This is a genomic window from Paraburkholderia sp. BL6665CI2N2 (genome assembly GCF_004366535.1).
GTDB lineage: Bacteria > Pseudomonadota > Gammaproteobacteria > Burkholderiales > Burkholderiaceae > Paraburkholderia.
In genome coordinates, this window is sequence record NZ_SORC01000001.1 from 2,870,438 (window position 1) to 2,927,190 (window position 56,753).

Here is a 56,753-nt window from a genome sequence, read left to right on the forward strand (position 1 = left end):
ACGTACAGACAGCCGCCCTGACGCCATTCGAGATCGAAATTCAGCTCGCTTTCGAGTGTTTTCCACAGCGGGATGCCGGCCATCATCAGCGGCACTTCGGCGGACTCGCGGCCCTGCTGACGCACGAATCCCCACGCCCGCGACGACTGCTGCCCGGCAATGCGCGACTTGTCGAGCACCACCACCGAAAGGCCGCGGCGCCCCAGATAGTAGGCGGCCGCGCAGCCCATGATGCCGGCGCCGGCAATCACTACATCGGCGTGCTTCGGAAATGCCTGGTCGGCGGAAGTGAGGTTCGCGTGCAGCGGGTAAGTCGTGGTCATCAGGGCGGGCAGGTTTTAAGTGTGGGCATAATCTTCGCAGGCGGCCTGCTTGTCCGCAATGCCGCGATGGCCGATGACCAGCGGCGCAGGCGGACAAAGGCGCGCGGCGGTGGCGTACGCGCTGGCTTCACGCCATTTATTCGCCAGACGCATATTTGCATTTTATTCGCGAAACAGATATTCGCAAAATATGCGTGACACGAATATTTGACAAATATGCGTGTCACGCATAAAGTGCATTTATTCGTTTCACAGATAATTTGCCATGCTGAATCTCATCGCCACACCGGACCAGGTCGCCCGGCTGCTTGCCGCCAGCCGGCGGCAAGCCGGCCTCACGCAGGCCGAGGCGGCGGCGCGGATCGGCGTCAGCCAGAGCCGCATCTCTGCCTTCGAAAGCGACGCTGCCGCTCTCACCCTCGCACAACTGCTGGCCTTGTGCGGCGCCTACGGTCTGCAGCTGCAACTGCGCGACAAGAGCCAGACGCTGCCCGACCCCACGCCATTGATCGAGTGGTAAGCATGGGACGGCAAACTCACTCGCGCGCACTCTCGGTCTGGGCGAATGGCGAGCGCGTCGGCGTCTGGCGCCTGCCCGCTCGCGGGCCCATGGAATTCGCCTACGAGCCCGCCTGGGTCGCATCGCCCGCGGGACGGCCGCTGTCGCTGTCGCTGCCGTTCACACCGGGCGATCTGGCGCACAAAGGTCCGCGCGTGCTCAACTATTTCGACAATCTGCTGCCCGACAGCGAGGCGATCAGAAAGCGCATCGCCCAGCGCTACCAGACCGAGACGCTCGACGCGTTCGATCTGCTGCAAGCCATCGGCCGCGACTGCGTGGGCGCCGTCCAGCTGCTTGCGGAAGACGATGTGCCGCAAGGCGTCGAACGGATCGAGGGCACGCCGCTCACGGAGGCCGAGATCGAGGCCTTGCTCGCGCGCACGGTCAGCAACCCGGCTTTCGGCGCGCCCGAAGAGGCGGACGAGTTCCGCATCTCGCTCGCCGGCGCGCAGGAAAAAACCGCGCTGCTGTGGCATGACGGCAAATGGCAGCGGCCGCACGGCGCCACGCCCACCACGCACATTTTCAAGCTGCCGCTCGGCCTGGTCGGCAACAAGCTCGCCGATCTCAGTACTTCGGTTGAAAACGAATGGCTCTGTCTGCGGATTCTGCAGGCTTACGGCCTGCCCGTCGCCAACACGGAGATCATGACGTTCGGCAAGCAGCGGGTGTTGAGTGTCGAGCGCTTCGACCGCCAAATGCATTCGAGCGGGCAGTGGCTGCTGCGCCTGCCGCAGGAAGACTTCTGCCAGGTGTACGGCGTGCCGTCGCATCGCAAATATGAAAACGAAGGCGGCCCGGGCGTGCTCGACCTCGCGCGAGTTCTGCAGCAGTCGGTCGAGGCGCGGCAGGACATCGAGACGCTGCTGGCAAGCCAGATTCTGTTCTGGATGCTGGCGGCGCCGGACGGCCACGCCAAGAACTTCAGCATTCGCCTGCTCGCGGGTGGCCACTATCGCCTCACGCCGCTCTACGACGTGATGTCGATCTGGCCGGTGGAAGGCAGCGGCCCGAATCAGTGGTCGTGGTTCAAGGCGCGACTCGCCATGGGCATGTGGTCGCGCAGCAAGCACGACGCGTTTCGCGACGTGCAGCGGCGCCACTTCAACACCATGGCGCTGAAGTGCTCGTACGGCGCGGACGCGGAACCGCTGATTCAACGGTTGATCGAACAGACGCCCGGCGTGATCGAGCGGGTCTCCGCAGAATTGCCCGAACGTTTTCCGGCTAGGGTCGCCGAACGGATTTTCAAAGGCCTGAAAAACTCGGCAGCGAAGCTCGGCACGATGTCTGCTGGCTAGACATTTCGTACGGCCGGCATCGCCTGACATATTTCTCTTTAGATGCAGCGAGGTTTCATCGGTAAAATACATTGATGCTCAATGCATAAAAAGATCGCCAAACCGGCCCGTTTCGACTCTCGCATCGACGGGCCAGACGGCGGTCGTACAAAACGACAGACTGCGATACTTTTTACGGTACATTTGCTGTCCCCTGCGACGCCGCGTCTTTGCGCATTGCATGTGCATGGTCGCGCTATGCCTGTCGTATCGCACTCCCCCAATACCCTTTAAGACGGCGGATTCTCACGCAGCATGGCCAACGAAACACACTCACCTGACTCCATCGCAGTCGCCGAGCGCGTGCGCGAGTTGATGAGCCGGCACGGAATCGGCAAACGCCAGCAGACCACGGAACTGTGCCGCATCCTCGATCTGAGTTTTTCGCAGGGACACCGCAAGTTGCGCGGCAACAGCCCGTGGACGCTCTCGCAAATCAAGAAGGTCGCCGAGGTGTTCGGCGAACCGGCCGCCCAGCTATTCGGCGCGCAATCGCTCGATCCCGGCATGGTCGGCGCGATCGCCCAGGAAGCCGTGTTCAGCATCGGCGCGATCGAACTGGCCTGTACGGCCTGGGTCGGCGCCGCGCTCGAGGCCGGCAGCCGCCCGGAATTTGTCGCGTACTCCCGGCTCGGTCAATGGCGCGTGGCACGCCACGACGGCACGCTTTACCAGAGCGCGTACGAGGTCCACAAGATCGAGATCTATCCGCGCCGCGCCGAAACCGACAAGCCCACCATCGCGGTAGTCGACGACGACCAGGCGAGCGCCGACAACCTGCGCGACTATCTGGAGCGCAGCGGCTTCGCCGCGGTGGCGATCTACGGACTCGCGGCGTTTGCCGACCAGTTGCAAACCCAGGTGTTCGACGGCATCGTGATCGACTGGCTGTTCGGCGCGCAGACCTCGGCGGCTGCGATTCGCGCGGTGCGCGCCTCGGAAAATCCGGACGCGCCGATCTTCGTGCTGACCGGCGAATTGCTGACCGGCAAGGCCAGCGAATCGGAGATCAGCCAGGTGATCCGCAATTACGACGTCGCGTGCTATGAAAAGCCGGCGCGCATGGCGATCCTGGTTGCCGATCTGTCGAAGCGGCTGAACCGGCCTTAGCGGATCCACCCGCGCCGGCAAACGGCTGAAGGCGTGTGCTCAGGTTGATGCCCACCTTCGCCCGGCCGCCCACGCTTCGCCTCACGCCGTATGCCGCGAAGCCAGCGCCCGCTGCAACGCGCTGCGGAGTTCCTCGTAATGTACCGGCTTTAATAACGCATCGAAGAACGGCTGCGAGCCGCCTTCCTCTTCCGCCTTCCCAGTCACTTCTGCCTCCGGCGCATACGCGCTGACCACGATCACCGGCACGCCCGCGGACGGTCCGCCCCGCTTGGCAAAGTCCGCGAGAAACGTATAGCCGTCGCGCTCGGGCATATGCAGATCCAGCAACACCACGTCGCAACGGCGAGTGCCGAGCCAGGCGAGCGCATCGTCGGCGGTGGCGACGGCGTGCGCGTCGAAATTCATGTGCGCGACCATTTCGCTGAGCGACTCGCGGATCAGGCTGTTGTCATCGACGATCAATACGCACGGGCGCGCGCCGCCAGGCTCGGCGCGCGTCGCCACATCTTGCGGTTGCGCGGCGGCGACCGGCGTGACCGGAATCGTCACGGTGAAGGTAGTGCCCTCGCCGACCTTGCTCGCCACCTCGACGGTGCCGCCGAACAGCTTGACCAGCCCCTGCACGATGGTCAGCCCCATGCCCGCGCCTTCGAAACGGCGCGTGCGCGACGCGTCCAGCTGGGTGAACTCCTGAAAGATGAGTGGAATCTGCGCATGCGGCACGCCGGGCCCCGTATCGCTGACGACGAAGACCAGCAGCCCCGGCCGTTGCCGCAACTGCACGCGCACGGTGCCGGTTTCGGTGTAGCGGATCGCGTTGGTGACGAGGTTGTTGACGATCTGGCGAATGCGGTGCGGATCGGAATCGACCAGACCGCTCATGCCGCCCGCCTCGCTCTCCAGTTGCAAACCGCGTGCGGCCGCCGACATCGCGTGTTCGTCGACGATCGACGCCAGCAGTTCGCGCGGCTCGAAATGCTCGTGACGCAACTCGAGCTTGCCGGCGCCGAGGCGCGCGTAGTCGGTCAGATCCTTCATCTGCGCCTCCAGATGCCGGCCCGCGGTTTCGAGCCGCTGGATCACCTTGCGATCCGCCTCGGAGTGATAGTTGAAGCCCAGCAATTCGATCGACGACACGATCGCATGCAATGGCGTGCGCAGTTCGTGGCTGATCATGCCGAGAAACGCGTCCTTGGCGTGACTCGCCTCGCGCGCGGCGCGGCTCGCCTGGTGCTCGGCCTCGAGCGCCGCGTGCTGCTGATGCATCAGCCGTGTACGACGCCGGCCGTTCAGCACGAGCAACAGCGTCGCCGCCGCCGACAGCAACAGCAGCAACAGGCCGCCGGCGAACAGCATACGGCGCTTGTTGATGAAGTCGCGGTTCATCGCCTCGCGATCGGCAACATCGGCAAAGCGGCGGCTCAGCGCGAGATCGTTGACCTCGTTCCAATGCTGACGCAGTTGCGCGACGATCCGGTTGGCCTGGCTGCGGTCTTTCGGCAGCTCGTCGACTTCGGGCCCGATACCGCCCAGCAGCTGATCGAGCGAATGGATTTCATCCAGTTGCCTTTGCAGCAGCGAGAGCTGGGTGGTGAGCCGGCGCGTGGAACCGGCCATCACGTGCAGCTTGGATTGCAGCAACTGATAACGCAGCATCAGCCGCTGATAGTCGTCGTCGACGCCCGACTGATACAGCAGTAGCTGATTCTCGAAGCGCGCGTAGGCGATTTGCAATTGCGCGGCGTCCCAGTAGAAGCCGTCGTACGAACCGGTCAGCTGCTCGGTGGCGCGCGGGTTGAGCAGATTTGCGTACAGCAGATAGCCGATCGCGCCGACCGGTGCCGCGAGCGCGGTCAGCCAGATCAGCACGTAGAACGCACGCCGCCACGGATGGCGCATTATTTGACGATGAGGGCCTTGATCTGCCATACGAATTTCGAATCGCCCGAGGCGCCGGTGAGTTCATCCGGGTACGCATCGCGCGGGTAGATAAGGAACAGCGGCCCGAAGTCGCTGATCTTCAGACGCCGGCCGTTCATGCTGTACGCAACGACCACGCCATAGCGATCGCAGTCCGACACCGGAATGGTGTAGGTATAGTCGTCGAGCGTATGGATCTCGACCTGGGTGCCATTGGCGCCGACTGTCTTCAGAATATCCGCCAGCAACGGTCCTGTGAAGGTGGCACGCGGCGTCCACGTGGTCGAGGTCGTGATCGAGTGGACCGGCAGCGCGAGCAGTTGCGCCTCGGTGAACTGGTAAATCTTGTGCGCGGCGTCGGTAGTCTTGCCGATCTTGCCTTGCACGTCGAGCGATAAAGGCGTGGGCTCCGGCTGAGCCTGCGCGCTCCAGGCGGCCAGCGCGAGCACGAGGCCCGCGGCCCAGCGCGCGCCCGTAACGGCGCGTTGTCGGTCATACACCCTGGCGGTCGACTTGGTCATGTGATTTTTTCCGTTATCTATTCTTCTAGCGGGCGGCTTGAAAGTCGCCGGCCCGCCGCCCCTTTGGCCTTGTTTCTTGTCCCTTGCGCCGGCCGCGGTTTCGCGTCGCGCGTCGGGTTACCGCGCGTCACCCCAACGCGCGATCTTTGAACCGCATGCATAATATCGCCAAAATTCTTTGTCTCAAAAACGAGGGCTCCCGGCCGCTTGAGCACCACCGGCCGCTCCCGTGCCAGAGACGCTCGCCCTACACGCGCCACGCCCTACGAGTCATGAACAAGCCGGTTTTGCCCCTGACGTACGAACAACTCGATCACTGGATCGAATCGCTGCAGCCTGCCTTGCTGGCCGAGCGCTTCGCGATGGCGATCGGCATTCTGCGCGGCGGCGCGCCGCTCGCGCTGATGGTTTCGCACGCCGTCGGCACGCCGGTCGCCTTTCTGCGCTACGACCGCCTGACGCGCACAGTCGCCTGGGATTCGACGCTGCCGATCCCGCCCGCGGGCTCGACCGTGCTGCTGTGCGAGGACATCGCCGGGCGCGGTTTTACGCTGACCGATTGCATCGCGTTTCTTCAGCAGCAGGGTCTCGTGGTCAGGACGCTGACCGGCGCCGTCGACGAGTTGAGCCGCACGCAACCCGACTATGCGATCGACGCGCGCGGCTACTTCGCGTTGTTTCCGTGGGAGCGCCAGGCGTACACCGAGCGATATCGCGACGACTGGGCGCGCGTCGAATCAGGCGCCGCGCCCGCGATGGCCGACGATCACGAATACGCCACCTACGCGATCGACCTCGACGGCATTCTGCTACCCGACGTGCCGCTCGCGCGATACGACGAAGATCTCGCCGCCGCGCTCACCGAGCGCGACGCGCTGCTGCCGTTCGAGGAGCTGCCGGAGATCGACTTGCAGCAGATTCGCACGATCATCACCGGCCGGCCCGAGGCGGATCGCGCGCGCACCGAAGCATGGTTGACGCGCCACGGCTTCGGTCATCTGCAACTGGTGATGCGCACGCCCGACACGCATGATGAGAGCCCCGCCGGCAGCGCCGCGCACAAAGCCGCGGCCGCATTGCGCGGCGGCGTCACGCATTTCATCGAGAGCGATCCGGTGCAGGCGCTGCTGATCGCGCAGCAGGCGCCGCTCTTGCGGGTGATCTGGTGGGATGCGCACACGCAAACCGGCATGCTGGTCGGCGCGCGTGCGTGGACATGACCCGAGCGTCCGGGCGCTAGGCCTCTTTCGCTTCCTTCACTTCGCGGCCGTCCTTGCCGTCACGCACGTGCAGATGCCGCGCGGCGCGCTGCGACGCAACCACGATCAGCTTCATCGTGGCGCGCGTGGCGCCGACGAACAGCTTGCGCGCGATGCGTTCGTCGAAAGCCTCGAAGTCGACCTCCGTGAAGATCACGCATGGCGCCGCCTGCCCCTTGAAGCGGTAGATCGACTCGAACAGCACGTCGCCTTCACGGTACTCCGGGTTGCCGAACAGATCGTACGTGCCGGTGAAACTGCGCAGCCGATGCGGCCCGAGGTGATCGAGCGAGCTCATTGCCGAGCCCTCGCGTCCGCGAAACGACAGCACCACGATGTCCTGCTTGCGAAAACCGAGCGAAAGCGCCTGCGTGATGGCGCGTTTGGTGGCCTCGATGCTGCCCTCGGCGGCATTCGCTTCGTCGTAGACCGAAAGCGAAATGTCCGAGCCGTCGAACGGACTGCCCGACGCGAGCGCCGCGGCGACCGGAACCGAAGCACCGACCACGTCGCGCACGTAATCGAGAATGTCGCGCGGACTGCGATAGTTGGTGGTTTCCTTCAGCGTGGTCCAGCCGGGCAGCGCGACGGGTTCGCGCATATACAGATTCTGCAGCGGGTCTTCGAGCCACCACCACGCCGCGTTGGGGCGCAATAGACGCTCGAGTGCCGTCACCCACGGCTGCTGGAAATCCTGCCCCTCGTCGACGATCAGCACGTCGAATTGCCAGCGCGGATCGATCGGCGTTTCGGCGAAAGTGGTTTCGAGCTGATCGAATACATCGCCCGCCTGAAAATCCGGTGCGCGGCCCGCGTCGCGCGCGATCCAGTCGCAGAGCTGGTGATAGTTCGCCACCTTCGCTTCGGACGGCGCGACTCGCGCGATGTGATCCGCCAGCGGCCGGTTGAAGCACACGTATAGCGGCGTCTGGCCGCGCGCCACCGCGTCCTTCATGACCTGCACCGCGAGTTGCGTCTTGCCCGAGCCGGCCGTGCCGATCACGCGCAGCCGGAACGGCGCGAACTCGAGCCGCCGCGCCCAGGTCGCCAGACCGCCCGCGAGCCGCGTGACGAGCGTGCCCGCCTGGCCGACCAGCGCGCTGGCGTCGGGGCTGAGCGCCAGTTCGTCGGCTAGGAAGTGATGGATTTTCGGCGCGCAGGCAAGACGCGGTTCATCCGCCGGCAAGGCTTCGCGGATGATCGCCGCGAGCCGGTCTTTACGCGTTGCATCAACGATCCGCGCGGGGTTCACGCCGGCGATCGCCGCGTCCTTGACGATGTGGTCCGGACAGTACAGCAGTTCCTCGACGAAATACGTGCCCGCGCCAAACGCGGCGGTAAAGCGCCGATGCAGGCTTTCGATGGTGTGCGCGAGCGCGATCGCCACGTTGCGCTCGGTTTGCAGATAGACCTTGACGAGCCCTTTCGGCGTTTCACGCAGAAAGCCGGTTTTCTGTTCGACGATCATCACGCGTCCGGCCGGGCTGACGATCACGAAGTCGGCTTCGCCGAACACCGAGAAGTTCTGGTTCAGGCGCGTCCAGTGCACGCCGTGATAGACGGTGTAGCCATCGGGCAGCGCCTCTTCCAGCAAGGCCAGCGTTTCGCGTTCGCGAGCCGCGGCGCCGGTCGCGGCGAGGCTCTTCCAGTCGTCGGGAACAATGCGGGCCATGCGTGCCTCGTCGGATTCGGGTGGGCTCATTGTACGCAACGCGCATGCATTCCCGAATCGCTGCCGGGGCGTCGTTTTTGCGACGTGCCTGCCGCCGTGTTTATGCGCCCGTTTGCGGCGCTGCGGCGAGCAGGATCGCGCTCATCGTGTATCGTTACCGGTTGAACGCCGCGCGATGGGCGCGGCTTGCCAACGTAAAAATAAGGATTTACCGGATGATTACGATCTGGGGACGCGCCAACTCGGTCAACGTCCAGAAAGTGTTGTGGTGCTGCGATGAGCTGGTGCTGCCGTATAACCGTGTCGACGCCGGCCTGCAATTCGGCCGTAACAACGAAGCCGACTATCTCGCGATGAACCCGACCGGCAAGATCCCCACGCTGGTCGACGACGACTTCGTGCTGTGGGAATCGAACTCGATCCTGCGCTATCTGGTGCTGCAATACGGCGAAGGCAGCCTGCTGTATCCGTCGGAGCCGAAAGCGCGCGCCAGCATCGACCGCTGGCTGGACTGGTCGTTGTCCACGCTGCAGCCCGCCGAACGCCCGGTGTTCTGGGCGCTCGTGCGCACGCCCGCCGCCGCGCGCGACGCCGCCAAACTCGCCACCGACTTCGACGCCGTCACCGCGCTGTGGCGCATGCTCGACACGCATCTGCAAGGGCGCTTCTTCCTCGAAGGGGAGAAGTTCACGCTGGCCGACATTGTGATCGGCGCCTACGCCAAACGCTGGTTCGGACTCGACGGCGTGGCGCGTCCGCCGCTGCCGAATCTGGAACGCTGGTATTCGCGTATTGCGACGCGCACGGGTTTCAAGAAGTACGTCGACTTCGCTTTGACCTGATCCGTCAGTTCGCGCGTGGTCCGTGGTCCGTGCTCCGGCCACGCGCCCGACTGTCTGATCATGCCGCGCATGGCCAGGGCGGCGACCGGTCGAATTGCGCGCCGCTACAGCGAGACGCGATGGCCTTTATAATCGACGCATGAAGACCGCCAAACCCGCCGCGACCGCCGACAAAGCCGCCTCCGCTCACTCGGATGAGCCCGGGCACACACACGGTGTTTCGCAGGAAGCCGCGCTGACACTCGCGGAAGAATATTGCCGCGAACGCGGCGAAAAGCTCACCCCGATCCGCCGTAAGGTGCTCGAATTGCTGCTGAATTCCGGGCGCGCCACCAAAGCGTATTCGCTGCTCGACGAGATGCGCCAGATCCATCCCGGCTCGGCCCCGCCCACGGTGTACCGGGCGTTGGACTTTCTGCTCTCGGCGGGGCTCGTGCATCGCATCGAATCGATCAATGCCTTCACCGTCTGCCACGATCTGACGCAATGCCAGCACGGCATCCTGGTGGTGTGCCAGCAGTGCGGCAACGTCACCGAATTGCATCAGCCGAAACTGCGCCAGGCGCTAGTCGCGCAAATCGAAGACTCGGGCTACCGTCTCGCGAGCGATGAAATCGAATTGAAGGGGTTGTGTTCTGCGTGCCAGGCGTTGGAAGCCGCGGCGTCGAGCAAGGATTCGGCAACGCCTGTGGCCGTCAAGTAACGGCGTCGACGTTTGGCGACGTTCGCGAACCGCACTCCGCCCCGCTTTGCCGTCAAGCCAGGCATCTGAAGATACGGCGTCTCGCGACGCGGCTGTCAAGCCGCGCCGCGAATTCGTCCGCTTGATCGAAGCCTGATTCAGCCCGCTGCGCGAGCGTCAATCGCATCGTGCAGCAGCGTCACGAGATCTTCGGGCAAAGCCGGCTTGGTCATGAAATGCTGGAAGCCTTCGCCGATGCTGCGTAAGCGGTAAGCGTCGTCAGTGTGGCCGGTGAGCGCCACCGCAACCGATGGCGGATGGTCGCCGCGTATCTCGTGGTCGCGCAAGCGCTGGATCAGATAGAAACCGTCCATGGCGGGCAGTTCCAGATCGCATACCACGGCGTCGGGCAACAATCGCAGTGCCGCCTCCACGCCCTCTTCCGCATCCGCCACAGCGACGACATGCGCGCCTTCTGCTTCGAGTAATAAGGTCAACGATTCCCGGCTGTCCGGGTCGTCTTCTACGAGCACGATCGTGGCCTGATCGAGTCTCAATGCTCCGTTCATTTTCCGTTGTTGCTCAAAAAAACCGGTTAGGCCGTCCGACTTGGCCAACGTTTCGCCCTGCTGCTTGCCGCCGATGTGCGCGGCTGCGCTATTGCTATTCATGGTTCCGACTCGATTTCATGCGCGGAGTTGCAACCAGGCCCAAGATTGTAAAGCATGGCCCAGGCGCCAACGCGCGCGCACAGTAACGCGCCAAAATTGCACGCCGATGAAAAACCGGCCCTCGGTGCCACAGTCACGTCTCTCCGATGCCGACCCGATTCGCCGTGGCGGCCCGCGCAAACCCCATTCGCACGGCCTCTCCCGCCCGACGTTTCTTTTCCCTTTCCTTTTCTTGCGCGATGCCGGCAACCTGATTGATGCCGCCTGCATGCACATCCACACCAGCTACAGCACGTTGCGTGCCTCGCCGGCCCCGGCGGCCGACGAAAGTCTCTCGACGCGCAGATTGGCTTGCCGGATGTCTGGGGCGCTATCATCGTGTGGGCGCAGACCGCGCCGAACTTTGCGCCGCCGCGGCGCCGCGCGGCATCCGGTCGCCATACCCCGTTTGCGCTTCCAACCTTGAGGCCGCCCGACACCATGTCCGATCTCGACCCCGCTACGCTCGAAGCACTCCGCCAGGTCAGCACTGCCACGCTGACGACTCAATTATTCAAACGCGGCCTGCGCAATACATTCATGCGCGACGTCGCGCCGCTCGCCGCGCATAGCGGCGCCAATCTGGTCGGGCCGGCGTTCACGCTGCGCAACATTCCATCGCGTGAAGACATCGACGTGCTCGAGCTGTTTGCCGATCCCGAGTACGCGCAGCGCAAGTGTGTCGAAACGATTCCGGCCGGCCATGTGCTGGTGCAGGATTGTCGCGGCGAACGCGGCAGTGCGTCGTTCGGTTCGATCCTGACTCAACGCTTGCAGGTTCGCGGCGTGGCGGGCATGGTGTCCGACGGCCCGGTACGGGACAGCACGACGATCGCGGCGCTCGGCATACCGGTGTTTTGCGCGGGGGCGAGCGCGCCGCCCAACCTGATTCGCCATCACGCGGTGGATATCAATGTGCCGATCGGCTGCGGCGGTGTTGCGGTGTTTCCGGGCGACGTGATTGTCGGCGATGCGGATGGTGTGGTGGTGATCCCGCTGAAGATGGCGGCAGAGGTCGCGCAAGCCGCCGCCGAACAGGAGCAACTTGAAGCGTTTCTAACCGAGCGGATTCGTGACGGCGCCGCGTTGCCCGGCACTTATCCGCCGAACGAAGCGACCAAAGCCGCTTATGAAGCGTGGAAGCGGAAACGGCAAGCATGAGACGACGTGGCGCGGCGATGGGTGATGGTGGATGGTCTATCGCGCAGGCAGGGTTCAGAAAGCGTCGCCGGACGTCAACCGGCCTTCGCCGGACCGATACCTTGCACCAGCAAAGCCACCGCATGCCGCGCGATTTCCGCTCCACCGATATTGCGGCGCAGCGGGTCGTTGCACCACAGCTTCGACGTGGCAAGCGGCAAAATCGTCAGTCCCAGTAACGTGACGAAGACGAGCGCGGGTTCCAGCCCCGCGTTCAGCCGCCCTTCCTTCTGCCACCGGGCGATAGCCGACAGCGACGCCTTCTGGTGCGCGTTGCCGAAGCGCTCGTGCATGCGCTGGCGCAACAGGCCGCCGTCGCTAATCACTTCGCGCACCCACAGCGACGGAAACCACGGATGCTCGTCCGCCGCCTGCACCAGCCGCTGCGCGAGTTGCGTGATGGCCGCGACCGGATCGTCAGGATTTTCCTGGAACGGCACGCCGAGCCCCGCGCGCAGCGGCGCGAAACGTTCGTCGATCAACACGTCGAGCAGCTGATCGCGCGTCTTGAAGTAGTAATGCATCATGGCCGGCGTGAAACCGGCCTCGCGGGCAATTTCTCCGAGCGTGGTGTCGACGATGCCCTGCCGCGCGAACAGCACGAGTGCGGCGTCGAGCAGGCGACTGCGCTGCTCCGGTCCGCGCGCCGCGCCGGGAGGCCTGCCCGGCCGCCGTGCCGGCGCGGCCGTTGCCTCCGCTTGCACCGACGAAACGCTCGCCTGGGCTTCGACACCCCGGCCGGGCGCGGAACGCCCCTTGCGAACCTTCGCGGCAGCCGTATCAGGCGGCGCGCTTCTCACGCTTCGATCGTCGGACGGAATCCTTGCCATTGCATTCAATTTGACTGGTGACGCGATGTCGCATATATTAACCTCCGAATTAATTAATTTCAACCCGCGATGCCATGGACCAATCGACCACGACACAACCCGCTGAATTGACGCAGCCCTATGCGCAGGCAACCGCGCCCGCAGCCGATCATCCGCCGGTCCGCCTGCTGTTTCCGGCGCTGCTGCTGGTCATGCTGCTCGCCGCGCTCGATCAGACAATCGTTTCGACGGCGCTGCCTACTATCGTCGGCGACTTGGGCGGCCTCAACAATCTCTCATGGGTGGTGACGGCCTACCTGCTCAGCTCGACCATCGTCGTGCCGCTGTATGGCAAATTCGGCGATCTGTTCGGCCGCAAGATCGTCTTGCAGACGGCGATCATCGTGTTCCTGGTCGGCTCCGCGTTGTGCGGCGTCGCGCAGGACATGACGCAGCTCATCGTGCTCCGCGCGCTGCAAGGTCTCGGCGGCGGCGGCTTGCTGGTGGTTACGATGGCCGCCATCGCCGACGTGATTCCGCCGGCCGAACGCGGCCGCTATCAGGGCGTGTTCGGCGGCGTGTTCGGCCTTGCGACCGTGATCGGACCGCTGCTCGGCGGCTTTCTCGTCGAGCATCTCTCGTGGCGCTGGATCTTCTACATCAATTTGCCGCTCGGCATCATCTCGTTCGTCGTGATCGGCGCGGTCTTCAGGCCGCACGTTCGCCATGTGAAGCACACCATCGACTACATGGGCGCCGCGTTTCTCGCCGGCGCCCTCACCTGCATCATCCTGTTCACGAGCCAAGGCGGCACGATCCTGCCGTGGTCGTCGCCGCAACTCTGGTTCACGCTGGGCATGGGGCTGGTAGCGATCTGGGGTTTCATCCACGAAGAACGCACCGCGGTCGAACCGATCATGCCGCTCGAACTCTTCAGGCAACGCACGTTTTTGCTGAGCAGCCTGATCGGTTTCATCATCGGCGTATCGCTGTTCGGCTCGGTGACGTTCCTGCCGTTGTATTTGCAGGTGGTCAAAGGCTCGACGCCAACGGAAGCCGGCATGCAGATGCTGCCGATGATGGGCGGTCTGTTCCTGATGTCGATGGTGACCGGCCGGGTGATCAGCAAGATCGGCAAGTACCGCATGTTCCCGATCGCCGGCACGTTGCTCGTCGCGGTGGCGATGTTGCTGCTCGCCCGCCTGCAGATCAGCACGCCGATTCATGTGATGTATATCGACATGGGCATTCTCGGTTGCGGGCTCGGCATGGTGATGCAGGTGCTGATTCTCGCGGTGCAGAATACCGTCGAGTTCAAGCATATGGGCGTGGCGACTTCCGGCGCGACACTGTTCCGCTCGATCGGTGGATCGATCGGGGTCGCCGGCTTCGGCGCGGTGTTTTCCAACGGCCTCGCCGCGCGCCTCGAAAAGCTGATCCCACCCGACACCGAACTGCCGCACGCGCTCGGCCCCGCCGCGATCCATTCACTGCCGCAAGCGTTGCGCGACGATTATCTGCACGCATTCGCGGGCGCGTTGCACACGGTGTACCTTTCGGCTGCGTGCGTGGTGGTGCTGGCCTTTGCGCTCGCATGGCTGCTGAAGGACCATCCACTGCGCAAACATTGACTGTTTTCCCGCTTGCTTCAGGCGCTTGCTTCAGACGCTTGATGCATGCGCTCAATGACGAGGCCGGACGCCATGCGCGCCGGCCTCGTTCTGTTTTCGCCCTCCGTCGATTCGTGTGAAAAAACCCCCGCGTCCGTTCGTCCTGCCGATATAGCGGCTATTTCGTCCTACCTACCAATGTTCGCTGGCGCACATAAGATAGGTAGCAACGGCGATTGACGTTCCGATTGAAACCCCACATATTGCAACCAGCGGCAGCGCAAGCGTGGGCTGGCCGCCCAAGACTCTCCGGCGCATGTGGATCGTGATTCCCGCGGACATGGCTGCCGCTTCAACATGATCCGGAACATGCCGTAATGGCATCGTTTTCCAAAGGTGGGTCCACAGCATGTCCACCCAGACACTACTCGGCCACAGTTTTCCGACGCCTTGCAAGCGGTGTGGCGGCGCGCTGTACCGGCAAGTCGACTATTGCCCCTATTGCGGCGAGGTGCATCCGCTCGATGCGGGTCCGCACAAGCGCACCGTGATTCCCGGCAGCCGCGCCAGCGCCATGAACAAATCAGCGCAAAAAAACAGCCTCGACCCGGCGACAGCCGATGAAACCGACCCTACGACGCGCGTCGCGTTCATCGACGACCCGGTCCGTGCCGAAGCCGTGATGCCTGCGTCAGCACTCGTTTCAACGGATAGGCCGATCGCGCCTCTTCCCGCCATGCCTTATGCGGAGGGTCGCGGTTCAATCTCGCTGCGTAAGATGCTTTACGCGATCGGGGCAGTTGGCGTAATTGGCCTGGCGTATGTCGGATATGCGCTATTCAGTGGGCGCGATGGGTCGAGCGGGAATAACGAGCAGCCTGCCGAGAGCGAAACTGCTCAGGATGCCAGAACGACGACCGGCACGATCGCACTGTATTCGCCGACCCGGTCGGCCAACCCGTCTCCCGCCGCGGGCAAACCCGCCGCGTCCGTCAATCCCGCGAAGCCGGTGCAAGCGGTACAAGCGATGCCGACAACGCCCGTCGCGCCGGCGGTGCCCGTTGTGCCCGCCAAGCCCGCGCCGCAGTTCCGCGATGCAGCGCAAGCTGTGCAGGCGGCGCGTCTCGCCTCCCGCGCCAACGATCTCTCTTCAGCGCAAGCCGCGCTTGGCGTGGCGCAAACGATGCAACCGGGCAATTCCGACGCCGAAGACCTCGCGACAGAATTGAAGCCGCTGACCGCCCGCCGCGACGCCGCCTTGCAAGCCGCGCAAACTTGCGCCGCACAGCAGTCGTGGCCCTGCGCACGCCAGTACGCCAACGAGGCGCTCACGATCGACACCGGCAGCGACACGGCGAAGTCCATACTTGAACGCGTGATTCGCGAGACCGGCTGGGCGCCGCTCACTCCGCGTGGCGCGGCCGGCGCGCCGTCACAAGGCAAACCGTCGGCGCAAGCCGCTCCGTCGTCACAGAAGGTAGTTCAATCGCAGACTCCACTGTCCAAAGGTCTGCCGCCGAACAGCGAAGCGATAGTGGCCGCCCCGCGCTCCACCACCGCGACGCCCGACGGCAATAGCGTCGAGGCGCGGGAACGCGCCATCAAGGACTCGGGCTGGAAACGTCCGGCGACGAATGCCGCGAAGCCCTCCGCAGGTGGTTCATCCGGCCAGTGACAGATAGTTTGGATACCGAATCGTATAACTAGTCTGCCCGGGAATCGCACGTATCGGCGCCTTTGGTTTGAGAGGTAACAGACGGACGTGGCAGGCGCGGCACATAGAACATGACATGGCAATCCGGCTCACTGGTGCTTCGTGCGCGTCGACGCGCGAAGTCATACGAACCTGACCGATAGGTAGAGAGACCATGCTGAAGAGACTTCTCGCGGGATGGCTGGGGCTGGCGTTGATGGTCGTGTCTTCGCTGGCCTGCGCGGAGCCGGCGCATTACAAGATCGTCACCGGACCGGAACGGGGCACGTATATCCAGATCGGTCAGGATCTGTCGAAATGGGTTGCGCAGCCGGCGGGCATCGACCTGGAAGTGATGGCGTCGAAGGGCTCGGCTGAAAACGTGCAACGCATGCGCTTCGAGCCGGGCGTGAAACTCGCGCTCGTGCAATCAGACGTGTACCAGGCTTACATCGACATGGCCAACGCCGGCAACGCCGATGCCGGCACGGCGATCCGGCCGCTGCGGCTCATCATGCCGCTTTACGACGAGGAAATTAACGTCGTGGTGCGCGCGGACTCGCCCCTGAAAACCCTTGCCGATATCAAGGACAAAAGCATTAGCGTCGGCCTGATTGGCAGCGGAACCGCGCAGTCGGCCACGACGCTGTATCACCTGATGTTCGGTCAGGCGATACCCGAGCAGAACATCCAGCATCTCAGCAACGAAGATGCGCTGGCCGCGTTGATCGTGAAGAAAGTGGATGTCGCGATCATCGTGGTCGGACAGCCGGCCAAGCTGTTCAACGATATGAATCCCGACCTGTTGCAGCAGATCCGCCTTCTGAAGGCCGATCCGGCCGCACCCGAAACCAGCCGCGCCAAACAAACCTATTTCCCCACGACGATCCGCGCGACCAGCTATCCGACCTGGCTCAAGGAAGATGTCCCCGCGCTGACCGTCAAGGCGTTTCTCGTCACCTACGATTATGGCCTGCGCGACACCGTCGGCAATCTCAACCACTTTGCCGACTCGCTCTGCGCCAACTTCGACAATCTCCAGGAACACGGGCATCCGAAATGGAAGCAGGTGAAGCTGGAGTTGCCGCCGCTCGTGCGCGGGTGGAAATACTACTCGCCGGTTGAGAAACATCTGCGCGCGTGCCTCACGAACAAGAGCGCCGCGATGAACGCAACGGCCGCCCAGCAGGGCACACCGAAACCGCGTCCGACGTGTACGGATCAGGAGCGCTTGCTTTTGCTGTGCAAGTGAGTTCGACGCATTGGCGAGCGGATGTTCAGCCGCCCCCCCAACGTCCGCGTTCGGCGTGACGCCGGCCCGACCGCTGTACCGCCCCATTCCTCGGTACAGTTTGGACGATTTGCACCGATCCGTACCTTACTGTCCAAAGCCGGATAGCGGATGCTATCAATCCTCTTTCCCGCGCACGGACTCTCCGATGGACAAAACGACGAATGGCTGGCTGAGCGGCTTCATAGGGGTGTTGATCTTCAGCGGCTCGCTGCCGGCCACGCGCGTCGCCGTGCAAGGCCTCGACCCGCTATTCCTGACGGTCGCCCGCGCGACGATCGCCGGCACCCTTGGTCTGCTGCTCCTGCTCGTATTCCGGCAGGCGCGGCCGTCCCGCCCTGACCTGATTCCGCTGGTGATCGTCGCGCTCGGCGTGGTAATCGGCTTTCCGTTACTGACGGCGCTGGCGCTGCGCCACGTGAGCGCGGCGCATGCCGTCGTGTTCGTCGGCCTCCTGCCGCTCGCCACGGCGATCTTCGGCGTGCTGCGCGGCGGCGAGCGTCCACAGCCGGCGTTCTGGCTGTTCTCGGCGCTCGGCAGCGGCGCGGTGGTGGCGTTTGCCCTGCGTCACGGCCTTGACGCGTCGCCGCTCGGCGACGCGCTGATGCTGGCCGCCATCGTCGCATGCGGGCTCGGCTATGCCGAAGGCGCGCGCCTGTCGCGCCACCTCGGCGGCTGGCAGGTGATCTCGTGGGCGCTCGTGCTGTCGTTGCCCCTCATGCTGCCGCTCGCGGTGTGGACACGGCCCGCCTCGCTCGACGGCGTCAGTCAGGCGTCGCTCTGGGGTCTCGCGTATGTGTCGCTCTTCAGCATGCTGATCGGCTTCGTGTTCTGGTATCGCGGCCTCGCGCTCGGCGGCATCGCGGGCGTCGGGCAGTTGCAGTTGCTGCAGCCGTTCTTCGGCTTGCTGCTCGCGGGACTGCTGCTGCACGAGCAGGTGCCGCCCGCGATGATTCTGGTTACCGTCGTCGTGGTGGGCTGCGTGGCGGGCGCGCGGCACTTCTCGCGGGCGGCGCCGGCGCGGCCGGCTGTCTGATGCGTGCCCGGCATCGACTTTCGAGAACCCGCGCGGCGCGGGCGGCCGGTCGAGTATGTCATCATTCCACGTTCGACTAACCACCACCCAGCGCCGCGACTACGATGCCGACCGCTTTTGCTCAAACCGTCGAAGCCCGCTTTGCCGAACTCACGCCCACTTCCAAGCGCGTCGCCAGCTACATGCTGGCCAATCTCGAGCGGCTCGGCCTCGAAACCGCCGACCAGATCGCCCAGCAAGCCGGCACGAGCGGCATATCGGTCGGCCGTTTCCTGCGCAGCGTCGGCTATCAGAATCTCGACGACCTGAAGCGCGAACTGCGCGGCGCTCAGGAGCGTCCGTGGCTGATCACGGACCGGCTCGATGCGTTCCGCCGCGCCGCCGGTCAGCACGATGGCACCACACCGGACGCCAGTTCGCCTGCCGAGCCCAACCCCGCGCTCGCCCATTCGCTCGAACTCGAAATCGGCGCGATCCAGCACGTTTACCAACTCGCGCAATCGCCGGTGTTCGCGCACGTGGCCGAGCGCATCTCGAACGCGGATGCCGTCTACATTCTCGGCATTCAGTCCACGCGCGGCATCAGCAACGCGTTCTACAGCTACCTCGAATACATCCGTCCGCGCGTGTTCTATTCCGACGGCATGTCGGGCTCGTACGTCGATTCGCTGAACGCCGGCTTCGAATCGCCGTATCTGATCGTCACCGACACACGCGCCTACTCGAAGGTCGCGCGACGCTATTGCGAAGCCGCCACGCGCCGCGGCTTGCCCTTCGCGCTCGTCACCGACATTTACTGTCCGTGGGCGCGCGAATTCAACGGCGACCTGCTGCAGGTGAAAACCGACGTCGGCCAGTTCTGGGATTCACTCGCGCCGCTCACCTGCCTTTTCAATCTGCTGATCTCGGCGATCGTCGAAAGACTCGGGCCGCGTATCGACGAACGTGTCGCGCGCAACCGGGAACTGCAAAGCGAATTCGATCAATTCGACGACCTCTGATATACGCCACGTCCTTCGCCTCATGACCGACCATCGACTCATCGAAATCACGCCCGCCACGCATGGCGTGGATCTCGACCTCGTCTACGCCACCGCGCGCAACCTCACCGGGAAACCGATCTACCGGGCCGCGCATTGTCTTCTGCTCGAACCAGCGGAAGCGGCACTGCGCCGTGCGGTCGAACTCGCCCGCCAGATCGGCACGACGTTACGCATTTTCGATGCATACCGGCCGCCGCAAGCGCAGCAGGTGCTGTGGGATTTTCTGCCCGATCCGACCTATGTGGCGGACCTGACGCGCGGCTCGAACCATAGCCGCGGGACAGCGCTCGACCTGACATTGCTCGACGCGCACGGCGAAGAACTCGACATGGGCACCGGCTTCGACGCCATGACGATCGAATCGGAGCACTTTCATCCCGGCTTGCCGGAAGAGGTGCAGCGCAATCGCATGCTGTTGCTGGGTGTGATGCATGGCGCGGGCTTCACGCACATCAAGAGTGAATGGTGGCATTACGAGTTGCCCGGTTCTCGCGCATTGCCGCTGATCGACAACAGCGCGAGCGGGCCGCTTCGCCTGATGTGACGATCGATCGCCAGGAAAACAGGTATCCTCACCGGCTCGTTCAGAAGGAGGATCCATGAAGTTTTCAATTTGCCTGGCGGTTGCCGCCCTGACGGTTTCTGCCGGCGCGTATGCCCAGACCGCGCAAACCTTCCGCTTCGGCGAGGGCCAGAGCTCGCTGCCGTCCGGTCATGCACAGGCCCAGCAGGCGCCGGCTCCGCAGCAATCCGCCGAACAGCATGCGCCGACAACCGAGGCCAAACCGAAACATAAGGTCAGGCATAAACGGCATCATCGTGGGTACGTGACGCAGCCCGATACGTACTCGCATAGCTAAGCGGTGCCAGGCGCGTGGGCGTGGGGGTGTGTCACCTTCGCCATACGTCGCGGCGATTTTTGACTCGCTTCAAATTCGCGCGCGCGGCGGGCATAGTCAAGCGTATCCGCCGATTGATCGCCACGACAGGACCACGTATGAGCATCACCCACACCACGCCCGCCACTTCAGGATCAGCGTCCGCAACCGCCCCGCTGATCCGCGACGCCACCGAAGCCGATCTTCCGGCGATCCAGGCGATCTACGCCCACCACGTGCTGACCGGCGTCGCCTCGTTCGAAGAAACCCCGCCCTCCGTCGACGATCTGCGCACGCGGCTCGCGTCGGTACGCAGCCACGGGCTGCCGTACATGGTGGCGGAGATCGACGGCGAAGTCGCCGGCTATTGCTACGCGACGCCTTATCGGCCGCGCGCCGCGTATCGCAACACCATCGAAGATTCCATCTATGTGAACGATGCCTATCGAGGCCGCGGTCTGGGGCGCGTGCTGCTCCAGGCGCTGATCGAACGCTGCGAAACCGGACCATGGCGCCAGATGGTCGCCGTGATCGCGGACGGCGGCAGCGGCGGTTCGTTGTCGCTGCATACGCAGTTGGGTTTCGAATTGACAGGCACGCTGAAGGCGGTGGGCTTCAAACACGGCCGCTGGCTCGACACGACGCTGATGCAGCGCGCACTCGGCAAGGGTGATTCGAGCGTGCCGGACGACGTGTCGGCAGGACGCGACTGAAGCGCCGCGCTAGAATCCTTCCCATGCCCAACACCCCGCCTCCTGTCCCACCGTTGTCCGCCGGCGCGCACGAAGCGGCCGGCGCCACGCCGCGCAACGAATACACCGTCGACGAACTCGCGCGCGTCACCGACACCACCGTGCGCAATGTGCGCGCCTATCAGGATCGGGGCCTGCTCGCGCCGCCGGAAAAACGCGGCCGCGTCGGCGTGTACGACGACACGCACGCTTCGCGTCTGAAGCTGATCAACCATCTGCTCGCGCGCGGCTATACGCTCGCGAACATCCAGGACCTGATCATGGCCGTCGACGAAGGCCACGATCTGCGCTCCATCCTCGGCCTGGAAACGGCGATCGGCGGCCGCTGGTCGCGCGAGCGGCCGAAAAAATACTCGCTGCTCGAACTGCTGCACATGTTCGGCGACAAGGCTTCGCCGAGCGCGCTCGGCAAGGCGGTCGACCTCGGCCTGCTGGAGCGCGACGGTCTCTCGTTCGTGTCGGGCAGCCCGACGGCGCTGGCCGCCGGCGCGACCATGGCGAAGGAAGGCATTCCGCTTGCCGATCTGCTCGACGCGGTAGGCATCGCGCGGCCGCATTTCAACGCGGTCGCTAAAGCGCTCGTCGATCTGGTGGTCCGCCAACTGGACCGCTACGACGCCGACGCGCTGCCGCCGCCCGCCGACGTGCCGGCTCTAGTCGAAGCGATCTGGCGCCTGCGGCCGCTCGCGATGGTGCTGGTGGAAAGCGAAATGAACCGGGCGCTGGAAGAAGCCTCGGGCGATTACCTCGGCGACCGTGTCGCGGCGATCATGGAAAAGAAACTGGGGCATCCTGCGGAAGGCGCTGCGAGCGCTGCGGGCACGACAAAGAAGCACAAAACAAAGAAGTAGTCTGCACGCCCAGTCCCGCTCTCGCCTTCGCGTCCACCTGCGCCCGCGTACTAGCCTTCGCCGCCACTCGTGCTTATGCGCACGCCCGCTTGCGCGTGCTCGCTGGACACACCGAGACCGCGCATGTTCCGCCCTGCGTCATATTCAAATCTGCATTGCTTCGTTTGAACCGCGCGAGCTCCATGCGACGATCCCCGAACGTCGCCGCAACGCGTTTTCTGCCGCATCCGCGAGTCCGCGCCATGCTTTTAGCGGACCGAACGATGCCCGCAGACAACCCGCGGCGGCCACACCAATCGAACGCAATGGAGATTCGCAGGATGGTCCGTCACGCCCGTTATTCGCTTCAACTCGGCGCCGCCTTGCTCGCGGCATTCACCACCTTGAACGCCACCGCGCAGACCGGCGGCAACGGCAGCGAGCCGGCCAAGGTACTGCGCATCGGCTATCAGAAATCAGGCCTGCTTGCGATACTCAAGGCGCAAGGCTCGCTCGACGAAAAACTCAAACCGCTCGGCTACAGCATCAAGTGGTTCGAATTCCCCGCTGGACCGCAGCTGCTCGAAGCGTTGAACGCGAACAGCATCGACTTCGGCTACACGGGCGCGCCGCCGCCGGTGTTTGCTCAAGCCGGCGGCGTGCGCTTCGTGTACGTCGGCGCCGAGCCTTCGGGACGCCACGCCGAAGCGATCCTCGTCAAAGGCGACTCGCCGCTGCATAGCGTGGCCGATCTGAAAGGCAAACGCGTCGCGCTGCAAAAAGGCTCCAGCTCCAACTATCTGATACTCGAAGCGCTCAAGAAAGCGGGCCTGCGCTACGAGGATATTCGCCCGGTGTACCTGCCGCCCGCCGACGCGCGCGCCGCCTTCGAAAGCGGCAGCGTCGATGCATGGGTGATCTGGGATCCGTACTACGCGTCCGCTCAGCAGGCGTTGAAAGCGCGCACGCTGGCCGACTACACCGAACTCAACGCCCCGTACAACTTCTATGAAGCGACGCGCGACTTCGCGCAGCAGCATCCCGACGTGATCGGCGCGATTCTCGGACAGTTGCGCACTGCCGGGCTGTGGGTCAACGCGCACCCGGTGGAAACCGCCGCGCTGATCGCGCCGAAGGTCGGTCTCGATCAGAAGCTGGTCGAAACATGGGTGCGCCGCTATCCGTATGGCACCTCCGCCGTCACGGACGAGATCGTGCGTTCGCAGCAGATCGTCGCCGATGCGTTCTACGGCGCCAATCTGATCCCGGCGAAGATCATCGTCAAAGACAGCGTCTGGCAAAACCGCGAAATCACGTCGGCACTGGCCGCAAAGTAGCCCGGCGGCGGGCCTCCACGCCTAGAGGCGGGCGTCTAACCGTCAACTTGCGTCATCCGTTACCAGCCTCTATTGTTACATCAACCAATGTAACAGTTTAGAAGGTAAAAGGAGACGGATCGGATGAACGCACGCACGATGCTGCACGACGCCGCGGCGCCCGAAGCGTTAGCGCCTATCGAAACCGACATCGCCATCATCGGGACCGGATTCGCGGGCCTCGGCATGGCGATCCGCCTGCGCCAGTCCGGCGTCACGGACTTCATGGTTGCCGAAAAGGCCGATTCGGTCGGCGGTACGTGGCGCGACAACCATTACCCCGGTTGCGCGTGCGACGTCCAATCCCACGTCTACTCGTTCTCCTTTGCCCCGAATCCGCGCTGGACCCGCATGTTCGCGCGCCAGCCGGAAATCCGCGCTTACCTCGAAGACTGCACGCAGCGCTTCGGCGTCGAGCGGCATCTGCGTTTCGGCCATGAACTGGCCAGCGCGATCTACGACGAAGCGCGCCACCGCTGGCAACTGACCTTCGCGAACGGCCGGCAATGGTCGGCACGCGTGCTGATTTCGGCTATGGGCGGCCTGTCGCGCGCGGCCGTGCCGAACATTCCCGGCCTCGAAAAATTCAGGGGCAAGACCTTCCATTCGCAGCAGTGGGATCACAGCTATTCGCTCGAAGGCAAACGCGTCGCCGTGATCGGCACGGGGGCAAGCGCGATCCAGTTCGTTCCGCAGATCGCGCCGCGCGTCGCGCATCTCGACCTGTTCCAGCGCACGCCGCCGTGGATCATGCCGAAGGCCGACCGCGCCGTCAGACCGTTGGAGCAATGGCTGTTCAAACACCTGCCGTTCACGCAGAAGATCATGCGCTCGGCGCTCTACTGCATGCTCGAATCGCGCGCCTTGGGTTTCGCGATTCATCCGTCGCTGATGAAAACCGCGCAGAAGGCCGCGGAGCGGCATCTGCGCCGTCAGGTGCGCGATCCGCAATTGCGCGCCGCGCTCACGCCCAATTACACAATGGGCTGCAAGCGCGTGCTGATTTCGAACGATTACTTCCCCGCTCTGTCGCGTCAGAACGTTTCGGTGACGACCGCCGGCATCGCGCGCATCGAGGAAGACGCGGTTGTCACCACCGACGGCGCGCGTCATCGCGCCGATTGCCTGATCTTCGGCACCGGCTTCCAGGTGGCCGACCCGTTTCCGCGCGGCGTGGTGCGCGGGCGCGGCGGCGTCGATATTGTCGATACGTGGCGCGACGGCGCGCACGCTTACCTCGGTACTGCATTGCCTGGTTATCCAAACTTCTTCATGGTGGTCGGGCCGAACACAGGTCTCGGCCATAACTCGATGGTGTTCATGATCGAGTCGCAGGTCGAGTACATCCTGCGCGCGCTGAAGACGATGCATGCAGAATGCGCCGACGCCATCGAAGTACGTCCGCAAGTGGAGCGCGCGTACAACGAGCAGATCCAGCAGAAACTCGGCCGCGCGATCTGGTCCACGGGTGGCTGCAAGAGCTGGTATCTCGATCCGTCGACCGGCAAGAACACGACGCTGTGGCCGGGATTTGCCTACAAATTCCGCCAGGCCACCATGACCTTCAGCATGGCCGATTACCTCGCGTATTCGCCCGCACCGCATGTGGCGAGCGTGCCGCCGGGTTCAGCGCAAGGCACGCATGCTCATGGCGGCGCTGCTTCCGCGCCTGTGGAAGCAGCCTGACCACACATAAAAGACAACGACAACGACAACGCACCGTTCAGGGAGAACCGGAGATAAACCAATGAAAAACTTTACCGACAAAGTCGCCGCGATCACCGGCGCAGGCTCGGGCATGGGCCGCTCGCTCGCGATTCAACTGGCGCGCGAAGGCTGCCACCTCGCGCTCGCCGACCGCAATGCGGCGAGCCTCGCCGAAACCGCACAGCTTGCGCAAGCCGCGGCACCGCGGATCGTCGGTTCGCCGTTGCGCATCACCACCCGCGTGCTCGATGTTGCCGAGCGCGCCGCGATGTTCGAGTGGGCCGCCGAAACGGCCGCGCAGCTTCAGGGCGTCAATCTCGTGTTCAACAACGCGGGCGTCGCGCTGTCGAGCACGATCGAAGGGATGGATTACGCGGATCTGGAGTGGATCGTCGGCATCAACTTCTGGGGCGTGGTGCACGGCACGAAAGCGTTTCTGCCGTATATCAAGGCCTCCGGTGACGGCCATATTGTCAATACGTCGAGCGTGTTCGGGTTGTTTTCGCAGCCCGGCATGAGCGGGTACAACGCGACCAAATTCGCCGTGCGCGGCTTTACCGAAGCGCTGCGCCAAGAACTCGACCTGATGAAATGCGGCGTCTCGGCGACCTGCGTGCATCCGGGCGGCATCCGCACGAGCATCGCGCAATCGAGCCGCATCGCGACGAACATGGTCGGCTTCATGCTGGAAACCGAACAGCAAGGCAAGGACGACTTCGAAAAGTTTTTCATCACCAGCGCCGACGAAGCCGCGCGCGTGATTCTCGACCGCGTGCGCAGAAACAAGCGGCGCGTGCTGATCGGACGCGACGCGCGAGCCGCCGACTGGCTGGCTCGCACACTGCCGGCCGCCTATCAGGCACTCGTGGTGATGCAAACGCGCCGCATGAAACGCATCGCCGAAAAACGCGCGCGGCGCGCCGCGCAGATGGACGGCAAGCGCGCCTGATGCGCCGGACTTCTTTGCCGGGCGCCACGTACGTCATTCGATCACGATCAGCAACTCATCGAGAATCACAAGGAGAAAGGCCATGATGCCGATTCGCCGCGACCTCCGTTTTAATTTGCCGCCGGAACGTGCCTGCGATTGGCACGTGCAGGGCTCGCATGTGACACACTTCTTCAACGCGCTTTCGCTGCTGTTTCCGGCCGGCGAGCGTTTTTTCATGGACAGCGTGCGCAACTACCGCGATCAGATCGACGACCCTGTGCTGAAGAAGCAGGTGCTCGGCTTCATCGGCCAGGAAGCCATGCATACGCGCGAGCATGTCGAATACAACGATCTGCTGCAGGCAGCCGGCCTGCCCGCGCACAAGCTCGACAAACGGCTGTGGGCAATTCTCAACTTCGGCCGCAAAGTCCTGCCGCATTCTTACCAGCTCGCCGTCACCGTCTGCCTCGAACACTACACGGCGATGCTGGCCGGCCTGCTGCTGGAAGACGCGTCGCGCATCGGCGGTTCGGTGGAAGGCTATACGCAGATGTGGACCTGGCATGCGCTCGAGGAAACCGAGCACAAGTCCGTTTCCTACGACGTATGGAACGCCGTGCTCAAACCCGGGCTCGGCCGCTATCTGCTGCGCACCGGCACCATGCTCGCCACGACGCTGACGTTCTGGCTGATCGTGTTCGACTACCACGTGCGGTTGCTCATCGCCGACCGCAAACGCGGCGGTCATCTGCGCGGCATGTGGCGCGTCGTGAAGTATCTGTATGGCCCGCGTCATGGTGTGTTTCCGCGCATCGCAGGTGAATGGCTGAGCTTTTTCCGGCCCGGCTTCCATCCGTGGGATCACGACAACCGTGTGCAACTGGCCCGCATCGAGGGTCTCGTCGCCGCGGTCGATGCCGCCAATGCGCTCACGCCGAGCGCCCGCAAGGCCGCGCGGCGCGGTGTGCAGGCGGCCGCGTGATACGCGACACGCTGTCGGTCGAGGCCGGCGACGTGCGGCTCACGGTGTACGTGAGCGGACCGCGCGACGCGCCGCCAATCGTGCTGGTGCACGGTTATCCCGACTCGGCGGCCGTGTGGGAACCGGTGCGCGCGCATCTGGACACGCGCTACCGTGTGATTGCCTACGACGTGCGCGGCGCCGGCGCCTCCGAAGCGCCGGCCACGCGCCACGCGTACCGGCTCGAATGCCTCGCCGCCGACCTTGCGGCGGTCGCCGACGCAACCTGCGGCGCGCGGCCGTTCCACCTCGTCGGCCACGACTGGGGCTCGATTCAAAGCTGGGAAGCCCTGACCGACCCGGCGTTCAAAGGCCGCATTGCTTCGTACACGTCGATCTCAGGGCCGTGTCTCGATCACGCGTCTTCCGGCTTACGCGGCGAGAGCGAGCGCGAACGCGACGGCGCCGCTCGAACCGCACAGCCGACATCGAAGCGCCCATTCGGCAGCGGCGTCCGGCAAACGCTCAAGTCCTGGTACATCTTCTTCCTTCATTTGCCGTGGTTGCCCGAACTCGTGTGGCGCGTGGGCGCCGCACGCCTGTGGCCGTTGTGGCTGCGCGTGACGGAACACGTGCGCCCCGCGCCCGATCCGGCGCAGCTGCGCAACGCGCTCAACGGCCTGAATCTGTACCGCGCCAATTTCATCGACAAGCTGCTGCGCCCGCGCGCGCGTCATGCGCACGCGCCGGTGCAATTCATCGTGCCGCTGCGTGACCGCTATGTCGGCCCGGCGCTCTCGCTTGGGCTGGAGGGCTGGCTCGGCGCGTATGAGCGCAATGAGATCGATGCCGGCCATTGGGTCGTGCTGCGCGAACCCGAACGGATCGCGGCAAATATCGAACGCTTCGTGGAGCGGCATCGCGCGGACCATGGCGGCTGGGCCGCGCCGTCTACACTCAACGCCCGCGCGGCAGGCGTGTGAAGAGCGTCGGATAATCGATCACGAGGCCGTCGTCGTCGACCTTCATATCTGCCGTGAAGTTGCGGAAGATGCCCTCGTAGCGATACTCGCGATGCAACTCGATGCATGAGTACGCCTGTTCGACACGGGTGACCTGCAAATCGGGCGTCGATATGTACGCCACCGAAATGGGTTGACGCTCGCCTTCGGCCAGTTGCAAGCGGCGGATCGGCAGCGTGTTGGTGAACGGCGTAGCGGCGATATCGATGTCGATGCAGCCCTCGATCGCGCTCAGCGCGAGGCCGTGTCCGTCGTGCCAATGGCCCGCGCCATCGCCATGCAACTCCAGCTCGCCGCCGCCGACGATCTTCAGCCACGCGTAGTGTGTGCGCCAGTGCGAGTCGCAGCGCACCTTGTAATGCAGGCCATACGACTTTCCGTAACGCTGGCCGACTACGACGCTTTCCACCGCGAAGCCGTCCTCGTGCGCGTCGAACGCCAGATGTTCGATGCCGTCGCCCTCTTCCGATGCCCATCGTAATTCACGCATCTGCCTGCCTCCTCTTTGGACGGCGCGACCGGGTTCTGCCGGGCCGCGCCGAGCTCATATCGTAGCGCGAAAACTTTTGTTTCGGCGACGCATGGTATGGCGGGCAGGTATCGCAAATAGCCACTATCAACGCACGCGATGCCCAGCGCGGCGTGGCTGGCCTATGCTCGCGGTTCGCAGTCCTCCTACCCCGACGCGCGCCCGACGCCCGGACAGCGGAATTGCGCAACATTGAAAACACACTGCCTTCCCATCATGCACCCCGTCGCAACCGAAGCTCGATCCGCCGCCTTGCGCACGTTGTTGCGCAGCCTCGGCCAGATCGTGCTGCAACCGAACGCCTTCACTGGCGCGTGCCTGCTCGCCGCATGGCTGCTCTACGACCCGCGCCTCGCCTGCGCGGCGCTGATGGGCGCAGTCGCGGCCAACGTGAGCGCGGTATTGGCCGGCTACCGCGAGGACGATACGCGCGCCGGGCTGCACGGTTTCAACGGCGCGCTGGCGGGGCTGGCCGCCTTCAACTTCATCGCCGACAATGCGACAGCGGGCGCGGTGGCGATTCTCGCCGCCACCTGCACGGCGTGGCTGTTAGCGCCGTGGTCGCGCTGGCTGCGTGAGCGCGGACTGGGCTTTTTCTCGAGCCCGTGCCTGATCGTCACGTGGCTTTGGCTGCCGATGATCACCTTCAACGCGCCGCCGGTCACCGCAAGCCCGGCGCACGTGACGAACGTGACGAACGTGACGCAATGGGGCGGCGGCTTGCTCGCCGGTTTCGCCCAAACCGGTTTTGCGTCCGACGCGTTGCCCGGTTTGCTCGTGTTGCTCGGGATTGCGGCGGCGTCGCGCAGGCATGCGCTGCGGGCGCTGATCGGCGCGGCGCTCGCCAGCGCCGCGCACCTGCTGCCCGGCGCAACGATGGCGTCGTTCGACGCCGGCCTGTTAGGATTCAACGGCGTGCTGACCGCGCTCGCGCTAGCCGACTGCCGCCTCGTCACGATGCTCGGCGGCGTGGCCTTGTCGAGCGTGCTGCAAGCGGCGGCGGCATACTTCGGCTGGCCGGTCATGACCGCGCCCTTCGTCCTCGCGACGTGGAGCGTGCAGCGGCTCTCACAGCGCCTCGGGCATGGCGTGGCCACCGTTGAACCAGCACAACCTGTGGACACCACACGCCGCGCGACGACACCGGTTCCGGTCAGGCGCGCGAGCTAGTCAGGCCACGAAGTCTCGCCAAGCGCCACGCGCACGCACGCGTTGCGGCGATCGAGCAATTTCCGGATTCAGGAGACAGACATGTCGTTCACTCACACCCCCGCCGGCCACGTCGCGGAGACGGGACCATTGTCCGACGCGGAGCGCCAGACCCGCGTCGACCTGGCCGCGGCGTACCGGCTTGTGGCGCTCAACGGTTGGGACGATCTGATCTACACGCATATCTCGGCAAGTGTTCCGGGCGAGCCCGGCCACTTTCTGATCAACCCGTTCGGCCTCGCCTTCGGTGAAGTGCGCGCCTCGAATCTCGTGAAGATCGATATCGCGGGTAACGTTGTCGGCGCGAGCGAACATGCGGTGAACGCGACCGGCTTCGCGCTGCACGCGGCGGTCCACGCGGCACGCGCCGATGCCTTCTGCGTGATGCATCTGCACGATACGGCGGGCGTGGCGGTCTCGGCGCAACCGGCCGGCCTGCTGCCCGCCTCGCAACACGCGCTGCGCTTTTACGGCCAACTCGCGTACCACGATTACGAAGGCCTCGCGTTTTCACCGGCGGAAGGCGAGCGCCTCGTCGCGCATCTCGCCGACAAGCCCGCCATGCTGTTGCGCAACCACGGCACGCTGACCACCGGCCGCACGGTCGCCGAAGCCTATGTGCTGATGGCAACGCTGCTCAAGGCGTGCGAGATCCAGTTACAGGCCCAGGCATGCGGCGCGCAACTCGTGGTGCCGGGCGATGCGGTCGCCGCACACACGGCGGAACAACTGTACGATGGCGGCGCCATTGAGGGTGCGCTCGAATGGCCCGCCTTGCTGCGCAAACTCGACCGCCTCGATACCAGCTATCGCGATTGAAATTGCGCCGCGCTCATTTCAACCCCACTCTCATGCTTAACGGAGTCACGCCATGCCCACGTTTCATATCGAACTCTTCGAAGGCCGCCCGGTGGAACAGAAACGCCAGTTTGTCGAAGCCATCACCAAGGCGACGTGCGAATCGCTAGGCGTCGAACCGAACTCGGTGGATATTATTCTGACCGACGTGAAACGCGAAAACTGGGCAACGGCTGGGCGTTTGTGGTCCGACGCGTGAGCGTGTGAAACGCGCGGCTTGCCTGCCTGCGGCCGCTGCTCGAAGCGGCCTTTTGTAGGCGATCGCGGCCGAACTGAATACAACGGAAATGGCGCGCGCGGCGTCGCAAAGCATGCGCGCTGCCACCACGGCGATGCTGAAAACGGCTGCGGACGCGAAGATTGCCGATTTGGCGGTGATAACGTTTATCTGGCTGACCGCGCTAATCGGGCCGCTCGCGCAATGCTCGAGGACCGGGTGCCAGAGATGCTGCGCGCCTTGCGCGCGCAGCTTGTGATGCTCGGCGAAGCGTAATTAAAACGCGTCGCCGTGGCGGTGTTACAACACACCGCCACGAACTTACACCATCAGAACTTGTGGATGATGCCCACACCGGCAGCAAACTGGCTGCGTGACGAGGACGGCGCGGGGTTCTGGCCGTCGCCGACACTGGCCGTCGCGTTGATGATGCTCACGCCGTTCGTGCCCAGGGTCTGACCGCCTGCGCGTTGATACGCCTCGAGCGCATACAGGCCGGTGCGCTTGGAGAGGCTGTAGTACTGCGAGAGGTTGAACTGCTGGTAGCTGGCCGAGCTCGTGATGCCGTTCGCCTTGGTAGCACGCGTATAGCTGTAGCCCGCAGCCAGGTCGAGTGCCGTCAAAGGCTTGAAGTGCAGTACGGCGCCGCCCGTGTTGAAGATCGCCGTGGTGTGGAACGGCGAATTGATACCCGGAATGTATTGCACGTTCGAGTACGAGAACGACACGTCCCACTGCGGGGAAAAGGCATAGCCGCCCGTTACCGCCACGCGCTGCTGTGCCTGGGCGCGCTGATAGCCATTGTTGATGGCCGATACACCCGCCTGGGCGCCGTTGTTCGACGTCGTGGAGTCGGGGCCCCATGCGCCGCCACCCGGCGTCGAGTTGTTGATGCGCTGGAAGCCTGCCGCGATGCCGAACGGACCGTTCAGGTACTGCAACGCCGCGCTCCACGTCGAACCGGCGTTGAAGCTGCCCGGCACGCCACCCAGCGCATACGAGCCGCTCGCCGTCAGGCCATACAGGCTCGGCGACGTATACACCAGCGAGTTGTTGACGCGATACACCGTGTCGAGAGAGTCGATATCGCCCGGGTGCGCGCCGTATGCACCCGTCAGCCACGTGGTCGGGCTGTACGGCGAGAGCATCGTATAGTACGACGTATATTGGCGGCCGGCCGTGAAGGTACCGTAGCTGGCATTCGTCACGCCGACATAAGCCTGGCGATTGAACCCGAGGCCGGAGACCGACTGCGCGCCGGTGGCGCTGTTAAAGCCCTCTTCCAACTGGAAGATCGCCTTCGTGCCGCCGCCCAGGTCCTCGGCGCCCTTCAGGCCGAACCGGCTGCCGGCCCAGATGCCGTTGACCATCTTCACGTTCGAACGGCCGCCGCTGGTCGAACCGAGCGTCGTCTGGCTGCTCTGATAGCCGATACCCGTATCGACGATCCCGTACAGCGTCACGCTGCTCTGAGCGTGCGCGCCGAGGGCGACCAAGCCAAGCGCCGAAGTTGCCAATGCCTTTTTCATTTCTGCTCCTCTTTAAAAAATTATTCTTTGGTTGCGGCACGCTTCAAGTGCCGCCGAGTGTGGATATTGTTCGAATGCCCCGGTGTTAACTAAGGGATTTCAAAATACCGGGTGACCATTGATCAGGCTGGGCAACCATGTCGAGAACATCGGTACGTAAGTCACGATGTTGATCGCGCTGAAGATAGCCAGGTAATAAGGCCACGCCACCTTGGTAGTTTCACCAATCGACACATTGCCAATCGCGCATCCGATAAATTGCACCGAGCCGATCGGCGGATGCACCAGGCCCAATGCGCAATTCAGCAGGATCATGATCCCGAACTGCACGGGGCCGACCCCGGCGTGCATCGCCATCGGCAGGAACAGCGGCGTGGTGATCAGGATGTGCGCCGCCATGTCGACGAAAGTGCCGAGGAAAATCTGGATCAGGTTGATGTACAGCAGCATCAGCCACGGCAGGCTGGTCGCGCCGTCGAGCATGTGTTCGATCGCATCCGGAATCTCCAGATAAGCCATCTGATAACGCAGCATGTTCGACACGCCGATCAGCAGCAGCACCACGCCGGTGGTTTTGGCCGCCTTGGAGAGCGCGTGGAACAGCTTCTTCATCGTCATGGAGCGATACACGACGATTGTCAGCACCAGCGAATAAAACACGGCGATAGCGGCGGCTTCCGTCGCTGTAGCAATGCCCTTCGCCACGCAAACCAGAATGATCGCGATCACCATCAAGCCGGGCAACGCACCGAGGAACGTGCGGGCCACGGCGTACCAGCCGGGGAATTTCTGCAACTCCGTCGAACCGTCGGCACGACGCGGATAACCGTATTTGACTGCTTGCCAGTATGCGGCGATCAGCACGAAACCCATCACCCACAACACCGGCAGCAGACCGGAAAACAACAGATCGCCGATCGACACGCCGCTCATGGGATGTCCATTCAACGTACCGGTGATGCCTTGGGCCGCGAATGCATAGATGATCATGTTGGTCGACGTCGGCATCAGCGCGCCCGCCAGCGACGAGTGAGTCGTCACGTTGACGGCGTAGGCCGCGCTATAGCCTTCACGCTTCATCAACGGAATCACCACACCGCCCATGGCCGACGTATCCGCCGAGGGCGAACCGGAGACGCCGCCGAACAGCGTGCACGCCACCACGTTGGCCATGCCGAGGCCGCCGCGGAAATGCCCGACCGTGGCTTGCGCGAAACGCAGGATGCGGTCCGCGATGCCGCCGTGCAGCATCAGCTCACCGGACAGAATGAAGAACGGCACCGCGAGAAACGAGAAGCCGTTGATGCCCGAGATCATCGACTGCATGGCGGTGGCCGCCGGCAAGCCTTCGTAAAGATAAGTCAGGACACACGCGAGCCCGAGCCCGAAAGAAACAGGAACGCCGAGAAGGAGGAAAACAAGAAAACTGACGGAGAGGATGGCAAGTTCCATGATTGCTCTATTTTTGTTTCGGTGCGAAAAGCGCGAGCAGGTTCTCAATCGAGAACATTGCAATGCAGACGCTGGCAATAACCGGAATGCAGTAACGCAACGATTCGGGCAAACCGATAATGGGAATCCGGTCTTCAGCGGTGGCCTCGACCATCTGCAGACAGCCGAAGAAAACCATCACCGCAAACACGATCAGGCAAATATGCTGAAACGACGTGGCGATGAGCTGTCCTTTCGGCGGCAATTTCTTCACGAGCGAATCGAGACCGATATGGCCGCCTTCGCGCACCTTGAGCGCGGCGCCGAACATGGCGATCACGATCACCAGCAAAAGTGCGATGGGCTCGACGAAATCCGGTGCATCGCTGAAGACGTAGCGCATCACGACGCTGTAAATCACCAGCAGGCTCAGCACGGCGAGACTCAGCGACGCCACGATAACCAGCGCACGGAACAGAAAATCATTTGGGCGCTTCATGAATCTCATTGGACCCGTCCTTGCATTCGACCGACCTGTCTTTTTCTTTAATATTCAGCAATCTGCTCGACTTTTCAGTTCAGGAAGCGCACAGCGGCAAGGCCTGCGAAATCTTCTCGCAGGCCCCTCACGACTTCACCGCTGGATAGCTTCCGTTCAGGCGAACCTTATTTGACTGCCTGGATCTCGTCGACGAGCTGCTTCATTTGCGGGGTCTTTTCGTACTTTGCCCACACAGGCTGCATCACCTTGACGAACGCGGCACGATCGATCTGCGTCGAAGCGACGATGGTCGCGCCGCCCTTCGTGACCGTCTTGCTCGCGTCGGCTTCACGCGCGGTCCACAGCTTCTGGTAGTACGGCACTGAGTCCGCCGCGGCCTTCTTGATGATGTCCTGCTCTTGCGGCGTCAGCGTGTCCCACACTTTCTTCGAGAACACCAGCACTTCCGGTGTCATCGAATGCTGGGTTTCGGAGTAGACCGGCGCCACTTCGAAGTGCTTGGTTTCTTCGTACGACGGCAGGTTGTTTTCAGCGGCATCCACCAGACCCGTCTTCAGGCCCGTATAGACTTCGGCGAACGGCATCGGCGTGGGCGTGCCGCCCATTGCGCGGATTTCGTCGACCATCAGATCGGACGGCTGCACGCGGACCTTGAGGCCCTTCATGTCAGCCGGCGTGTGAATCGGCTTCTTCGTGTAGATGGAGCGCGCGCCGCTCTCGTAGAACGTCAGCGCGATCATGCCCTTCGCCTTGAAGGCATCGAGAATCTTCTGGCCTTCCGGGCCGTACATCACTTTGCGGAAATGGTCGATATCGCGGAACAGGAACGGCAGCGACGGGATCATCGATTCGGGCACGATCTCGTTGAACGCGGCACCGTTGGCGCGCGCCATGTCCAGCGCGCCGATACGCACCTGATCGATCGTGTCGTTTTCGGAGCCCAGCGCGCTATTGCCGAAGACCTTCACGGAATCCTTGCCGCCGGTTGCCTTATTGATCTGTTCCCCCATGTATTTCACGGCCATGTTGGTCGGGTACGTGTCGCCGTGCACGTCGGACACGCGGAACACACGCGCTTGTGCCGACACGGTGCTGAATGCCAGCACCGAAGCTGCGACGATCAGCGAAACACGGGAAGAGGCAAACTTCTTGTTCATCGTGAAATTCCTTGAAAAATTGACCATCCAATCGATTGCGGAAGGCCCGCTTGCGGGTGCTACCCGCGGATGCGACATGGTTTGCTGCGTCTCCCGGCTCGGCGCTCGCCACCGCTTGCGGTCACTCACGCGTTGCCATGCTGGTCTGTGCAACGTCCCCGGCGCAGATGCTCAGCACTCCTGTCAGCCAACTCGACTCTTTTACTTTTGCTTCAACTGCATCGGCTTGCGTCTCGTGTGCGAGTAGTCGCGCACGTCGACGCCGCCTCCTTCACACCGAAAATTCGAAATTCAAAGAAAGGAATTTGTTTGGGCTTATATGTTGTACGACGACATATGAAGTCTATAAAACGAGGTTTGAGTTGTACAGACGGTATTTACCCGCACCAGGAAGGCGTCCGGCACGCATGACCGATCGACCACGCGGCGAGTCCATGCGCCGGTGGGCACGGCGCTGGAGGGGTAAAACCGGGATGCCTTGGACGCGCTGTTTTATCGCAAAAATGTGACAACAGCGTAGCCTTTACACCACAATGTTGTACGACGACCTATGAATATCGAGCACATAAGCAAAGGGCGCCGAACATGCGCGACATGTCCGGCGCCCTTCTCTCGCACGCTCCGCTTACAGTTCGCCGGCAAACTCCGACTCGGGCAGCCCGGTTACGCCAGGACGCACGGCGAACAGATGGCCGTCGTGCTCGCTCGCGTTCGCAGCGGGACGAATCGACGTGACGAACAGCGTATCCAGACCGCGCCCGCCGAATGCGCACATGGCCGGCTTGATGGCCGGCACCGCAATCCGCCGGTCCAGCTTGCCTTCGGGTGTGAAGCGCAGCAGCAGGCCCGCGTCGTTCGCACAGATCCAGTAGCAGCCGTCGGCGTCCACCGCGGCGCCATCGGGACGGCCCGCATGGTGATTCAGATCGGCAAACACGCGACGGTTGCGCGGCTCGCCAGTTTCGATGTCGTAATCGAATGCCCAGATTTGCCTGCGCAACGGGTGCGAGTCCGATAGATACATTGTCGTGCCATCCGGCGACCACGCGAGGCCGTTCTGCGTGATGAGCCCTTCGACGACCGGCGCGGACAGCACGCCACGTTCATCGAATCGATACAGCGCACCGGCCGGCTTGGCGGCCGCCATGTCCTGCACCATCGTGCCGGCCCAGAAGCGTCCTTGCCGGTCACAACGGCCGTCGTTGAAACGCATGTCATCGCAAGCGAAGGCCGGCGCGGCGAGCTTGCGCCCTGTCACCTGCAGGGGTTCGCCGTTGGCCGAAGATTCAGTCAGCGAGACCGCGAACAGCCCAGTCTCGCAGCCGGCCAGCACCGTACCCCGATGATCGAACGCGATGCACGCGACTTTCTCCGGCAGCAGCCATTCCGAGCGCTCGCCTGAATGGATCCGCGAGCGCGCGATCTTCCGCGCCGGAATATCCACCCAGTACAGCGCTTGCTCGTTAGCACGCCACACCGGACTCTCGCCGACCGAAGCCGGCGCTTGGCCCCCCGCCTCGACCCGCTCCACGCGCGGGTTCGCCGCGGCGCTCACCGCTTCGGCTCCATCGGGCCGGCGAGCACGAACGGGCCGCCCTGGAAACGCTGGGTCGGGTCGTCGAGATCGGCAGTGGGCGCCGTGACCGGAAACAGATGCTCGAATTCCACCGAACTGTCCTGCGGACGAAAACCGAGAAACGCGGCCTTGGTGTTGTCCACCCATTTGGTCCGGTTATCCGACACACCGTAGACGATCGCGTGACCCACGCGGTTGGTGAACAGCGAGCAGCGCACCAGTTCGATGAGGTCGCGAAAGCTCAGATAGGTCACGAGCATGCGCGGATTCTTCGGCTGCTCGAACGATGAGCCGATCCGCAGACACACCGTTTCCAGACCGAAGCGATCGAAGTAGTAACGCGACAGCGATTCGCCGAAGCACTTCGTCACGCCGTACAGGCTATCGGGACGCAGCGGCGCGTCGATATCGACCACTTCCGTCACCGGATGAAAACCCACGGCGTGATTCGAGCTTGCATACACGATGCGCTTCACGCCCTGCTTCTGCGCCGCCGAATAGAGGTTGTACAGGCCACGGATATTCGCTTCGAGCAGATCTTCGAACGGTGCTTCGACGGAAATGCCGCCGAGGTGAACCACCGCGTCCACGCCTTCGAGCAGCGCGTGAACCGCGGCTTCGTCGGCGATATCGACGATCGAGGCTTCTTCATGGGCCGCCACGTCGCCGAGCGGCGCGATATCCGTCACGCGCACGATATCGGCCCACGCGGCGAGCGCGCCGCGCAATTGCTTGCCGAGGTTGCCCGCCGCGCCGGTGAGCAGCAGACGGCGGAAGGGTTTCTGTGCCGCGCCGCGGTCAAGGTTCGAGTCAGTCATGTTTCTATTGGGGTAAGTGTGATCGGATCGAGCAAGCCGGCCGGATCAATCAGGTCACCGGCGCCGGATTGAACAGCGTCAACGCATTGTGGAGCTTGAGCTTTTCAGCGCAGGTCTCCTTGCGGCCGCTGGCGACGTCGAGCATCAGACGGAACAGTTCCCAGCCCACCTCTTCGATCGTCGCCGCGCCGGTCGCGATCGTACCGGCGTTGATGTCCATCAGGTCATGCCAGCGGCGCGCCAGATCCGAGCGCGTCGCGACTTTGATGACGGGCACTTCGGCGAGGCTGTACGGCGTGCCGCGGCCGGTGGTGAACACGTGCAGGTTGATACCCGCCGCGACCTGCAGCGTACCGCAGATAAAGTCGCTAGCCGGCGTGGCCGCGTAAATCAGGCCTTTCTGTTTGACCTTCTCGCCCGGCGACAACACGCCGGAAATCGCTGAGTTACCCGACTTGATGATCGAGCCCATCGCCTTTTCGACGATGTTCGACAAGCCGCCCTTCTTGTTGCCCGGCGTGGTGTTGGCGCTGCGGTCCGCGCCGCCGCGCTTCAGATAATCGTCGTACCACTGCATTTCGCGGATGATCGCCGCGGCGACCTCCGGGTTGGCCGCGCGCGCCGTCAGTTGATCGACGCCGTCGCGCACTTCGGTGACTTCGGAGAACATAACCGTGGCGCCGGCTCGCACGAGCAGATCGGTCGCGTAGCCCACGGCGGGATTCGCGGTGAGACCGGAGAACGCATCGCTGCCGCCGCACTGCACGCCGATCACGAGATCAGACGCCGGACACGTCTCGCGGCGGCGATTGTTCAAACGCTTCAGATGACCGTCAGCCATTCGCATGATCGACTCGATCATCGACTGGAAGCCAATGTGCGATTCATCCTGCAGCACGACGACGTCGCCATTCAGATCCGCCTCGATATCGCCGATGTCCGCGACCTCGGCCACGTTCGCGGCCGCGGCGATCGGAATCGTGCCGGGCGGCATCAGGCGCTCGGGCTGCAGCTTCTCGCAACCGAGGCTGACCATCATCACCTCGCCGCCGAAATTCGGATTCAGGCTGATGTTGCGCACGGTGCGGATCGGCACCATCGCGTCGGGCGCGTCGATCGCGACGCCGCAACCGTAGGTGTGGCCGAGGCTCACCACGTCGTCGACATTCGGATAGTTCGGCAGCAGCTCGGCCTTGATGCGCGTCACCGCGTGTTGAACCACGTCGGCCACGCATTGCACCGTAGTCGTGATGGCGAGAATGTTGCGCGAACCGACCGAGCCGTCCGCGTTGCGATAGCCCTCGAACGTGTAGCCCTCGAGCGGCGGCATTTCCGGCGCCTTGATCGTGGCTATCGGCAAATCTTCCAGTCCCGGCGGGCTCGGCATGCGAATCACGTGTTCGTTGATCCAGCTGCCTTTCGGCAGCGCCTTCAGCGCATAGCCGATCACCACGTTATAGCGGATGACCTCGTCGCCCTCGGCCAGGTCGGCCAGCGCGACCTTGTGGCCCTGCGGCACACGCTCACGCAGCGCCAGACCATCGGGGAAGACGGCGCCCTCACCCAGACCGCCGTCGTTGACGACGATCGCGACGTTGTCGTTGGGGTGAACGCGAATGTAGAGCGGAGATTGTTCCATTGCCTCGATCCTTATGGCGGCGTACGCCTGCTGCGCCAAACTATTCATACGTCATCCTACAACATGAAAGATTGCGCGGACGTTCCGTATTTACCCTAGGGCAGGCATTATGCCGTGAAAACATCGTTGAGTTAGCCGATTTGTTGTTGTACGATGACGTATAAGAAATCTCAATTCCTACTTAATTGAGCTTCCACGAACCTTTCCGACGCTCTGGATACTTATCATGACGACACCGCAGGAACTGAAGCAGATTGTTTCCGAAGGCCTCCTGTCTTTCCCGGTCACCGACTTCGACGAACAAGGCGATTTCCGCGCCGATACCTATGCTGAGCGCCTCGAATGGCTCGCGCCTTACGGCGCGTCGGCGCTGTTCGTCGCCGGCGGCACGGGTGAGTTCTTCTCGCTGACGCACACCGACTATTCGAACGTCGTGAAAACAGCCACCGAAGTCTGCAAAGGCAAGGTGCCGATTCTGGCCGGCGCAGGCGGCCCGACGCGCGTCGCGATCGCCTACGCACAGGAAGCCGAGCGTCATGGCGCGAACGGCATTCTGTTGATGCCGCATTACCTGACGGAAGCCTGCCAGGAAGGCATCGCCGCGCACGCCGAAGAAGTTTGCAGGTCCGTGCCGAACATGGGCGTGATCATCTACAACCGCGCGAACTCCAAGCTTAACGCCGATATGCTCGAAGGTCTGGCCGAGCGCTGCCCGAACCTGATCGGCTTCAAGGACGGCGTGGGCGAAATCGAGAACATGGTGACGATCCGCCGCCGTCTCGGCGAGCGCTTCTCGTATCTCGGCGGCCTGCCGACCGCTGAAGTCTATGCCGCGGCGTACAAGGCGCTGGGCGTGCCGGTGTACTCGTCGGCGGTGTTCAACTTCATTCCGAAGACCGCGATGGACTTCTACCGCGCGATCGCCGCGAACGACCACGCAACCGTGGGCAAGCTGATCGACGAGTTCTTCCTGCCGTATCTGGCGATCCGCAACCGCCGCGCTGGCTACGCGGTCAGCATCGTCAAGGCCGGCGCGAAGCTGGTCGGCCACAGCGCCGGCCCGGTCCGCGCACCGCTGACCGATCTGACGGAAGAAGAAATGGGCAAGCTGGACGCGCTCATCAAGTCGCTCGGCCCGCAGTAATCGGATTGACGTAATCGGATTGACGTAATCGGATTGACGTAATCGGATTGACGTAACCGCAGCAGTCGACACCCGGCGGCCGCGCGAACGATGACCGCATAAACGGCACCGCAAAGAGCGCCCGGGACGGCAACGTCGCCGGGCCTTTTTGTACCGCCGCATGAGCACGTATCGACAGGCCCGCGGCTGCATAGTGCGGTCTCGCTGCCAGGGAGAAGTCCGCTCCCGTGCATAAGAAATTCAGGAGATGACCATGGAAATGAGCCGCACCGCGAGTGCCGCCCACGTCGCAAAGCGCACCCGAGTCCGCTACGCAATCCTGTTGCTGATCTTTCTGATCACAACCTTCAACTATGCGGACCGCGCCACGCTGTCGGTGACCGGCTCGGCCATGCGCGCCGAGTTCGGCTTCGACGCGATCCGCATGGGCTACATTTTCTCGGCGTTCAGTTGGGCCTACGTGCTCTCGCAACTGCCGGCCGGCTGGTTGCTGGATCGCTTCGGCGCACGGCGCGTTTACGCGGCAAGTATTTTCTTCTGGTCGCTCTTCACTTTGCTGCAAAGCTCGATCGGTCTGCTGGGCAGCGCGGCAGCCGCCGTCACCGCGCTGTTCGCGCTGCGCTTCGCGATGGGCGCGGCCGAGTCACCGGCGTTTCCCGCCAATGCCAAGGTAGTGGCGAGCTGGTTCCCGACCAACGAACGCGGCACGGCGTCGGCCATTTTCAATTCGGCGCAGTACTTCGCCGCCGTGGTGTTCACGCCGCTGATGGCGTGGCTCACGCACGCGTTCGGCTGGCACATGGTCTATGTCGTCATGGGCGTGATGGGACTTCTGCTCGCGCTCACGTGGCTGAAGGTGATGAAGAATCCCGCCGATCATCCGCGTGTTTCGCGTTCAGAACTGGAGTACATCGAGCAAGGCGGCGGCGTGGTCAACGGCCAGAAGACAACCCGCCCGGCCGGCAGGATCGAGCACACCGGCGGCTGGTCTCTGGTTCGCCAACTGCTCAGCAACCGAATGCTGCTGGGCGTCTATCTCGCGCAGTACTGCATCAACGTACTGACCTACTTCTTCCTGACCTGGTTTCCGATCTACCTCGTGCAGGCGCGCGGCATGACGATTCTGCAAGCGGGTCTGGTCGCCTCGCTGCCGGCGATCTGCGGATTCTCCGGCGGTGTGCTCGGCGGCATTCTCTCCGACGGGCTGATCCGCCGCGGCCATTCGCTGACCGTCGCGCGCAAGGTGCCGATTGTCGGGGGCATGCTGCTGTCGGTGTGCATCATCGGCTGCAATTATGTGTCGACCGACTGGGTCGTCGTCGCGCTCATGTCGCTTGCGTTCTTCGGCAAAGGCATCGGCGCGCTCGGCTGGGCGGTCGTCGCCGATACATCGCCGCGGGAAGCGCTCGGTCTCTCGGGCGCGATCTTCAATATGTTCGGCAACGTCGCCGGTATCGTGACGCCGATCGTGATCGGCTATCTCGTGGCGAAGACCGGCTCGTTCAACGGCGCGCTGGTGTTCGTGGGCATCAACGCCCTGCTCACGGTGTTCAGCTATCTCGTGATCGTGAAAGACATCAAGCGGGTCGAACTGCGGCCGAGCTGATCGCGTAGCGGTTATCGTACTTCCCAGCGGACGGCGAAATGAGCGTTGCGGGAGGGTGAAACGCAAACGGGAAAGGATTCCGGCGCGGTATCGGACGCCGGTCCGAAAAATGACATGGCGTGGTTATAATCAGTCGTCAGACGACGGTATAATGAAACGCATGAAGTGTCTGCAACTATCTGATTCAAGGGGCGTTTTCGATGGCTACACCACTGGCATCCGCGGCACCGCCACGACGCGCGCGTAATCTTGCCGAGTTCGTCGTCAGCTACGTCACCGAGCAAATTGCGTCCAACGCCTTGAAGCCCGGCGACAAACTGCCGACCGAATCGCAACTCATGGTCACGCTGAGCGTGAGCCGCACCGTGATTCGCGAGGCGATTTCGCGTTTGCAGGCGGGCAAGATCATCGAGACGCGGCACGGCATCGGCAGCTTCGTGCTGGAGCCGCAGCGCGAAAAGCTCGGCATCGACATGGTCCCCGCCACCACCTTGCGCGACGTGTTGTCCATCCTCGAACTGCGCATCAGTCTGGAAACGGAGTGCGCGGGTCTCGCGGCCCAGCGCGCCAAGCCGGACGACCTTGCCCGCATGCGCACCGCGCTCGACGCGATCGAAGCTACGCGCCACAACGGGCTGGACAGCGTGGACGCCGATCTGCAGTTTCATATCTCGGTGGCGCGCGCCACCGGCAACCGCTATTTCGTCGACATCCTCACGCAAATGGGCAGCGCGCTGATTCCGCGCAACCGGCTCGATTCGGCGGGCATTGCGCGCGCGGAGCCGGATGCGTATCTGTCGCTCGTCAACCTCGAGCACGAAAGCATTCTCGAAGCGATCTCGCGACATGATGCAGAAGGCGCGCGCGCGGCGATGCGCATGCATCTGTCCAATAGCCGCGAGCGCTTGCGGCGGGCGAATGAAGCTGCTGAGGCGAATAGCTGATTAACCTTGCCGTTGAATCGGGTTCGCCAAAGCGGACGCAATAAAAATATGGCCGGGATATCCCGGCCATATTTTTTACTTCACTTAATCACCCGCCAATTAGCTGCGCGTGATCTCGCCATCACGACGGCGCCACAGATCCAGCGGATTGCTGTCGGTCAGCGCTTCCGGCAGCAGATCGGCCGGGAAATCCTGGTAGCACACCGGACGCAGGAAACGCTCGATCGACGTCGTGCCCACCGACGTCGCGCGGCTATCGGACGTAGCCGGGAACGGCCCGCCGTGCACCATCGCGTGCGACACCTCGACGCCCGTCGGGAAACCGTTCACCAGAATCCGCCCGGCCTTGCGTTCGAGAATCGGCACCAGCTTTTTCGCCGACGCCAGATCGGCGCTGTCCATCTGCACCGTGGCCGTCAACTGGCCGTCGAAGTACTCGGCGACCGCCAGCAGTTCCTGCTCGTCCTTGCAGCGCACGATAGTGGACGCCGGGCCGAACACTTCGTCTTCCAGCGCCGGCGTGGCGAGGAACGTCTGCGCATCGGTCACGAACAGCGCCGCGCGCGCCTGGGTCGGGCCGGTCGTATCGACACCGCGAGCCACGGCTTCGACGCCCTTGATCGCGGCCAGCTTGCCCTCGCCTTCCTCATAGGCCGCGCAGATGCCCGACGTCAGCATGGTCTGCGCGGGCTTGCCGCTCAGCGCGTCGGACGCCGTTGCAACAAACGTCTTGAGCGCGTCGCTGTCGACGGCAATCGCGAGACCCGGGTTGGTGCAGAACTGACCGGCGCCGAGCACGAGCGAATCGACGAAGCCACGCGCGATGCTCTCGCCGCGCGCCGCCAGCGCATTCGACAGCAGAAACACGGGGTTGATGCTGCTCATTTCCGCATAGACCGGAATCGGCTCGGCACGCGCCGCCGCCACGCGCATCAGCGACGTGCCGCCCGCGCGCGAACCGGTGAAGCCGACCGCCTTGATCGCCGGATGCGCGACCAGCGCCTCGCCGACGGAATTGCCCGCGCCGACGATCATCGAGAACACGCCTTCAGGCAAGTCCATTTCCTGCGCAACCCGCTGGATCACGCGGCCGACCATCTCCGAGGTGCCGAGGTGAGCGCGGTGCGCCTTCACCACCACCGGACAGCCGGCCGCGAGCGCGGCCGCCGTGTCGCCGCCCGCCACCGAAAACGCGAGCGGGAAATTGCTGGCGCCGAATACCGCGACCGGGCCGAGCGGAATCTTCTGCATGCGCAGGTCCGATCGCGGCAACGGCTTGCGTTCCGGCAGCGGCGAATCGAGCGTGGCGGCGAGCCACTGGCCGGCGCGCACGACTTGCGCGAACAGCTTGAGCTGGCCGGTGGTTCGGCCGCGTTCGCCTTCGAGACGCGCCTTCGGCAGACCCGATTCCTGGTGCGCGCGTTCGATCAGCGCATCGCCCAACGCCGTGATGCCGTCGGCGATACGCTCCAAGAACTCCGCGCGCACCGTGAGCGGAAGTTGACGGTACGGATCGAACGCTTGCTGCGCCAACTCACACGCCTGTCCGACAAGCGCCGCCGAGCCGCTGCCGAAAACCGGCTCCGCGATATCGGATCCCGTGGCAGGATTGAACGCATGCAATGGTTTTTCCTCGCCGCGCACCGCTTTGCGGCCGATCAGCATTTCGCCGGTAATTGTCATTTGCTTTCCTTGAGTGAAGGCCTAAGATATAAGTCATCCTACAACATTGTGAGGCGTGCGCGCAACCTGAAACGCTTGCCTGGCGAGGAATTCGGGTTAACGTGACCGTTACAATCGGCGAGGCCGGTGCTAACCTGCTATCAAGACATACGACGACCTATAACTCATGTTGAGCCGTCTTCGGAGCTTGCCCGATCCATTGTCGCTTGAGGAAACCCGCCCATGCCCGCCGTCACACCTTACCAGCCCTTACCCAATAGTTTCCGCCGAGCAGTCTGCGGCGGCGAAACCCTGATCGGCTGCTGGGCGTCGCTCGCCAGCCCGATCGTCACCGAGCTGCTCGGCATTGTCGGTTTCGACTGGATGCTGCTGGACGCCGAGCACGCGCCGAACGACGTGCTCACGCTGATTCCTCAACTGATGGCGCTCAAAGACAGCGCCAGCGCGCCGGTCGTGCGGCCGCCCGCCAACGACAGCGTGTTCATCAAGCGACTCCTCGACAGCGGCTTCTCGAATTTTCTGGTGCCGTTCGTGGAAAGCGCCGACGACGCGGCCCGCGCCGTCGCCGCCACGCGCTATCCGCCGCAGGGCATTCGCGGCGTGTCGGTGAGTCATCGCGGCAACCATTATGCGACCGTGGCCGATTACTTTAGCGTCGCCAACGACAACGTCTGCGTGATCGTGCAGATAGAAAGCCGCAAGGCTGTCGATGCGATCGACGAGATTCTCGCCGTGGACGGCGTGGACGCCGTGTTCGTCGGCCCATCCGACCTCGCGGCCGCTTACGGCCAACTCGGCAACGCGAATCACCCGGACGTGCAGGCGGCGATCGCGCACGTGTTCGAACGCGCGCAGGCCGCGGGCAAGCCGAGCGGCATCCTCGCCCCGGTGCAGGCCGACGCCGAGCGCTATATTTCCATGGGCTGCCGCGTCGTCGCGGTGTGCGCGGATATGGGGCTGCTGAAAGGCGCCGCGCAGACGGTTCAGAAACACTTCATGCAGAAACAGGCGGGCCAGCAGTAACCCGGCCGCCATGACATCTTCGGAGCATTCCATGCAAAAAGCAGGCTTTATCGGACTCGGCATCATGGGCAAGCCCATGGCCGCGAACCTTCTCAAGAACGGCGTCGCGCTGGCGGCATTCACGCGCAGCGGCGTGCCCGACGATCTCGTCCAGGCGGGCGCCGTCGCATGCGATAGCCCCGCGGCGGTCGCCGCGCAGGCCGACGTGATTTTCATCATGGTGCCGGATACACCTGACGTCGAGCGCGTGCTGTTCGGCGAGCAGGGTCTCGCGAGCGTGTTGCGCGCGGGACAAACCGTGGTGGACATGAGCTCGATTTCGCCGATGGCCACGCGCGAGTTCGCGGCCCGCGTGCGCGAGAGCGGCGCGGACTATCTGGATGCGCCGGTTTCCGGCGGCGAGGTCGGCGCCAAGGCCGGCTCGCTGACCATCATGGTGGGCGGCGAAACCGCGACCTTCGATGCCGTCAAGCCGCTGTTCGACATGATGGGCAAGAACGTCACGCTGATCGGCGGCGTCGGCGCCGGCCAGGTGTGCAAGGTGGCCAACCAGGTGATCGTCGCCGCGACGATCGAGGCTGTGGGCGAAGCGCTGCTGCTCGCCTCCAAGGCCGGCGTCGATCCGGCGCGCGTGCGTGAAGCGCTGATGGGCGGCTTCGCGTCGTCGCGCATTCTCGAAGTGCACGGCGAACGCATGACCAAACGCACTTTCGATCCGGGCTTCCGCATTGAACTGCATCAGAAGGATCTGAACCTCGCGCTCTCGACCGCGCAATCGCTCGGCGTGTCTCTGCCGAATACCGCCACCTGCCAAGCTCTCTTCAACGCTTGCGTCGCGCACGGCGGCAAGGCGTGGGACCACTCGGCAATGGTGCGCGCGCTCGAGTTCCTCGCCGATCACGAGATTGGCCAGAAAACCGCTTAAGCCGCACGCCGCTTTTTGATGCGCCGCTCCGCTCGCCGTGAAAGATAGGCAAGCCGCGGCGCATTCGTGCGTTCACCCCTCTGCCGTGAGTTGACAAAAGTTGCGCCGTTTCTATCGGCAGAGTTTTTTTACAAATATTAAGGATGCCTTACGTAAACAATCGGTTTTGACGAACTGCTCTGCATCCCAAAAGTAGCAACGATTACTGATAACGCCCGCAAAGGGCAAGGAGACATCCGTGGCAAACATAGATAAAACCAGCGGCAAGCGGGCAGCATCGAAAACACCCGACCCGGCCGAACCGAATTCGCCCGCTCGCCGCGCGTTTATCGTGCTGGCGGGTACATCAGCGGGCGCGACGCTGCTCGGCGGCCTGTCCGCTTGCGGCGGCTCCGTCAACGGCGGGACAACCACGCCGCCGGTCGTGCAGGATCCGATCTGGGGCACCTCGGGCGCCGCGACACAGATCATCGCGTCCCTGCAGGGCATCAACCAGTCGATGTTTCCCACACGCGACTTCCTCGTCACGCAGTACGGCGCCGCACCGTGCACCGTCGTCGCCGCGACCAATCCGTACACAGGCTCGGCGTCGGCCGCGAGCCCTGGCTCGAACCAGACCAACGCCGCCGCTTCGTTCGACTCGCGCCCCGCGTTTCTCGCTGCAATTCAGGCCTGCAACGCCGCGGGCGGCGGACGCGTGGTCGTGCCGGCCGGCACCTGGTACTGCGCCGGACCGATCGTGCTGCTGAGCAACGTGAACTTCCACCTCAGCGCGAATTGCACGATCTATTTCAGCCCGAACCCGGCCGACTACGCGAAGGACGGCCCGGTCGCGTGCGGCGCCAACGGCAATCTGTTCTATAGCCGCTGGCAGGCAAACGATTGCCTGAACTACGGCTCGCCGGTGTACGCGCGCAACCAGACCAACATCGCGCTGACCGGCGAAGACGCGACCTCGGTGCTCAACGGACAAGCCATGACGCCGTTCGCCGGCAGCGGCAATAGCGCCACGTGCTGGTGGACCTTCAAGGGATCGAATGGCGCGTACGGTTGCGTCAATTCGTCGACGCCGTCACAGGTGTATCTCAATCCGAAGAACGTCGACCTGAAAACCGCCGCGCCGGGCATCTCCGATGCGCTGTATGCGCAGCTGACCAGTCCCACGACGCCGTGGCAGGAGGATCAGAACTACCTGCCCGCGCTCTCCGAAGCCGGCGTGCCTATCGCGCAGCGAATCTTCGGCGTCGGCCACTATCTGCGTCCGTGCATGGTCGAGTTCATCGGCTGCATGAATGTGTTGATGGAGAACTACTGCACCAACAATACGCCGTTCTGGCAGCATCATCCGACCGATTGCAAGAACGTAGTGATTCGCGGCGTGACGACCAACAGCATCGGCCCGAACAACGACGGCTTCGATCCGGACGCGTGCGACAACGTGCTGTGCGACAGCGTCACGTTCAACACCGGCGACGACTGCATCGCAATCAAGTCGGGCAAGGATCTGGATACGCAATACGGCCCCGCGCAGAATCACGTGATCCAGAACTGCATCATGAACAGCGGCCACGGCGGCATCACGCTCGGCAGCGAAATGGGCGGCGGCGTGCAGAACATCTACGCCCGCAATCTGCAGATGCTCAATCAGAATTGGGCGACCAATCCGCTGAACATCGCGATTCGCATCAAGACGAATATGAATCGCGGCGGCTTCGTGAAGAACTTCTATGTCGATACCGTCACGCTGCCGAACGGCGTCAGCCTGAAAGGCGCGGGTTACGGCAGCGCATTGCTGAGCGGGAGCCCGATCAACGCCACGGTGCCGCTTGGCGTCGTGACGGCGAGCGCGGCCAATCCGTCGGCGGCACAGGGCGGCCTGATCACGTTCGACTGCGACTATCAGCCGGCCAACGACGCCATTCGCATCCGGCCGGCGGTCGTGCAGAACGTGAACATTTCGAACGTGAAGGCGAGCAACGTGACGCTTAACGGCGTGACCGGCTCGTGCTTCCAGGCGATCGTCGCGCAAGGACCCGTCGCGTTCGACTACAACGGCGCGGCCCCGACGCCGACTATCCCGCCGATTACCGGCGTGACGATCTCGAACTGCAATCTGGGCACGGCGGTGTCGGCCGGACCCGCGAGCGCGACCACGCCCGGACCGATCTACGCGTACAACGTGAACGGTATTACGTTGAACAATGTGGTGATCGGCGCGACGACCTATAACACGACGGTGGTTGATAAGCGGTAAGCGGTAAGCGATTGAACGGCTGGGCGAAGCGCGAGCTTCGTCCAGCCGTGAGGACTGAAACAACGCAGTGAACAAGAGCAAAAAAAATGGCGACGCCCGAAAGCGCCGCCATTTTCATTTCCCGATTCGCTCAATCAGCGTCCGGAACTCATCGTCACTTAACGCGCCTCACTTGGCCACCGCACTCACCGGCGTCCAGCGCGGCTCGGGCGTCTTGTCGGCGCTCTTCGCCAGCAGACACACAACCGCAGCCGCGATGATGTCGAACACCGCCAGCACCACGAACAGCGGGCTGTAGCCGACCTGCGTAACCAGCACGCCGAACAGCGCCGTGAACGCAGCCGCGCCCAGGTAGCCCGCCATGCCGCCCATGCCGGTCGCGGTCGCGACTTCGTTCTTGCCGAACATATCCGACGTGATCGCGTACAACGCACCCGACAAGGTCTGATGCGCGAACCCGCCGACGCACAGCAGCGCCACCGCCACATAAGGACTGGCCACGAGGCCGACACAGGCCGGTCCGATCATGAACAGCGCGCCGACCACGAACACCATTTTCCGCGACGTGAACAACGACACCTTCGCGTACTTATGAAACAGCGGGCTGAGGTAGCCGCCCAGCACGCAGCCAATGTCGGCTGCGAGAAAAGGCATCCATGCATATAGCGCGACTTCCTTCAGATTCATGTGACGCTCGGTCATCATGTACAGCGGAATCCACGCGTTGAAGGTCTGCCAAGCCGGCTCGGACAGAATGCGCGGAATGCCGATCGCCCAGAAGTCACGGCTGCCGAGCATGGCAAGCCAGCTGCGCTTGGCGGCGCCGGCGTCGCTGTGCTTCGCTTCCTGACCGCTCAGAATGTAGTCACGTTCAGCATCGCCCAGCAGCTTCTGATTGCGCGGATGTTTGTAGAGCACCATCCACAGCAAGCTCCACACGATCCCGGCCACGCCGACTATCACGAAAGCCAACTGCCATTCGCCGTGCAGCAACGCCCACACCACCAGCGGCGGCGCCAGCAACGCGCCGATCGACGAGCCGATGTTGAACCAGCCGATCGCGACCGAGCGCTCCTTGGCCGGGAACCACTCGCTCGTCGCCTTGACGCCGGCCGGAATGCCGGCCGCCTCGGCAATGCCGAGCAGCCCGCGGAAGAACGCAAGGCTGCGCCAGCCCGTCGACCACGCCGCCGCGGCGCATGCCAGCGACCAGGCGAGCGCGAACGCCGCGAAGCCGATCTTGGTGCCGACCGTGTCGAGCAGGAAGCCCGCGACCGGCTGCATGAATGCATAGCAAAGCTGCCACGCCACGACCACGTGCGCATACTGCTCGGTAGTGATGTGGAGGTCTTTCATCAACGTCGGCGCCGCGACTGACAGCGTATTGCGCGCGAGGTAATTGATAATGAGTCCGGCCGCGACCAGACTGACCATCCACCAGCGGATGCCCTTGATTTTCATTGCTGCGTCTCCTCGTAATCCTGAACGGCTTAAACAGGCCGCGTGGCGGAAGCGGCCGAGCCGTCCGGTGCGGTGTCATCGCGCGAATAATCGATACCCACGAAGCTGCCGCCCTGGAAGCGCTGGCCCAGCGCGTCGAGCGGATTCGGACGCGCAAGAATTTCTTCGGCGTAGACCTCGGCATCCTGCGTCGGCTGATAGCCCAGACGTTCAGCGCCGCTGTTGTCCCACCAGCTGCGTGCGTTGGCCGACACGCCCCAGATGGTCAGGAAGCCGACGTTCTCCGCTTCGACACAGCGATCGAGGAAATGCAGCAGATCGCGATGGCCGAACCAGGTGCTCAGGTGCCGAGGCTCGGTCGGGCGTTCGAGACAACTGCCGATGCGCACGCAAACACTCTCGATGCCGTGCTTGTCCCAATACATTCTGGCGAGCGCTTCGCCCCACACTTTGCTCAGTCCGTAGAAACCGTCCGGGCGCAGTTCGCAGTCGAGGCTCAGATGCTCGGTGACCGGGTACATGCCGATCGCGTGATTGGAGCTCGCGAACACGATGCGCTTCACACCTTGCCGGCGTGCGCCTTCGTACACTTCGACGAGTCCGCGCAGATTGTTTTCGATGATCTCGGGCAGCGGACGCTCCACGCTCGTCCCCGCGAAATGGATCAGGACGTCGACGCCTTCCAGCAGACGATCCACGACAGCCGGATCGCGCAGGTCGCCGTGCATCACGTCCTCGCCATCCACGAGCGGCACAAGGGCCTTCGAGCCCGCCGCCGAACGCAACGGCGTGCCGCGCGCGACCAACGCGGCGCGTACCACCGAGCCTAGCTGGCCGCCGGCTCCACTGAGAGCAATCTTCTTCATAAGCTTCCTTTCCTGCGCCGCGCGCGATCGAACTTGGGTACAGCACTCGCTTCTGTCATCACGGCAGTGTTTGCCGGCTCAGCGTTAGTTGTACGATAACGTACTATCAGCGATGCCAGACCGGATTTCAATTAGGCACTTACCCTTATTCGTACTCGCTACAATCCAGTTTCCCCTTATCAAACAAACAAATACCCTCCGACTATTTATGTGACATCGTATAACTAAAAATGAGTTCTTACGCAGATGCACGGCGTGAACAACCGCGCCGGCCGCTCCGCGCGGACGCCCACAATCGCGTAGACTTAATGCGCTCCCGTTTAAGCCGATCTGCCGCCATGACCCGGCGCAGCGCCCTTCTTCGATTCATCATTTAGCGCCGCACGTCACCATGCTCACTGCCCACTGTCCAGTGCAACCCGTTGCCGTGCCGGCTGAATCAGGCGTCGCGCGTTTCTACGACGCGCCGGACCTGGCCGACGCATACGCCGTCCGCTTGCCCGAGAACGCCATCGGCGATCCTGAATTGCTCGCGCGCTTCGTGTTCACGCATCAGGCGGGATGGGTCGCGAAACTGATGAGCGTGCGCGATGCGATCGTCGCGCGTGCCGGCTTGAAGACTGCGAGGCAGTTACGCAGCATCAAGGATCCGGCTGCCGCAAGGGAGCGCCTCGACATCTTCAGGGTCTACACGCGTAGCGCGCACGAGATCATTCTCGGCGAAAACGACCGTCATCTCGACTTCCGGGTTTCAGTGCTGCAGCAGACCCGCAGCACGCGCGAAGGCAGTTCGCGCTATCTGATCCTGTCGACCGTCGTGCATTGCCACAATCGACTCGGCCGTTTCTATATTCTCGCGATCGCGCCGTTCCACCGGCTGGTGGTGCGCTCGTCGTTGCGACGAGCCGCGCGGATCGGCTGGCCGACAGCCTGAAGAGGCTCGAACCGCGGGCGCGAAGGCCCGCGGTTCAGGTTCGAGTGCGACCGGGCGCGCGTGCCTGCACGCGACCCGCCGCACCCGGGGCATCAATACTAATCACCGCAGCGCCGCATCACGACCCGATAAACTCCAGCAGGTCGCCGTTCACCTTGGCGGCCTCGACGGTGCACATGCCGTGCTGGCCACCCGGATAGACCTTCAGCGTGGCGTTCTTCACGATCTTCGCGGTCAGACGGCCGGCCGCATCGATCGGCACGATCTGGTCGTCATCGCCGTGCAGCACCAGGGTCGGCACGTCGATCTTCTTCAGGTCTTCGGTGTAATCGACTTCGGAGAACTGCTTGATGCAGTCGTACAGTCCCTTGATCGAGCCGGCCATGCCCTGGACCCAGAACGAATCGATCACGCCTTGCGACACCTTCGCGCCCGGACGGTTGTAGCCGTAGAACGGCAGCGCGAGATCCTTGAAGAACTGCGAGCGGTCGTCTTCGACACCTTTGCGGATGCCGTCGAACACGTCGATCGGCGTGCCGTTCGGATTGTTCCCTGTCTTCAGCATCAACGGCGGCACCGCGCCGATCAGCACGGCCTTCGCGACGCGTTGGGTGCCATGCCGGCCGATGTAATGCGCGACTTCGCCGCCGCCTGTCGAATGGCCGACGAGCGTGGCGTCCCGCAGATCGAGATGTTCGATCAGCGCCGCGAGATCGTCGGCGTAGGTGTCCATGTCGTTGCCGTCCCACGTCTGCTCCGAGCGGCCATGCCCGCGCCGGTCATGCGCGATCACGCGAAAGCCCTTGCTGCCGAGAAACAGCATCTGCGCGTCCCAGGCGTCCGCGCTCAACGGCCAGCCGTGCGAAAAGACGACCGGGCGGCCCTTGCCCCAGTCCTTGTAGAAAATGCTCGTACCGTCTTTCGTCTTGATCGTGCTCATCTGCTGACTCCTTGTAGTTGAAGTCTGCCGTTGCCGGCAGGTGGATGATGCGTGGCTTCTCGAAGCATTCTCGCGGCGCGCGACACGACGCCCATTCAGGCACGACATGCCCTGCACCACATCTGGATGACGGATTCGCGACGCGCCGGGCCGTTCGGCTGGTCGGTACGTCGGCTATGACTATTCGAAGCGGATAACGGGAAAAAACATTGGACTGGCTATACGGTGTGCACGCGCAACTAGCATGCGCTGTTTTGAAAAAAACTGCCGTCTGGCTGCCTTCATGGTATGGGCAATCGGGCTTGATGGCTAGCCGCCGCGCGCATGGAAAGTCGGTTCGGACGGAGCGATTGTCGGTTGATGACGAGCGAATCCCAATTGCCGAATATCGCCTTGCCGATCGAATCGCCGAGCAAAGTCGTGGCTGCCGCGGGAAACACGCAGCCGCGTCAGAAGCGTAGAACGCGCCGCGCGACAATGCTGCAGCGCGGTCGATTGCCGCAGTTGCGCAGCCAAAGTGAGCAACCGCCCGCATCGTGCTCAGCGATGCGATCACAAAAACTTGATATTCATCAACGGTTTGCCGTCCCAAAAAAGAAAATCACCATAAAACAAGGCGGTTTTTTGACGCACGTCGCGTCGCAGCACGAAACTCGACCATCCCCTACTCTTGCGCCATCTGCCCAGCGCAGTGCGCACCGACAACAGTCGACGCGCGTAGTCCGCCCTCACGGACCCCACGCACTTCAAGTACGTCACGCTCATGAACTCCGCTCTATCGGCATTCGATCTTGCCCGCATCCAGTTTGCGTTCACCGTCTCTTTCCACATCGTTTTTCCGGCGCTCAGCATCGGCCTCGCCAGCTTCATCGCCGTCCTCGAATGGCGCTGGCTGAAAACCCGCAAGGCGTACTACAAAGACCTTTGCCTGTTCTGGTCGAAGATCTTCGCGGTGGCCTTCGGCATGGGCGTGGTTTCCGGCGTCGTAATGAGCTATCAGTTCGGCACCAACTGGTCGGGCTTCTCCAGTTTCGCCGGCCCCGTCACCGGCCCGCTGTTGATGTACGAAGTGATGACCGCGTTCTTCCTCGAAGCGGGCTTCCTCGGCATCATGCTGTTCGGCTGGCAGCGCGTGAGTCCGCGCGCGCACTTCGGCGCCACGCTGATGGTGGCGGTCGGCACGCTGATCTCGACCTTCTGGATTCTCGCCTCCAATAGCTGGATGCAAACGCCGCAAGGCTTCGAAGTCGTGAACGGCCGCGTCGTGCCGCTCGACTGGTTCAAGATCGTGTTCAATCCGTCGTTCCCGTACCGGCTCGCGCATATGGCGCTCGCGGCGTTCATCGTCGCGGCGCTGGTGGTGTCGGCGGTCGGCGCGTGGCATCTGCTGCGCGGACGGCGCGATCCGGCCGTCAAGAAAATGTTCTCGATGGCGCTCTGGCTGCTGCTGATTCTCACTCCGATCCAGGCGTTCGTCGGCGATCAGCATGGGTTGAACACGCGCAAATATCAGCCGGCCAAGATCGCGGCGATCGAAGGCCTGTGGGATACCGAAAAAGGCGGCACCGCGCTGAACCTGTTCGGCATTCCCGACATGCAGGCGGAAACCACGCGCTACGCCGTGTCGATTCCGCATCTCGGCAGCCTGATCCTCACGCATAGCTGGGACGGCGAAATTCGCGGCCTTAAAGAATTCCCGCCTCAGGACCGGCCCAACTCGACGGTGGTGTTCTGGAGCTTTCGCATCATGGCCGGCCTCGGCGTGCTGATGATCGTGATGTCGGTCGCCGCTTGGGTGCTGCGCCGCCGTGGACGCCTGTTCGAATCGAAGTGGTTCCAGCGCGTTGCCGTGGCAATGGGGCCGACGGGTTTCATCACGCTGCTGGCCGGCTGGGTCACCACCGAAGCGGGCCGCCAGCCGTGGGTGGTGTACGGCGTAATGCGCACCTCGCAGGCCGTGTCGCCGCTCACCACGCAGCAGGTCGGCATTTCGCTGATGACGTTCGTGGTCGTGTATTTCCTCGTGTTCGGCACCGGGGTCTACTACATGCTCAAGCTGATGCGCGCGGGTCCGGCTCTGCCCGGACACACGCCGCACGACGCGCCGGAGCGCTCGCCAAACGAGACCGCGCGCCGCCCGCTCTCCGCCGCCGATCGCATGATCGACGCCGCCTGAACCACCCTGCTGCAGCAGCAACTTGCGATAGAGAAAAACATGGACGTAACCGTAGTGTGGGCCGCGATCATCGCGCTGGGCCTTTTCATGTATGTGGTGCTGGACGGCTTCGATCTGGGCATCGGCATCGTCTTCCCGTTCTTCCCCGATGAGAAGGAACGCGACCTGATGATGAACACCGTCGCGCCGGTGTGGGACGGCAACGAAACCTGGCTGGTGCTCGGCGGCGCGGGTCTGTTCGCCGTGTTTCCCGCGGTCTATTCGACCGTGCTGTCCGCGCTGTATCTGCCGCTGATCTTCATGCTCGTGTGTCTGATCTTTCGTGGCGTGTCGTTCGAGATTCGCGCCAAGGCGAATCGTACGAAGCATTTGTGGGATCTGGCGTTCATCGGCGGCTCGGCGGGCGCGACGTTCTTTCAGGGCATTGCGCTGGGCGCGTTTCTGCAAGGCATTCCCGTAGTCGATGGCGCATATGCCGGCGACGCCTTCGGCTGGCTCACGCCGTTCAGCCTGCTCACGGGCCTCGGACTCGTGGTCACGTATGCGCTGCTCGGCTGCTGCTGGCTGGTGGCGAAGACCGAAGGCGATCTGCAACGCCGGCTGCATCGCGTGGTCTGGCCGCTGACCGTCGTGCTGCTCGGCTTCGTCGCGATGGTCAGCCTGTGGACGCCGCTGCAGGATCCGAATATCGCGCAACGCTGGTTCCACGACGGCCTGTTCTACCGTCTGCTGCCGGTGCCGTTCCTCGTGGCGGTCGCGGCATTCCTCATGCATCGCGCGGTACGCGAGCGGCATCACAACACGCCGTTCGCGCTCGCGCTGCTGCTGGTGCTGCTCGGCTACGCGGGGCTGCTGGTGAGCTTGTGGCCGTATGCGATTCCGTCGAGCATGACGCTCTGGGAAGCGGCCGCACCGCGCTCGAGCCAGATGTTCACGCTGGCCGGCGCGGCGGTGATTCTGCCGATCATCATTGCCTACACGACGATGGGTTATTGGGTATTTCGCGGCAAGGTGCGTCATGGCGACCAACATCACTATCACTAAGCAGGCGGACTCCGGCGCGACTCACGGCGCATCGACAGCAGCCGCGGCAACGGCGCGCAAACTGCCGGGCTGGCTCTGGTTTATCGCGCTGTGGTGCTTCGGTGTGGGCTCGGCGATGTCGCTCGGATTCGCATTCAAGATTCTGATGAATGCGACGTTATTTGCAGTCAAATAGAGACTGCTTCCGCACGCTTCGATCCGGCGC

Annotated in this window: 52 protein-coding genes (1 of these 52 cut by a window edge); 34 read left to right on the top strand and 18 right to left on the bottom strand. The window is 63.4% G+C overall.

Annotation, left to right across the window (positions count from 1 at the left end; genetic code table 11):
• Positions 1–323: the beginning of an FAD-binding oxidoreductase gene (locus B0G81_RS12735; protein WP_134135941.1), read on the bottom strand. It extends 1,018 nt beyond the left edge of the window; 323 of the gene's 1,341 nt are visible here — the first part of the coding sequence; its start codon is at positions 321–323; the stop codon falls past the left edge of the window.
• A gap of 265 nt (positions 324–588) precedes the next feature.
• Here B0G81_RS12735 and B0G81_RS12740 point away from each other — a divergent pair, with 265 nt between their 5' ends.
• The 3 genes from B0G81_RS12740 to B0G81_RS12750 all read left to right on the top strand — a co-directional run bounded on the left by B0G81_RS12740 (position 589) and on the right by B0G81_RS12750 (position 3,335).
• Positions 589–843, top strand: coding sequence for a helix-turn-helix domain-containing protein (locus B0G81_RS12740; RefSeq protein WP_116121332.1), 255 nt, complete (start codon positions 589–591; stop codon positions 841–843).
• Between the two features lie 2 nt (positions 844–845).
• The gene (locus tag B0G81_RS12745) at positions 846–2,186 is read left to right on the top strand and encodes a type II toxin-antitoxin system HipA family toxin (protein ID WP_116121331.1); all 1,341 of its coding nucleotides are present in this window, start codon (positions 846–848) and stop codon (positions 2,184–2,186) included.
• A gap of 294 nt (positions 2,187–2,480) precedes the next feature.
• A complete protein-coding gene (locus tag B0G81_RS12750; protein ID WP_116121330.1) occupies positions 2,481–3,335 on the top strand; it encodes a helix-turn-helix domain-containing protein in 855 nt (284 codons plus the stop codon).
• An 81-nt stretch (positions 3,336–3,416) separates the two neighbouring features.
• On the opposite strand, the gene B0G81_RS12755 is transcribed toward B0G81_RS12750, so the two are convergent.
• The gene (locus B0G81_RS12755; RefSeq protein WP_134135943.1) at positions 3,417–5,267 is read right to left on the bottom strand and encodes an ATP-binding protein; all 1,851 of its coding nucleotides are present in this window, start codon (positions 5,265–5,267) and stop codon (positions 3,417–3,419) included.
• Positions 5,237–5,779, bottom strand: coding sequence for a molybdopterin-dependent oxidoreductase (locus tag B0G81_RS12760; protein WP_134135945.1), 543 nt, complete (start codon positions 5,777–5,779; stop codon positions 5,237–5,239). Before B0G81_RS12760 ends, B0G81_RS12755 begins: the two co-directional genes overlap by 31 nt.
• Positions 5,780–6,051: 272 nt before the next feature.
• On the opposite strand from B0G81_RS12760, the gene B0G81_RS12765 reads away from it, so the two are divergent.
• Positions 6,052–6,999 (top strand): phosphoribosyltransferase, encoded by a 948-nt coding sequence (locus tag B0G81_RS12765; protein ID WP_134135947.1) that lies wholly within the window; start codon positions 6,052–6,054, stop codon positions 6,997–6,999.
• Between the two features lie 16 nt (positions 7,000–7,015).
• On the opposite strand, the gene B0G81_RS12770 is transcribed toward B0G81_RS12765, so the two are convergent.
• Entirely contained in the window at positions 7,016–8,710 is a 1,695-nt protein-coding gene (locus tag B0G81_RS12770; RefSeq protein ID WP_134135949.1) for an ATP-binding domain-containing protein, read from the bottom strand.
• Positions 8,711–8,925: 215 nt separating this feature from the next.
• On the opposite strand from B0G81_RS12770, the gene B0G81_RS12775 reads away from it, so the two are divergent.
• Together B0G81_RS12775 and B0G81_RS12780 are read left to right on the top strand one after the other, a co-directional pair.
• Positions 8,926–9,552 (top strand): glutathione S-transferase family protein, encoded by a 627-nt coding sequence (locus tag B0G81_RS12775; RefSeq protein ID WP_134135951.1) that lies wholly within the window; start codon positions 8,926–8,928, stop codon positions 9,550–9,552.
• 139 nt (positions 9,553–9,691) lie between these two features.
• Positions 9,692–10,255 carry a Fur family transcriptional regulator gene (locus tag B0G81_RS12780; protein ID WP_106280665.1) on the top strand — a complete coding sequence of 188 codons (564 nt, stop codon included), beginning with the start codon at positions 9,692–9,694 and terminating at the stop codon, positions 10,253–10,255.
• 137 nt (positions 10,256–10,392) lie between these two features.
• Here B0G81_RS12780 and B0G81_RS12785 read toward each other — a convergent pair whose 3' ends face one another.
• The gene (locus B0G81_RS12785; protein ID WP_106280663.1) at positions 10,393–10,905 is read right to left on the bottom strand and encodes a response regulator; all 513 of its coding nucleotides are present in this window, start codon (positions 10,903–10,905) and stop codon (positions 10,393–10,395) included.
• Between the two features lie 480 nt (positions 10,906–11,385).
• Between B0G81_RS12785 and B0G81_RS12790 the strand changes: the two genes are divergently transcribed.
• A complete protein-coding gene (locus B0G81_RS12790) occupies positions 11,386–12,105 on the top strand; it encodes a ribonuclease activity regulator RraA (protein ID WP_134135953.1) in 720 nt (239 codons plus the stop codon).
• Between the two features lie 74 nt (positions 12,106–12,179).
• Here B0G81_RS12790 and B0G81_RS12795 read toward each other — a convergent pair whose 3' ends face one another.
• On the bottom strand, positions 12,180–12,974 hold the full coding sequence (locus tag B0G81_RS12795; RefSeq protein WP_134135955.1) for a TetR/AcrR family transcriptional regulator: 795 nt from the start codon (positions 12,972–12,974) through the stop codon (positions 12,180–12,182).
• Between the two features lie 74 nt (positions 12,975–13,048).
• Here B0G81_RS12795 and B0G81_RS12800 point away from each other — a divergent pair, with 74 nt between their 5' ends.
• From B0G81_RS12800 to B0G81_RS12865, 14 genes are all read left to right on the top strand, one after another.
• Positions 13,049–14,584, top strand: a complete 1,536-nt coding sequence (locus B0G81_RS12800) for an MDR family MFS transporter (RefSeq protein WP_134135957.1) — start codon at positions 13,049–13,051, stop codon at positions 14,582–14,584.
• Between the two features lie 388 nt (positions 14,585–14,972).
• The gene (locus B0G81_RS12805; RefSeq protein ID WP_134135959.1) at positions 14,973–16,238 is read left to right on the top strand and encodes a hypothetical protein; all 1,266 of its coding nucleotides are present in this window, start codon (positions 14,973–14,975) and stop codon (positions 16,236–16,238) included.
• A 193-nt stretch (positions 16,239–16,431) separates the two neighbouring features.
• Complete coding sequence (locus B0G81_RS12810; RefSeq protein WP_134135961.1) at positions 16,432–17,508, top strand: TAXI family TRAP transporter solute-binding subunit; 1,077 nt, start codon at positions 16,432–16,434, stop codon at positions 17,506–17,508.
• A gap of 187 nt (positions 17,509–17,695) precedes the next feature.
• Positions 17,696–18,583 (top strand): DMT family transporter, encoded by an 888-nt coding sequence (locus B0G81_RS12815; protein ID WP_116121318.1) that lies wholly within the window; start codon positions 17,696–17,698, stop codon positions 18,581–18,583.
• A 104-nt stretch (positions 18,584–18,687) separates the two neighbouring features.
• Positions 18,688–19,584 (top strand): MurR/RpiR family transcriptional regulator, encoded by an 897-nt coding sequence (locus tag B0G81_RS12820; protein ID WP_134135963.1) that lies wholly within the window; start codon positions 18,688–18,690, stop codon positions 19,582–19,584.
• Positions 19,585–19,606: 22 nt separating this feature from the next.
• Entirely contained in the window at positions 19,607–20,170 is a 564-nt protein-coding gene (ddpX, locus tag B0G81_RS12825; protein ID WP_116121316.1) for a D-alanyl-D-alanine dipeptidase, read from the top strand.
• Between the two features lie 55 nt (positions 20,171–20,225).
• Positions 20,226–20,486 carry a hypothetical protein gene (locus B0G81_RS12830; protein WP_134135965.1) on the top strand — a complete coding sequence of 87 codons (261 nt, stop codon included), beginning with the start codon at positions 20,226–20,228 and terminating at the stop codon, positions 20,484–20,486.
• Between the two features lie 137 nt (positions 20,487–20,623).
• On the top strand, positions 20,624–21,217 hold the full coding sequence (locus tag B0G81_RS12835; protein ID WP_134135967.1) for a GNAT family N-acetyltransferase: 594 nt from the start codon (positions 20,624–20,626) through the stop codon (positions 21,215–21,217).
• 23 nt (positions 21,218–21,240) lie between these two features.
• Positions 21,241–22,107, top strand: a complete 867-nt coding sequence (locus B0G81_RS12840; RefSeq protein ID WP_134135969.1) for a MerR family transcriptional regulator — start codon at positions 21,241–21,243, stop codon at positions 22,105–22,107.
• A 320-nt stretch (positions 22,108–22,427) separates the two neighbouring features.
• Positions 22,428–23,423 (top strand): sulfonate ABC transporter substrate-binding protein, encoded by a 996-nt coding sequence (locus tag B0G81_RS12845; protein WP_134135971.1) that lies wholly within the window; start codon positions 22,428–22,430, stop codon positions 23,421–23,423.
• Positions 23,424–23,546: 123 nt separating this feature from the next.
• The gene (locus B0G81_RS12850) at positions 23,547–25,148 is read left to right on the top strand and encodes an NAD(P)/FAD-dependent oxidoreductase (RefSeq protein ID WP_134135973.1); all 1,602 of its coding nucleotides are present in this window, start codon (positions 23,547–23,549) and stop codon (positions 25,146–25,148) included.
• A 61-nt stretch (positions 25,149–25,209) separates the two neighbouring features.
• Positions 25,210–26,118, top strand: a complete 909-nt coding sequence (locus B0G81_RS12855; protein ID WP_134135975.1) for an SDR family oxidoreductase — start codon at positions 25,210–25,212, stop codon at positions 26,116–26,118.
• A gap of 82 nt (positions 26,119–26,200) precedes the next feature.
• Positions 26,201–27,082 carry a metal-dependent hydrolase gene (locus tag B0G81_RS12860; protein WP_106280606.1) on the top strand — a complete coding sequence of 294 codons (882 nt, stop codon included), beginning with the start codon at positions 26,201–26,203 and terminating at the stop codon, positions 27,080–27,082.
• Positions 27,079–28,044 carry an alpha/beta fold hydrolase gene (locus B0G81_RS12865; RefSeq protein ID WP_134135977.1) on the top strand — a complete coding sequence of 322 codons (966 nt, stop codon included), beginning with the start codon at positions 27,079–27,081 and terminating at the stop codon, positions 28,042–28,044. Before B0G81_RS12860 ends, B0G81_RS12865 begins: the two co-directional genes overlap by 4 nt.
• On the opposite strand, the gene B0G81_RS12870 is transcribed toward B0G81_RS12865, so the two are convergent.
• Positions 28,019–28,573, bottom strand: a complete 555-nt coding sequence (locus tag B0G81_RS12870) for a putative glycolipid-binding domain-containing protein (protein ID WP_116121307.1) — start codon at positions 28,571–28,573, stop codon at positions 28,019–28,021. The genes B0G81_RS12865 and B0G81_RS12870 overlap by 26 nt on opposite strands.
• 255 nt (positions 28,574–28,828) lie before the next feature.
• Between B0G81_RS12870 and B0G81_RS12875 the strand changes: the two genes are divergently transcribed.
• From B0G81_RS12875 to B0G81_RS12885, 3 genes are all read left to right on the top strand, one after another.
• A complete protein-coding gene (locus B0G81_RS12875; protein ID WP_134135979.1) occupies positions 28,829–29,782 on the top strand; it encodes an urea transporter in 954 nt (317 codons plus the stop codon).
• Between the two features lie 81 nt (positions 29,783–29,863).
• Entirely contained in the window at positions 29,864–30,640 is a 777-nt protein-coding gene (locus tag B0G81_RS12880) for a class II aldolase/adducin family protein (protein ID WP_134135981.1), read from the top strand.
• A gap of 52 nt (positions 30,641–30,692) precedes the next feature.
• Positions 30,693–30,878 (top strand): 4-oxalocrotonate tautomerase, encoded by a 186-nt coding sequence (locus B0G81_RS12885; RefSeq protein ID WP_134135983.1) that lies wholly within the window; start codon positions 30,693–30,695, stop codon positions 30,876–30,878.
• Positions 30,879–31,225: 347 nt separating this feature from the next.
• Here the strand turns inward: B0G81_RS12885 and B0G81_RS12890 are convergent, their stop codons facing one another.
• From B0G81_RS12890 to garD, 7 genes are all read right to left on the bottom strand, one after another.
• Complete coding sequence (locus B0G81_RS12890; RefSeq protein ID WP_134135985.1) at positions 31,226–32,425, bottom strand: porin; 1,200 nt, start codon at positions 32,423–32,425, stop codon at positions 31,226–31,228.
• Between the two features lie 99 nt (positions 32,426–32,524).
• Positions 32,525–33,877, bottom strand: a complete 1,353-nt coding sequence (locus tag B0G81_RS12895) for a TRAP transporter large permease (RefSeq protein WP_012426747.1) — start codon at positions 33,875–33,877, stop codon at positions 32,525–32,527.
• Between the two features lie 7 nt (positions 33,878–33,884).
• Entirely contained in the window at positions 33,885–34,364 is a 480-nt protein-coding gene (locus B0G81_RS12900; protein WP_106280592.1) for a TRAP transporter small permease, read from the bottom strand.
• A 158-nt stretch (positions 34,365–34,522) separates the two neighbouring features.
• The gene (locus B0G81_RS12905; protein WP_106280590.1) at positions 34,523–35,515 is read right to left on the bottom strand and encodes a TRAP transporter substrate-binding protein; all 993 of its coding nucleotides are present in this window, start codon (positions 35,513–35,515) and stop codon (positions 34,523–34,525) included.
• 625 nt (positions 35,516–36,140) lie between these two features.
• Positions 36,141–37,070 (bottom strand): SMP-30/gluconolactonase/LRE family protein, encoded by a 930-nt coding sequence (locus B0G81_RS12910; protein ID WP_134135987.1) that lies wholly within the window; start codon positions 37,068–37,070, stop codon positions 36,141–36,143.
• Positions 37,067–37,909 carry an NAD(P)-dependent oxidoreductase gene (locus B0G81_RS12915; protein WP_116121301.1) on the bottom strand — a complete coding sequence of 281 codons (843 nt, stop codon included), beginning with the start codon at positions 37,907–37,909 and terminating at the stop codon, positions 37,067–37,069. Before B0G81_RS12915 ends, B0G81_RS12910 begins: the two co-directional genes overlap by 4 nt.
• 49 nt (positions 37,910–37,958) lie before the next feature.
• Entirely contained in the window at positions 37,959–39,548 is a 1,590-nt protein-coding gene (gene garD / locus B0G81_RS12920) for a galactarate dehydratase (RefSeq protein WP_134135989.1), read from the bottom strand.
• Between the two features lie 226 nt (positions 39,549–39,774).
• Between garD and kdgD the strand changes: the two genes are divergently transcribed.
• The 3 genes from kdgD to B0G81_RS12935 all read left to right on the top strand — a co-directional run bounded on the left by kdgD (position 39,775) and on the right by B0G81_RS12935 (position 43,242).
• Complete coding sequence (kdgD, locus tag B0G81_RS12925; RefSeq protein WP_134135991.1) at positions 39,775–40,692, top strand: 5-dehydro-4-deoxyglucarate dehydratase; 918 nt, start codon at positions 39,775–39,777, stop codon at positions 40,690–40,692.
• Positions 40,693–40,945: 253 nt separating this feature from the next.
• A complete protein-coding gene (locus B0G81_RS12930) occupies positions 40,946–42,298 on the top strand; it encodes an MFS transporter (protein WP_106280581.1) in 1,353 nt (450 codons plus the stop codon).
• A gap of 200 nt (positions 42,299–42,498) precedes the next feature.
• On the top strand, positions 42,499–43,242 hold the full coding sequence (locus B0G81_RS12935) for a FadR/GntR family transcriptional regulator (RefSeq protein ID WP_106280579.1): 744 nt from the start codon (positions 42,499–42,501) through the stop codon (positions 43,240–43,242).
• Between the two features lie 99 nt (positions 43,243–43,341).
• Here the strand turns inward: B0G81_RS12935 and B0G81_RS12940 are convergent, their stop codons facing one another.
• Entirely contained in the window at positions 43,342–44,925 is a 1,584-nt protein-coding gene (locus tag B0G81_RS12940; protein WP_134135993.1) for an aldehyde dehydrogenase (NADP(+)), read from the bottom strand.
• A 222-nt stretch (positions 44,926–45,147) separates the two neighbouring features.
• On the opposite strand from B0G81_RS12940, the gene garL reads away from it, so the two are divergent.
• The 3 genes from garL (at position 45,148) to B0G81_RS12955 (ending at position 49,127) form a co-directional block, all read left to right on the top strand.
• Complete coding sequence (gene garL / locus B0G81_RS12945) at positions 45,148–45,948, top strand: 2-dehydro-3-deoxyglucarate aldolase (RefSeq protein ID WP_134135995.1); 801 nt, start codon at positions 45,148–45,150, stop codon at positions 45,946–45,948.
• Between the two features lie 31 nt (positions 45,949–45,979).
• Complete coding sequence (locus B0G81_RS12950; protein WP_243856434.1) at positions 45,980–46,873, top strand: 2-hydroxy-3-oxopropionate reductase; 894 nt, start codon at positions 45,980–45,982, stop codon at positions 46,871–46,873.
• 238 nt (positions 46,874–47,111) lie between these two features.
• On the top strand, positions 47,112–49,127 hold the full coding sequence (locus tag B0G81_RS12955; protein WP_134135997.1) for a glycoside hydrolase family 28 protein: 2,016 nt from the start codon (positions 47,112–47,114) through the stop codon (positions 49,125–49,127).
• A gap of 168 nt (positions 49,128–49,295) precedes the next feature.
• Here the strand turns inward: B0G81_RS12955 and B0G81_RS12960 are convergent, their stop codons facing one another.
• Entirely contained in the window at positions 49,296–50,588 is a 1,293-nt protein-coding gene (locus tag B0G81_RS12960) for an MFS transporter (protein WP_134135999.1), read from the bottom strand.
• A gap of 29 nt (positions 50,589–50,617) precedes the next feature.
• Complete coding sequence (locus B0G81_RS12965; RefSeq protein ID WP_134136001.1) at positions 50,618–51,454, bottom strand: NAD(P)-dependent oxidoreductase; 837 nt, start codon at positions 51,452–51,454, stop codon at positions 50,618–50,620.
• Between the two features lie 391 nt (positions 51,455–51,845).
• Here B0G81_RS12965 and B0G81_RS12970 point away from each other — a divergent pair, with 391 nt between their 5' ends.
• Positions 51,846–52,388 (top strand): DUF2867 domain-containing protein, encoded by a 543-nt coding sequence (locus tag B0G81_RS12970; protein ID WP_134136003.1) that lies wholly within the window; start codon positions 51,846–51,848, stop codon positions 52,386–52,388.
• 118 nt (positions 52,389–52,506) lie between these two features.
• Here B0G81_RS12970 and B0G81_RS12975 read toward each other — a convergent pair whose 3' ends face one another.
• Positions 52,507–53,328, bottom strand: coding sequence for an alpha/beta hydrolase (locus tag B0G81_RS12975; protein ID WP_134136005.1), 822 nt, complete (start codon positions 53,326–53,328; stop codon positions 52,507–52,509).
• 763 nt (positions 53,329–54,091) lie between these two features.
• Here B0G81_RS12975 and B0G81_RS12980 point away from each other — a divergent pair.
• From B0G81_RS12980 to B0G81_RS12990, 3 genes are read left to right on the top strand one after another with little or no spacing between them, the layout of a single operon-like run.
• Positions 54,092–55,504 (top strand): cytochrome ubiquinol oxidase subunit I, encoded by a 1,413-nt coding sequence (locus B0G81_RS12980; RefSeq protein ID WP_134136007.1) that lies wholly within the window; start codon positions 54,092–54,094, stop codon positions 55,502–55,504.
• 39 nt (positions 55,505–55,543) lie between these two features.
• Positions 55,544–56,548, top strand: coding sequence for a cytochrome d ubiquinol oxidase subunit II (gene cydB / locus B0G81_RS12985; protein ID WP_116144100.1), 1,005 nt, complete (start codon positions 55,544–55,546; stop codon positions 56,546–56,548).
• The gene (locus tag B0G81_RS12990; protein WP_116121286.1) at positions 56,523–56,723 is read left to right on the top strand and encodes a hypothetical protein; all 201 of its coding nucleotides are present in this window, start codon (positions 56,523–56,525) and stop codon (positions 56,721–56,723) included. Before cydB ends, B0G81_RS12990 begins: the two co-directional genes overlap by 26 nt.
• Positions 56,724–56,753 lie beyond the last annotated feature (30 nt).

Bases quoted from the DNA above. Each gene is read 5' to 3' on its own strand.
- B0G81_RS12740 (WP_116121332.1), top strand. From the start codon at position 589: ATGCTGAATCTCATCGCCACACCGGACCAGGTCGCCCGGCTGCTTGCC.
- B0G81_RS12745 (WP_116121331.1), top strand. From the start codon at position 846: ATGGGACGGCAAACTCACTCGCGCGCACTCTCGGTCTGGGCGAATGGC.
- B0G81_RS12750 (WP_116121330.1), top strand. From the start codon at position 2,481: ATGGCCAACGAAACACACTCACCTGACTCCATCGCAGTCGCCGAGCGC.
- B0G81_RS12755 (WP_134135943.1), bottom strand. From the start codon at position 5,267: ATGGCAGATCAAGGCCCTCATCGTCAAATAATGCGCCATCCGTGGCGG.
- B0G81_RS12760 (WP_134135945.1), bottom strand. From the start codon at position 5,779: ATGACCAAGTCGACCGCCAGGGTGTATGACCGACAACGCGCCGTTACG.
- B0G81_RS12765 (WP_134135947.1), top strand. From the start codon at position 6,052: ATGAACAAGCCGGTTTTGCCCCTGACGTACGAACAACTCGATCACTGG.
- B0G81_RS12770 (WP_134135949.1), bottom strand. From the start codon at position 8,710: ATGGCCCGCATTGTTCCCGACGACTGGAAGAGCCTCGCCGCGACCGGC.
- B0G81_RS12775 (WP_134135951.1), top strand. From the start codon at position 8,926: ATGATTACGATCTGGGGACGCGCCAACTCGGTCAACGTCCAGAAAGTG.
- B0G81_RS12780 (WP_106280665.1), top strand. From the start codon at position 9,692: ATGAAGACCGCCAAACCCGCCGCGACCGCCGACAAAGCCGCCTCCGCT.
- B0G81_RS12785 (WP_106280663.1), bottom strand. From the start codon at position 10,905: ATGAATAGCAATAGCGCAGCCGCGCACATCGGCGGCAAGCAGCAGGGC.
- B0G81_RS12790 (WP_134135953.1), top strand. From the start codon at position 11,386: ATGTCCGATCTCGACCCCGCTACGCTCGAAGCACTCCGCCAGGTCAGC.
- B0G81_RS12795 (WP_134135955.1), bottom strand. From the start codon at position 12,974: ATGGCAAGGATTCCGTCCGACGATCGAAGCGTGAGAAGCGCGCCGCCT.
- B0G81_RS12800 (WP_134135957.1), top strand. From the start codon at position 13,049: ATGGACCAATCGACCACGACACAACCCGCTGAATTGACGCAGCCCTAT.
- B0G81_RS12805 (WP_134135959.1), top strand. From the start codon at position 14,973: ATGTCCACCCAGACACTACTCGGCCACAGTTTTCCGACGCCTTGCAAG.
- B0G81_RS12810 (WP_134135961.1), top strand. From the start codon at position 16,432: ATGCTGAAGAGACTTCTCGCGGGATGGCTGGGGCTGGCGTTGATGGTC.
- B0G81_RS12815 (WP_116121318.1), top strand. From the start codon at position 17,696: ATGGACAAAACGACGAATGGCTGGCTGAGCGGCTTCATAGGGGTGTTG.
- B0G81_RS12820 (WP_134135963.1), top strand. From the start codon at position 18,688: ATGCCGACCGCTTTTGCTCAAACCGTCGAAGCCCGCTTTGCCGAACTC.
- ddpX (WP_116121316.1), top strand. From the start codon at position 19,607: ATGACCGACCATCGACTCATCGAAATCACGCCCGCCACGCATGGCGTG.
- B0G81_RS12830 (WP_134135965.1), top strand. From the start codon at position 20,226: ATGAAGTTTTCAATTTGCCTGGCGGTTGCCGCCCTGACGGTTTCTGCC.
- B0G81_RS12835 (WP_134135967.1), top strand. From the start codon at position 20,624: ATGAGCATCACCCACACCACGCCCGCCACTTCAGGATCAGCGTCCGCA.
- B0G81_RS12840 (WP_134135969.1), top strand. From the start codon at position 21,241: ATGCCCAACACCCCGCCTCCTGTCCCACCGTTGTCCGCCGGCGCGCAC.
- B0G81_RS12845 (WP_134135971.1), top strand. From the start codon at position 22,428: ATGGTCCGTCACGCCCGTTATTCGCTTCAACTCGGCGCCGCCTTGCTC.
- B0G81_RS12850 (WP_134135973.1), top strand. From the start codon at position 23,547: ATGAACGCACGCACGATGCTGCACGACGCCGCGGCGCCCGAAGCGTTA.
- B0G81_RS12855 (WP_134135975.1), top strand. From the start codon at position 25,210: ATGAAAAACTTTACCGACAAAGTCGCCGCGATCACCGGCGCAGGCTCG.
- B0G81_RS12860 (WP_106280606.1), top strand. From the start codon at position 26,201: ATGATGCCGATTCGCCGCGACCTCCGTTTTAATTTGCCGCCGGAACGT.
- B0G81_RS12870 (WP_116121307.1), bottom strand. From the start codon at position 28,573: ATGCGTGAATTACGATGGGCATCGGAAGAGGGCGACGGCATCGAACAT.
- B0G81_RS12875 (WP_134135979.1), top strand. From the start codon at position 28,829: ATGCACCCCGTCGCAACCGAAGCTCGATCCGCCGCCTTGCGCACGTTG.
- B0G81_RS12880 (WP_134135981.1), top strand. From the start codon at position 29,864: ATGTCGTTCACTCACACCCCCGCCGGCCACGTCGCGGAGACGGGACCA.
- B0G81_RS12885 (WP_134135983.1), top strand. From the start codon at position 30,693: ATGCCCACGTTTCATATCGAACTCTTCGAAGGCCGCCCGGTGGAACAG.
- B0G81_RS12890 (WP_134135985.1), bottom strand. From the start codon at position 32,425: ATGAAAAAGGCATTGGCAACTTCGGCGCTTGGCTTGGTCGCCCTCGGC.
- B0G81_RS12895 (WP_012426747.1), bottom strand. From the start codon at position 33,877: ATGGAACTTGCCATCCTCTCCGTCAGTTTTCTTGTTTTCCTCCTTCTC.
- B0G81_RS12900 (WP_106280592.1), bottom strand. From the start codon at position 34,364: ATGAGATTCATGAAGCGCCCAAATGATTTTCTGTTCCGTGCGCTGGTT.
- B0G81_RS12905 (WP_106280590.1), bottom strand. From the start codon at position 35,515: ATGAACAAGAAGTTTGCCTCTTCCCGTGTTTCGCTGATCGTCGCAGCT.
- B0G81_RS12915 (WP_116121301.1), bottom strand. From the start codon at position 37,909: ATGACTGACTCGAACCTTGACCGCGGCGCGGCACAGAAACCCTTCCGC.
- garD (WP_134135989.1), bottom strand. From the start codon at position 39,548: ATGGAACAATCTCCGCTCTACATTCGCGTTCACCCCAACGACAACGTC.
- kdgD (WP_134135991.1), top strand. From the start codon at position 39,775: ATGACGACACCGCAGGAACTGAAGCAGATTGTTTCCGAAGGCCTCCTG.
- B0G81_RS12930 (WP_106280581.1), top strand. From the start codon at position 40,946: ATGGAAATGAGCCGCACCGCGAGTGCCGCCCACGTCGCAAAGCGCACC.
- B0G81_RS12935 (WP_106280579.1), top strand. From the start codon at position 42,499: ATGGCTACACCACTGGCATCCGCGGCACCGCCACGACGCGCGCGTAAT.
- B0G81_RS12940 (WP_134135993.1), bottom strand. From the start codon at position 44,925: ATGACAATTACCGGCGAAATGCTGATCGGCCGCAAAGCGGTGCGCGGC.
- garL (WP_134135995.1), top strand. From the start codon at position 45,148: ATGCCCGCCGTCACACCTTACCAGCCCTTACCCAATAGTTTCCGCCGA.
- B0G81_RS12950 (WP_243856434.1), top strand. From the start codon at position 45,980: ATGCAAAAAGCAGGCTTTATCGGACTCGGCATCATGGGCAAGCCCATG.
- B0G81_RS12960 (WP_134135999.1), bottom strand. From the start codon at position 50,588: ATGAAAATCAAGGGCATCCGCTGGTGGATGGTCAGTCTGGTCGCGGCC.
- B0G81_RS12965 (WP_134136001.1), bottom strand. From the start codon at position 51,454: ATGAAGAAGATTGCTCTCAGTGGAGCCGGCGGCCAGCTAGGCTCGGTG.
- B0G81_RS12970 (WP_134136003.1), top strand. From the start codon at position 51,846: ATGCTCACTGCCCACTGTCCAGTGCAACCCGTTGCCGTGCCGGCTGAA.
- B0G81_RS12975 (WP_134136005.1), bottom strand. From the start codon at position 53,328: ATGAGCACGATCAAGACGAAAGACGGTACGAGCATTTTCTACAAGGAC.
- B0G81_RS12980 (WP_134136007.1), top strand. From the start codon at position 54,092: ATGAACTCCGCTCTATCGGCATTCGATCTTGCCCGCATCCAGTTTGCG.
- cydB (WP_116144100.1), top strand. From the start codon at position 55,544: ATGGACGTAACCGTAGTGTGGGCCGCGATCATCGCGCTGGGCCTTTTC.
- B0G81_RS12990 (WP_116121286.1), top strand. From the start codon at position 56,523: ATGGCGACCAACATCACTATCACTAAGCAGGCGGACTCCGGCGCGACT.